Consider the following 56,902-nt stretch of genomic DNA (forward strand, 5'->3'; position numbering starts at 1 on the left):
GCCCGAGGCCGCCGACGAGGAGGCGACCGCCGCCGAGCTGCGCGCCCTGGCCGCGGCGAACGTGCCGGGCGAGGCGATGATCGGGCTGGGCTACCACGCGACGATCACCCCCGCGGTCATCCGCCGCAACGTGCTCGAGGACCCGAGCTGGTACACCGCCTACACGCCCTACCAGCCGGAGATCTCGCAGGGCCGCCTCGAGGCGCTCATCAACTTCCAGACGATGGTCGCGGACCTCACCGGCCTGACCACCGCCGGCTCCTCGCTGCTCGACGAGGGCACCGCCGCTGCCGAGGCCGTCGCGCTGGCCTTCCGCGCCAACCGCAAGGCGTCAGGCCCGTTCGTCGTCGACGCCGACGCGCTGCCGCAGACGATCGACGTCGTCCGCACCCGCGCCGAGGGGATCGGCGTCGAGGTCGTCGTCGCGGACCTCAGCGCGGGCCTGCCGGACGGTGACGTCGCCGGCGTGCTCGTGCAGTACCCCGGTGCGTCGGGCCGGGTCGCCGACATCAAGCCGGTCATCGACGCCGTGCACGAGCGCGGCGGCCTGGCGGTCGTCGCCGCGGACCTGCTGTCGCTGACCCTGCTCGAGGCGCCCGGCACCCTCGGGGCCGACGTCGTGGTCGGCTCGACCCAGCGCTTCGGCGTCCCGCTGTTCTACGGCGGTCCCCACGCCGGCTTCATGAGCGTCCGCGAGGGCCTCGAGCGCCAGCTCCCCGGTCGCCTCGTCGGCGTCTCCCTCGACGCCGAGGGTCGCCCGGCGTACCGGCTCGCGCTGCAGACCCGCGAGCAGCACATCCGCCGCGACAAGGCGACGTCGAACATCTGCACCGCGCAGGTGCTGCTCGCTGTCACCGCCGGCATGTACGCCGTCTACCACGGCCCGCAGGGCCTGACCGCGATCGCGCAGCGCATCCACGCGCAGGCCTCGCTCCTCGCCGAGCGCCTCCGCGCGGCCGATGTCGAGGTCGTCCACGACGCCTTCTTCGACACCGTCCTGGCCCGCGTGCCGGGGCGCGCCGCGGAGTTCGTCCGAGCCGCGCGTGACGGCGGTGTGCACCTGCGCCAGGTCGACGAGGACCACGTCGGCATCAGCGTGGGGGAGTCCTCGGGCCCCGTGCTCGACGTCGTGCTGGGGGCGTTCGGAGCCGAGCAGGTCGGGGCCAGCAGCTGGTCGGCAGCGTCCGCGCTGCCCGAGGAGCTCGCCCGCACGACCGACTTCCTCACCCACCCGGTGTTCAACACCCACCACAACGAGACCTCGATGCTGCGCTACCTCGCGCGGTTGTCGAACCGCGACTACGCGCTCGACCGCGGCATGATCCCGCTCGGGTCCTGCACGATGAAGCTCAACGCGACCACCGAGATGGAGCCGATCTCCCTCGCCGGGTTCGCCGGCCTGCACCCGTTCGTCCCGGCCGCCGACGCCGACGGCTACCGGCAGATGATCGACCAGCTCGAGGCGTGGCTCGCCGAGGTCACCGGCTACGACCGCGTCTCCATCCAGCCCAACGCCGGAGCCCAGGGCGAGTTCGCGGGCATGCTCGCGATCCGCAACTACCACCGCGCCAACGGCCAGGAGCAGCGCGACATCTGCCTGATCCCGTCCTCCGCGCACGGCACCAACCCCGCCTCGGCGGTCATGGCCGGGATGAAGGTCGTCGTCGTCAAGGCCACCGACGACGGCACCGTCGACCTCGACGACCTCCGCGCCAAGTGCGAGCAGCACTCCGAGTCGCTCGCCGCGATCATGGTGACCTACCCCTCGACGCACGGGGTCTACGAGGAGACCATCACCGAGCTGTGCGAGGTCGTCCACGAGCACGGCGGGCAGGTCTACGTCGACGGCGCGAACTTCAACGCGTTGCTCGGCTACGCCCAGCCCGGCAGGTTCGGCGGCGACGTGTCGCACCTCAACCTGCACAAGACCTTCTGCATCCCGCACGGCGGTGGCGGCCCCGGCGTGGGCCCGGTCGCCGTGCGCGAGCACCTGGCGCCGTACCTGCCGACCCACCCGCTGCACCCCGACACCGGGCGCCGCGAGGGCACCGGCGCGATCAGCGCCGCGCCCTTCGGCTCGGCGGGCATCCTGCCGATCTCGTGGGCCTACGTGCGGATGATGGGCGCCGAGGGCCTGACCCGCGCCACCGCCGTCGCGGTGCTGTCGGCCAACTACGTCGCCGCGCGCCTCGGCGAGCACTTCCCGGTGCTCTACCGTGGTGACTCCGGGCTGGTCGCGCACGAGTGCATCCTCGACCTGCGGGCGATCACGCAGCAGACCGGCGTCACCGTCGACGACGTCGCCAAGCGGCTCGTCGACTACGGCTTCCACGCCCCGACCATGTCCTTCCCGGTGGCCGGCACGCTCATGGTCGAGCCCACCGAGTCCGAGGACCTCGCCGAGCTCGATCGCTTCTGCGACGCGATGATCGCCATCAAGGGCGAGATCGACCGCGTCGCGGCAGGCGAGTGGCCGGTCGACGCCTCGCCGCTGCACCACGCGCCGCACACCGCGCGGGCGCTCGTGGGCGAGTGGGACCGGCCCTACTCCCGCGAGGTCGGCGTCTTCCCGGCCGGCATCACCGCGGACAAGTACTGGCCGCCGGTGGCGCGGATCGACCAGGCCTACGGCGACCGCAACCTGGTCTGCGCCTGCCCGCCCGTCGACGCCTACGCCGACTGACCGTGCCCACGTACGACGACCGGCTGCCGTCGGTGAGCGCCGCCGTCGCGCTGGGCGGTGACCCGGCCTGGCGCGGCTGCCTCTCGGTGCTGCCCGACGCCGAGCCGGACGTCGGTTCGGCCTACCGGATCGGCTCGATCACCAAGACGCTGACCGCGGTGCTCGTGCTGCAGCTGCGCGACGAGGGTGCGCTCTCGCTCGACGATCCGCTCGGCCGGTTCGTGCCGGAGACCGGCTACCGCGACGCGACGCTGCGAGACCTCCTGGCGCACACCGCCGGCCTGCAGAGCGAGCCGGTCGGTCCGTGGTGGGAGCGCGTCGACGGTGGTGACGTCGCGGCGCTGCTGGCCGCCAACGACGGCTCCGGTCGGGTCGCCGCCGCGGGGGAGTACTACCACTACTCCAACCTCGGCTACGCGCTGCTCGGCGAGGTCGTCGCCCGGCTGCGGGGGCAGTCCTGGTGGGCGGCCGTCCGGGAGCGGCTGCTCGTGCCGCTGGGCATGGGCGCGACGTCGTACCACCCGCCGGAGGCGCACGCGCCCGGCCGCAGCGTCGACCACTTCGCCCACACCCTCACGGCCGAGCCGCACACCGACACCGGCGCGATGGCGCCGGCCGGCCAGCTGTGGAGCACGGTCGACGACCTGCTGCGCTGGGCGGACTTCCTGGCCACCGGACACCCGGACGTGCTCGCGCCGGCCACGCTCGCGGAGATGGCCGAGCCGGCCCCGCAGGCCGACGCCTACGGCCTGGGCCTGCGCCGGCTCGACGTGGGTGGACGCACGATGGTCGGCCACACCGGGTCGATGCCGGGCTTCCAGGCCTCGCTGTTCGTCGACCGCTCGACCCGCGACGTCGTCGTCGCCCTCACGAATGCCACCACCGGCCTGCAGCCCGAGCGGGTGCCGGGCGTCCTGCTCGGCGAGGTCGCCCCGCCGACCGCACGACGGTGGGAGCCGTCGCCGCGACCGGTGCCGGGCGAGGTGGCCGAGCTGCTCGGGCTGTGGTTCTGGGGCAACACCGCCTTCGCCTTCGAGTGGACGGGCGGCGAGGTCGTCGCTCGCGACCTACGCACCGCCGAGCCGCACGAGCGCTTCGTCCGGGACGGCTCCGGGGAGGGCTTCACCGGCTCCGAGGGCTACCACCGCGGGGAGCGGCTCGTGGTGCACCGGGAGCCGGGGACGGGGGGAGCCGTGCGCTACCTCGAGTGCGCGACCTTCGTCTACACCCGCACGCCGTACGACCCTCGCGTGCCGGTGCCCGGAGGTCATCCGGCATGATGGGACGATGAACGAGAACACGTTCCAGTTTTCGTGGTACGCCCTCGACGGTGACGCCTTCGTGCCGCAGCCGCACGCGCAGAGCCTCTGGTCGTCGGAGCAGATGCACGGCGTCGCCGTGAGCGCGCTGCTGGCGTGGGCGCTGGAGCGTGAGGTGGAGGCGATCGGCCGTGGCGGCCTGGTGCCGGCGCGCTACCACGTCGACCTGTTCCGGCCGGCGAAGATGGTGCCGACCACCGCGCGCGGGACGGTCGTGCGCGAGGGGCCCCGGCTGGTCCTCGTCGACGCCGTCGTCGAGCAGGCGGGCCGGCCCGTCGCTCGGGCCAGCGCGACCTTCCTCGAGCCGTCCACCAACCCGCCCGGTGAGGTGTGGTCGGCCGAGGGGGACCGCCCGGAGCCGCCCTCGCTGGAGCTGGTGCCGGCGGACCTGCCCCACCACGTGCCGTTCTTCGAGAGCGACGAGCCGTGGTCGGACAACTTCGGCGAGCACCAGAACGCCGGGCGCCATGCCACCTGGCACATCGCCGTGCCGGTGCTGCTCGACCAGCCACCCACGCCGTTCCAGGCGGTCGCCTCCATCGCGGACGCCACGAGCATGGTGACCAACTGGGGATCCGGTGGCGTGGAGTACATCAACGTCGACATCGACCTCGCGCTCAGCCGCCGCCCGGACGGCATCTCGGTCGGGCTCCGTGCGAGTGACCACGTCGCCTCCGACGGCGTCGCGGTCGGCACGGCCGAGGTCTTCGACCGCAGGGGGAGCATCGGCACCGCGACGGTCACGTCGCTGGCCAACGCGCGGCGCACCGTCGACCTGTCCGGGGGAGTGACCCTCGAGGGCAGCGCCTGAGCGGTCGGGGGTCGGCTGGGTCAGCCGGCCTGGGTGTCGTCCTCGACGACCTCGCCCTCGGCGACGTCGAAGTCGAAGGTGAGCTCCTCGCGCTCGAGGTCGGCGATCGCCGCGAACTCGCTGCTGGTCAGCGCCCGCGGCGCCTCCTCGATCTCCTTCGGCGCCGGGATCGTCGCGACCGGGTCGGCGGCGTTGAGCTTGCGCGCCGCCGGCAGCACGCTGCGCTCGAGCGAACCGGTGAAGGCGTTGTAGTCCTTGACGCTGCGCTGCAGCGAGCGGCCCAGCTTCTCCACGTGCTCGGACAGCTTGAGGATGCGGCGGTAGAGGACCTGGCCCATCTCGAAGAGCGCCTGCGCGTCCTCGGTGAGCGCCTCCTGCTTCCAGGTGAACGCGACTGTCTTGAGCATGCCCCACAGGTTGGTGGGGGTGGCCAGCACGACGCCCTGCTTGAAGGCGTGCTCCATCAGGGACGGGTCGACCTCGAGCGCGGCGTTGAGCAGCTGCTCGTTGGGGATGAACGCGACCGTGAACTCCGGGCTGGTGCGCAGGCCGGTCCAGTAGCCCTTGCGGGAGAGGGTGTCGACGTGGCCGCGCACCTTCTTGGCGTGGTCCTCGAGCAGGCGCTGGCGCTGCTCGGGCTGGAGGCCGTCGCGGTGGGCGTCCATGAACGAGTTGTAGGGGACCTTGGCGTCGATCGCCATCTGCTTGCCGCCGGGCAGGTTGATCACCATGTCGGGGCGGCGGGCACCGGAGTCGGCCTCGAGGGAGTGCTGCAGCTCGAAGTCGATGCGGTTGACCAGGCCGGCGGTCTCGACCAGCGTGCGCAGCTGGGTCTCGCCCCACACGCCGCGCACGGCGTTGTCCTTGAGCACGGTGGCGAGCGTGTCGGCGGCCTTGCGGGAGTCCTCGACGGACTTCTGGGTGTGCCGGATCTGCGCGGCGAGCTCGGTGTGCTGCTCGACGCGGGCCTTCTCCAGGTCGTCGACCTTGCGCTGCATCGAGCGCAGGTGCTCCACCACCGGGGTGAGGGTCTTGAGCACCTGGGTCTGCCCGTTCTCCGCCCGCTCGCGCTCGGCCTGCGCCTGGCGCTGCTGGTCGAGCAGGGTGCGGTGCTGGGCGCGGGCCTGGTCGAGGGCGTCGCGCAGCTGCTCGACGGTGGCGGCGGCCGCGGTCAGCTCGGAGCGGACCTCGGCGCGGGCCTCGGCCTCGCGCACCCGGACCTCCTCGACGGCGGCCTGGTGCTGCAGCTCGACCCGGTCGAGCTCGTGGCGCAGCTGTGCCAGGGCGCTCTCGTGGCGGGCCTCGCTGCGCTCCACCTCGAGCTGGTGGTCGCGGGAGAGCTGCTCCAGCTCCCGCTGCAGGCCCTCCAGCTCGCGCTGGTGGTCGTGCTCGCGCTGGGCCACCTCGCCCCGGCGCAGCAGCCAGCCGCCGGCCGCCCCGAGGAGCAGACCGAGCAGGAGACCGAGCAGCAGGGTGGTGATCGTGGCCATGGGACCAGTCAAACAGTGACGCCCGACGGAACCCCGCGGGCCACGCCGACGAGGCCGACCTCACGCCCGGCCGGCCCGCTCAGCCCCGCTCAGCAGAGCAGGCCGGCCCGCTCAGCCGAGCAGGGCCAGCCGCCGCTCGAGCTCGTCGAGCGCGTCGGCCAGCGGGCGTCGTACGGCGCCCGGCAGGTCGCGCGCCAGCAGGCCCCGCGCGGCCGTGACGGTGGTGTCGTCGAGGTGCGTGATCGGGAAGTACGACGACACGACCGTGGCCTGGACCCAGCCCTGGTGCGCGGAGGTGAGGGCGTCGAAGTCCGCGAAGTACCGCTCGGCGAACGGCTGGGTCAGCGCGCGCTGGTCGGTGCGCCACATCCCGCGGCCGGCGGCCTCGACCTCGTAGTTCGGCACCGAGACCTCGCCGGTCGCCCGCACCCATGCGAACTCCTTGGCCTCTGTGGTCGGCAGCGACGACACGGCGGCGGCGTGGTGCACCGTGGCGGTGCTGCTCGGCTCGGCGGCCAGTGCCGCGTCGAGGGCAGCGCGGTCGGTCAGGCCGAGCTCGGCCAGGCGGCGCCATGCCCGCCAGCGCAGGTCGACGTCGATGCGGACCTGGTCCGGCAGCGGCAGGCGCACCGCCGTACGCCACCGGCCCACCGCTGGAGCTGCTCGGCGTCGGTGGCCGTCGCCAGCACGTGGCGGAAGGCGGACAGCTGCAGCTCCGTGCCGGGGGTCGCCCGGTCGAGCACGTCGAGGACGGCCGCGTGGTAGCGGGCGGTCGTGCCCTCCGGCGCCAGCGGGAGGACGGTCGACTGGAGCCACGCGAGCAGACCGCGCTGGGCGGTGGTGGCGTCCTCGACGGGCGGGGCGGCCACCAGCAGGTCGGCGACCTGGGCCGGGGTGACCGCGCCGTCGAAGAGCGCGAGTCGCACGCTGTTCCACATCGTGGCGCGCAGCCGGTCGTCCTCCATCGTCGGAGCGAGCCGGGGGAGTGCGGCCATCGTGGTCGCGTCGGGCGGGCAGATCGCCCAGGTGGTCTCGGTGGCGTCCAGCAGCACCGGTGCGTCGCCGAGGTCGAGCGGCGTCTCGGCGTCGGTGAGCGTGTGCCGGCTGACCTCCCAGCCGTCGCGGTGGACGGCGACGTCGAGCAGGTGCGTGCGCTCGGCCGGGTACGCCGGCGGGGAGCTGCGGCGCACGACGCCGGCCTCGCGGTCGACGCTCAGCTGGTCCGCGCCCGGGGTCAGCAGCCAGTCCTTCACGAAGGCGGACAGGTCCGCCCCGCCGCCGGCCCGCTCCCAGCACGCGAACAGGTCGCCCATGGTGGCGTTGCCGAACCGGTGCAGGTCGAAGTGCTCGCGCACCCCACCGAGGAAGGCGTCGTCGCCGAGCCGGGCCGCGAGCTGGCGCAGCACGTTGGCCCCGCGGGCGTAGGAGATGCCGTCGAAGTTCTGCAGCGCCGCCAGGGCGTCCTCCGCCGGGTTGCCGGCGACCGGGTGGGTGGTCGGGCGGGAGTCGGCGGTGATTCCCCAGACACGGCGCAGGTAGGAGTCGTGGACCGGCGCGTCGTCGTACTCCGTGGCGTGGGTGATCACGCGCAGGCCGGTGTACTCGGCGAAGGACTCGTTGAGCCACAGGTCGTCCCACCACTGCGGGGTGACCAGGTTGCCGAACCACTGGTGCGCCATCTCGTGGGCGACCAGGTTGGCGCGGAAGCAGCGGTCCGCCCGCGTGCTCGCGCCCTCGAAGAGCAGCGGGTCCCGGATCGTGATGCAGCCGGGGTTCTCCATCGCGCCGGCGTTGAACTCCGGCACGAACGCCTGGTGGTAGTCGCCGAACGCGTAGCGCACCCCGAACAGCCGGTGCAGCTCGTCGAAGGACTGCCGGGTCAGGGTGAACAGCTCGTCGGCCTCGCGGTCGAGCACCGACGCGAGGCTGCGCCGCGCGCTGAGGCCGAGCCCGATGCCGTCGTGCTCGTCGCCCAGCAGGTGGTAGGGACCGGCCACGAGGGTGACGAAGTAGGTCGCCAGCGGGGGAGTGGGGCCGAGCTCCCAGCGGCGCACGTGCGCGTCGGAGCCGACCTCGCGGGCCGGCGCGTTGCCGCGCACCACCCAGTCGGCGGGCGCGGTGACCCGCATCGTGTACGGCGCCTTGAGGTCGGGCTGGTCGAAGCACGCGAAGGTCGACGGCGCCGCGTCCATGAACGACATGCCGTAGACGTAGGCGAGGCCGTCGGCCGGGTCGACGGAGCGGTGCAGGCCCTCCCCGTCGTTGCGGAAGCCCATCGTCGCCTCGACGACGAGCTCGTGCTCGCCGCTGGTGAGGTCCAGCGGCAGGCGGCCGCGGTCGAGCGCGTCGGGGGAGAGGGGAGCGCCGTCGAGCAGGACCGCGTGCAGGGCCGTCGGCTTCACGTCGACGAAGGTGCGCAGCGAGCTGCTGGTGAACCGGATCGTGGTGCGCGAGGAGAACGTCTCCTCGGCGACGGAGAGGTCGAGGTCGACGTCGTACGACGTGACGGTGATGCCGCTCGCGCGGTGCTCGGCCTCGGTGCGGGTCAGGCTGGCGGTCCCGGAGTCGCTGGTCATCCGGTCAGCGTAATAATGCGGTGTGCGTCCGTGGACCCAGGTGCCTCCCCAGCGGGGACGGCGTTTCGTCATCACCGGCTCCAACGGCGGCCTCGGCCTCGAGACGGCGCGGATCCTCGGCTCGCGCGGTGCCGAGGTGGTGATGGCCTGCCGCAACGTCGAGAAGGCCGAGGCGGCCGCCCGGACCGTGCCCGGCTACGACAAGGGCCGGGTGGAGGTCCGCCGTCTCGACGTCAGCGACCTGTCGTCCGTGCGCTCCTTCGTGGCGGACCTGTCGGCCGACGGCCGCCCGGTGGACGTGCTCGTCAACAACGCCGGCGTGCTCGGCGTGCCGTACGCGCTGTCGGCCGAGGGCGTGGAGATGCACTTCGCGACCAACTACGTCGGTCACTTCGCGCTCACCTTGGGCCTGCTGCCGCTGCTCACGGACCGCGTCGTGGTGGTCAGCTCCCGCGAGCACCGCTCGGGCCGCATCGACCTCGCCGACCTCGGGTGGCTGCAGCGCCCGTACCGCCCGTTCCAGGCGTACGGCGACTCCAAGCTCGCCTGCCTGCTGTTCATGCGCGAGCTCGACCGACGCCTGCGCGCGCGTGGCTCGCAGCTGCGGGCGGTCGGCGCGCACCCCGGCGCCACCGCCACCAGCATCACCAGCGGCTCCGGCAACCCGGTCGTGACCGCGATCGGCCACTACGGGCACCGCCTGGTCGGGATGCCGGGCTGGCGCGGGGCGCTCAACACCGTCTACGCCGCCACCACCGACGTCGAGGGCGGCACCTACATCGGCCCGCACGGGCGGACCGAGCTGTGGGGCTGGCCCGCGCCCGCGCAGATGTCGCCGAAGGTCGACGACGAGGTCCTGGCGCACCGGCTCTGGGAGAGGTCGGTGGAGCTCACCGGCATCGACCTGCCGGCGCTGCAGGAGCGGTGAGCCCGCGCCGGAGCCGGCTCAGCCGACGTCGATGCCCTCGAAGGTGACCGGGGTGTTCGGCACGCCGCCACCGGCGCGGGAGCTGCCGTCGTTGCCCGAGGCCGCGGCCTTCTTCACCAGCTCGACGGCCTCGGCGTCGAGGTGCGCCCACACCGTGTAGCTCGGCGGGAACTGCGAGTCGCCGAAGACGATGAAGAACTGTCCACCGCCCGAGTTCGGGGCACCGGTGTTGGCCATCGCGATGGTGCCGGCCTCGTAGGTCTCGGTGCCGTCGATCTCGTCGGGGATGTTGTAGCCGGGGTTGCCGGTGCCGACGGCCGGGTCCTGCTGCTCGGCCTCGGGGTCGTAGAACGGGTCGCCGCACTGGAGGAACTCGAAGCCGGGGTCGTTGCCCTGGCGGTGGCACGACGTGCCGTCGTAGTAGCCCTGCTCGGCCAGCGAGGCGAAGGACGCGACGGTGCACGGCGCCTTCTCGGCGTCGAGGGTGATCTTCAGGTCACCGATCGAGGTGTGCAGCACGGCCGGGACCTCGCCGCTGAGGTCGGTGGTGGCCGGCGGCAGCTCGACGTCGCGGGCGGCGCCGCCGGTCTCGACGTACTCGCACGACGTCCCGCCCTCGCTGCTGGTGCCGGTGTCGTCGCTGGCCTCCGGGTCGTCGTCGTTGCAGGCGGACAGGGAGGCGAGCAGGAGCAGGGCCGGGACACCGGCGAGCAGGCGGGAACGCATGGCCCGCATCGTACGCAGACAGCCGGAGCCGAGCGGGCGTAGGTTGACGTCCATGGACCTCGGCATCCACTACGCCACCTTCACCCACCCCGACTGGCAGACCTCCCTGGCCGACCGCCTCGACGCCACGGTCCAGGTCGCCGACGAGGGCGGGATCGACCTCGTCACGGTGATGGACCACCACTTCCAGATGGTCGACTTCGGTGGCCCGTTCGTGCCGATGCTCGAGGGCTACACGACGCTCGGCTACATCGCCGGCCGCACCCAGCGGGTCGACCTCAGCCTGCTGGTCACCGGCGTGACCTACCGCCACCCGGGCGTGCTGGCGAAGGTCGTCTCCTCGCTCGACGTCCTCTCGCGCGGCCGGGCCTGGCTCGGCATCGGCGCGGCCTGGTACGAGCGTGAGCACGCCGGCCTCGGCGTACCGTTCCCGCCGCTCGCGGAGCGCTTCGAGCGGCTCGAGGAGACCATCCGGATCACCGAGCAGATGTGGAGCGACGACGACGGGCCGTTCGAGGGCACCCACTACCAGCTGGCGGAGACGATCTGCCTGCCGCGGCCGGTGCGGGGCCGCGTGCCGCTGATGATCGGCGGGCAGGGGGAGCGCAAGACGTTGCGGATGGTGGCCCAGTACGCCGACGCCTGCAACCTCTTCACCGGTGACGGTGTGCCGGGCGTCGCCCGCAAGCTCGAGGTGCTGCGCCGCCACTGCGACGACCTCGGCCGCGACTACGACGCGATCCGCAAGACCATCCTCTGGTTCGGCGACCCGGTGGGGGAGTCGGAGCGGTTCGTCGCCGAGATGGAGGAGTACGCCGGCCTCGGCGTGAGCCTGGCGACCGCGATGCCGGCCTCCGACGACCCGGTCGCGTGGACCACGGAGCTGGTGGACCGCGTGCTGCCGCGCGTCGCCGGGCTCTAGGACCGCCGGGCGGCGCTCACGCGCGGGGCTGGAAGAGCTCGACGAGGTTGCCCGACGGGTCCTCGAGCAGGACCTGCGAGCCGCCCGGGCCGGAGACCAGGTCGCTGGCGAAGGCCAGGCCGGCCGCGCCGAGCCGCTCGACCTCGGCCTCGAGGTCCTCGACCGGGAGGTTGACCCGGTTGCGGCCCGGCTGGGCCGCACGGTCCGGGGGAGTCGCCCGGGCGCCGGAGCTGGCTGCGCCGCTGAGCAGGAGCCGCAGCGCGCCGCGGAACACCTCGGCGAAGGCCGGCGCGACGTTCGTGCCGACGGTGAAGCCCAGGTGGGTGGTGTAGAACGCCACCGCCGCGTCGACGTCGTCGACCAGGTAGCGCACGCTCACGTGTCCGTCGGGAGCGGTCATCGGAGCCTCCGGGGTCGGGAACCCTGTCGACGGTACGCCTCCCAGCGCCCAGCGTCAGTGCCGCGGGGCGTCAGTGGCCGATGGCGCCCTGCAGCTCGACCATCACCTGGATCGCGGTGAGCGTCTGCCGCTTCCTCAAGGTGTCCACGGTGCCCGGGCCGCCCATCACCGGCAGCGGCACGTGGACGAAGCACTCGTCGTACGCCGGCGGGCCCTGCGCGGCCACGGCCTGCGGGAACAGGTCCCACTCGAGGTCCTCCTCGAGGTGCTCGACGCCGTCCATGCGCAGCAGCGTGAAGAACGAGTGCGCGCGGCCGAGGCCCCGGACGCGGTGCGAGCGGAACATCAGCAGGACCAGCGCGCCGATGCTCGGCTCCCAGGTGATCAGGTCGCCCAGCCCGGTGGTCATGACCGGGATCGCGATGCCGTCGCCCTGCGTCTTGCCGATCCGGTCGCCGAGCTGCTCCTCGTAGAGCGCCGGGTCGATGACACGGACGAAGCCCTCGCCGAAGGTGCCGTAGCCGTAGCGCTCCCACACCTCGACGATCTCGTCCGGCACCCTTCCGCGGTAGGCCTCGACCACCGCGGGCGGGACAGGGGAGTGCGGCACGAAGTCCGTGATCTCGACCATGCGCCCGAACCTATCGACGTGGGCGGCAGCGCTAGGGTCCTGCCGTGCCGACCACTCCGCAGGAGGACGCCGCCCTCGCCGCCGCGCCGGTGTCCGCCGTACGCCCGGCGGTCGCTGCCGCGCTGCCGCTGGCCGGTGCGCTGGGCGCCCCGTGGGGCGTGTGGCCGCTGCTCGCGACGAGCCTGGTGCTCATGGTCGGCGGCACCGCGGTCCTGCTCACGCTGGACGTCCGTGACCTGCGGCGCAGGGGAGAGGCGCCCCGGGTCGAGTGGCTGGGGATCGTGCCGACGTACGCGATCTTCACGCCGTGCTACCTGCGGCAGCGCGCACGGCTGAGCGGCATCGGGCGGTGGACGACCTGGTGCTGGTGGGCCGCGTTCGCGGTGTGGGTGGCCGCGATGGTCGCCACCGGCGCCTGGGCCGGCACCGGCTAGCCGGCTACCGAGGTCCGGCGATGCGGTTGTTGATCGCGCGCATCAGCCAAGTCGGCGCAAGTGAGGCCGACGCCATCAGCGCCTTCGCCTGCTTCCCGACCGCGCGGTGGGGCGAGCGGGGGCGCAGGCGCGAGGGGCTGCCCAGGACGAGGTCGACGACCTCGGCCGCGACGTCCTCGGGGGTCAGGCGGACGCCGAGCGAGCGCGTGGACGCGGTGTCGAGGCCCTCGGTCATCGCGGTGCGCACGAACAGCGGCCACACCGCGTGCACGGTGATGTCATCTCCGGCCCACTCGAGGTCGAGCGCCTCGCTGAGCCCACGGACGGCGAACTTCGTCGCCGAGTAGGTCGCCAGCTCCGGCTGGCCGTAGATCGCGCTGGCCGAGGCCAGGTTGACCACGTGCGCGCCGGGGGTGTCGCGCAGGTACGGGTGCGCGACGTGGCAGCCGTTGAGGACGCCGGTGACGTTGACCTCGACCATCCGCTGCTGCGTGGCGAGGTCGATGTCGGCGAACGCGCCGCCGGCGAGGATGCCCGCGTTGTTGACGAGCACGTCGAGCCGGCCGCCGCTGCGCTCCACGAGCTCGGCCAGGCGGGCCCGCCACTGGTCGGCGTCGCGGACGTCGAGGCGACCCGTCACGACACCGGGCAGGTCGGCGGCCAGCTGCTCGAGGCCGGCCTCATCGACGTCGTACGCACCGACGAGGTGGCCGGCGGCGTGGAAGCGGGTGGCGATGGCGCGGCCGATGCCTGCGGCGGCACCGGTGACGACGACGGTCGGCTGGGTCATGCGCCCGAGTATCGCGGCGGCGTGCTCGCCGTCGCCCGGCGGGTCTGCCAGCTCGCGTGGGGCTACCGCCAGGTGTAGGTGAACAACCAGCGCAGCGCGTCGAGGGCGTCGGGGGAGAGCCCGGGGTGGCGGCGGGCCATCGTGTCCCGGGCGACCTGGCCGGCCGCGGCCAGGGACCGGTCGTGCCAGTCGACCTCGATCGCCAGGCACTCGTCGACGACGTTGCGGACCCGGGCCAGCAGGGCGTCGCGCTCCGTGGCGGGTGCGTCCGGGGCGACGGCACCGGCGTCGGGGGGAACGCCGAGCGGCCCTTGCCGAGGTAGGCGACGACCGCGCGGCTCAGCTGCTCGTCCACCGGTCAGGCCTCCCAGCGGGCGCGGCCTCGCCGGTGTTCGGGTGCGGCCGCCACGCGAGGTACGCCGCGGCGTCAGGATCCGGCAGGCCGTCGACCATCCGGGCCTGGTAGCGACCGTCGGCGTACGGCAGGCCGTGGACGACCGGCGCGAGGTCGGCACGGTACGCCTGCCACAGCCACCGCAGGACAGCCACCGCAGGACAGCCACCGCAGGACCGACCACTCGTCGTCGTCGCCGACGACGCGCAGGTCGACGTCGTCGGATCCGTCCATGGGACCAACCTAGGTGACACCGGTGTGGTTTCCACTGGGGTAGTGGTGGGGGCTGTCAGGGAGGAGGGCTCTGGGGCCGCTCCGGCTGCAATCTGACATGACGTTCGTTACCGGCGCTTTTGTACGGAACGACCGAGTTGTACGTTTCGGCGGTTTCGTGTACGGTCGTCACATGACCGAGATGACTGTGAGCGAGGCCCGCGCGCGGCTGGCCGACGTCGTCGACGAGGCCCGCATTCACGAGCCCGTGTTCCTGACCCGCCGTGGCCGCCGCATCGCCGCGGTGGTCGATGCGGACAAGCTGGATCAGCTCGTCGAGGCGGCCGAGGACCTGGCCGACATCCGTGCGGCCGCGGCCGCCCGCGCCGAGCTCGAGGAGTCCGGCGCTGCTCCCATCCCCTGGGAGCAGGTCAAGGCCGACCTCGGTCTCGCCGATGCGACGACCGGGACGGGCGCGACGTCATGACGCACCTGAGCGTGCGCGCGCTCGAGACCATCGGAGCGGCCGGCTACACGGACGAGGAATGGGCACGGGCAGCGGGCTGGACCGACGGGCTCTGGCGCGGCGACGAGTGCGGATGCGACGACGATCGATGCGTCGGCCACCACCACGAGACGTCCGAGGAGTGCGGGTGCCTCCCCATCCTCCTTGACCACATCGCCCAGAACCGCGAAGCCTACGAGCTCTGGCGGGACTACCGGGCCGCCGTCGAGGCCAACGATGGTCGAGGCGACCCGAAGGGATACGACGCCGCATGGTCTCGCGCTGAGGCCTGGGTACGGCGCCACCACCCCCAGGCGCTCACGTTCTCGCTCGACGCCGTCGTCAACGGCATGCGCGGCATCTCGGCGACCTACGCTGGAGTTGACCCCGGCTTCGTCGGCACCACGCCCGAGCCTGAGAGCCCGGGGCACTACCGCCAGCAGCTCTGGACCGAAGGCGTCGACCAGTACGGCCGCCAGCAGGCCCTGGCGGCGAAGGCCGACGAACGGCCGGAGGCGCTCGGCCGGGCCGGGCGATGAGTTCCGATGCTGGCAGCGACGACCAGCGCTACCGCATCGAGCTGACACCGGCGGCTGCCCGGCAGCTGCGCAAGCTCGACCCTCCCGTGCAGCGTCGAATCCAAGCCGCCATCGAACTCCTGGCCGACACCCCACGTCCGCCGGGAGCGAAACAGCTCGTCGGGGGCGCCGGCGAGCTGCGAGTTCGCACCGGCGACTACCGGATCATCTACGAAGTCCAGGACGACGTGCTCCTCGTCCTCGTCCTCGCTCTCGGGCACCGCCGCGAGGTCTATCGCTGATAGGAGGGCGCTCGACGGGTCGCGGGGTGCGAATCGCGCTCAGGGCAGCTCGTCGCTGCGTTGCTGGTCGACCAGGTCGCTGACTGTGCCGCCTCCGTCGACGGCGATGGGCGCCGGCAGGCTCCCGTGGGGGCCCTCCGCCGGTGAGGCCCGTCCCTCGTCGACCAGCCGCTCCGAGCCGCCCGCGGGGAACGCGGCGGGCCACTGAGCTCGCACAGCGTGCTCGTCAACGCCCGCCTGCAGCCGGTTGTGTGCCCGACTGGCGAGCGTCGACATGGCCTTGGCCACCTCGGCCGGGATCGGTCGATCGATCCCCACGAGGAAGCCGTAGAGGACGTTCACGGCTGCCGCTTCGGCTGGCGTCATCCTGGCCACCTGGTCAGCGTAACTCCGGTCTTTGACGGTCACCGGGCAGCCCCAGTTGCTCGCGCGCATCGCGGGCGCGGGCACGGCCCGTGCGTTGATCGAACACATGTTCTAATCTGTTGGGATGCCGGCGCCGTCTCGCTACCTCTGGGAGCCGGGCCTGCGTGGCCGCGCCGGGGGTAGCGTCGGAGACGGCGTCGGAGAGACGGGACCTGGTCGCGCAGCTCTTCGCGATCGAGCGTGCGCTCGGCAAGGTCGGCGCGAACGTGAACCAGATCGCGAAGGCGACCAACGCGACGGGGGAGTGGCAGCCGGAGACGAAGGCGACGCTGGACTACCTGCGCAGGGTCGTTCAGCGCTTGGACGCGACGATCGACGGCCTGGCGCTGTAGGGACTGGGCGAGGGGACGGGGGCGTGTACGCGAGCATCAGCCGGGGTGACCGGATGGGCGGTCTCTTGGCGTACCTCCAGGGTCCGGGCAAGGCCAACGAGCACACCCGCCCGCACCTGGTCGCGGGCGATCCGCTGCTCATGTCGTGGCACACCAACGACGAGCTGACCCGTGGCGAGGCGCTCGCGATCGCGCGTCACCTCAACCGACCGTGGCAGGCGTACGACACCGAGGTGACGGTGCCGGTCTACGAGCAGGTCGCGACCGGCGCCAGGACGCCGGTGAAGGCCGGACGTCAGCGGGTGAAGGACAGGGTCAAGGTCGGTGAGCGACCCGCCCATGTGTGGCACTGCTCGCTGTCGCTGCGCGCCGAGGAGGGCGAGCTGGGCGACGCCAAGTGGCAGGAGATCGCGCACGCCTTCGTCGACCGTATGGGCTTCGGCGAGCAGGGCGACCCGTTGATCGAGCAGGGCGACGGTGAGGGTGGCGGCAGCGCTGAGGACGGTGCAGCTGGCGGGGCTGTGCGCAACCCCGACTACGTCGCGGGATGCCGGTGGGTGGCGGTGCACCACGGCGTCAGCGAGAAGGGCAACGACCACATCCACATCGCCGTCAACCTGGTGCGCGAGGACGGCACGAAGGCCGACACGTTCCATGACTACCGCAGGGCCCGCGACCTGTGTCGCGAGCTCGAGCGGGAGTTCGACCTGATGCCGCTCAACCCGAACGAGTACGAGCTGGCCCGCTCTCACGCGCGGGCCGCCTGGGAGACCAGCCGGCGGGCGGAGGTCGGCGCCGGAGACGCCGACGCACGGGTGCCGTGGGCCGAGCTCGACGACGCCGCTCAGGAGCAGCAGGTCGGCTTGCAGTTCCCGACGCCCGCGGCGTACGCCGCGGCGAAGGAGCGGAGCGAGGACCGCTCGCATGAGGACACCGTCGAGGAGAGGTACGAGCCCGCGGAGCAGGCCGCCGCGGCGAGGCGGACGGCCAGGGGGCGGTTCGAGCAGGCACGTCGAGACGCGCTGCGCGACCGCGCCAACGGGGCCGACGGGGTCGCTGACGCAGATGTGAGGGAGTGGTCGGCGCTCAGCGTGGGGGAGCGGCAGCAGCTGATCGACCAGGCCAGCCAGGACCTTGCTGGATCTGGACAGCCACGGTTCGAGCTGGCCCGGACTGTGCGGGCGTGCGCGACCGCGAGCGAGTCCGAGGACGAGTTCGTGCGCCGCGTCCGGCAGCACGGCGTGCTGATCCGCCCACGGTTCGCGGAGGGGTTCCGCCACGGCGCCGAGGGCACCAGCTCGGCTGGGGCCGCTGATGCCGGCGGGCCGGCGGTCGTCGGGTACTCGGTGGCCGCCAAACCGGTGCCCGGGGAGCGGCCGGTCTGGTACGGCGGAGGGTCGCTCGGCAAGGACCTGACCCTGCCTCGCCTCAGGGCCGAGTGGAGTCCCGTCGACGACGGCCCGGCAGCTGGCGACGGCACCGACGACGCGGCCGGTGCGGCGAACGAAGCGGCTCTGAGGGAGTGGACAGCGGCCTCCCGAGGCCGGCGGCCGGCGGCACCTGGACGCGAGGTCACCGCGCCCGGACCGGAGCTGTGGCAGCGCGCAGAGTCCGAGCTCGCGCAACTGCGCGAGCAGCTGCGCGCGGTCCCGATCGAGGACCGTCAGACCTGGGCGCAGGTCGCCCGACAGACCTCCGGCGCGTTCGCCGCCTGGTCGCTGCGGGTCGAGTCGACACCGGGCCCGCTGGCCGCGACCGCGGACGCCCTGGCACGCTCGAGCACGATCGTCGAACCTCGACGAGCACCGCGACCGAAGATGCCGTCGGCGGCCGGGACGGCGTATCTCCTGCTCGCCGCGTCGCGGCCTGGGCCCACGGCGTACGCCGCGGTGCTGAAGCAGCTGGCGAACCTCGCCAAAGCGATCCACGACATGCACCGCGCCGAGGCCGCGGCACGCCGTGCACGCACGATCCAGCTGGTCGTACGACGCGACCTCGACACCGTCAGCCGCCGGCTCCAGGCGGCGGGCGTGGGCTCGTCGACCAGCGCCGAGACCACGTCGCCTCCGTCGACGAAGTCGACCAGGTCGCCGGCGGCTGGTCGACCACGGACAGGGCCACGGCAGGCTCCGGGCGCACCGGGGCGCCCGGACCGCGGCATCGGCAAGTAGCCACCAGGTGATCCACAGATAGCGGGAAGGGACTCGGGATGGACGAAGAGCAGGAGATGCAGCAGGCCCTCGGCCAGCAGGCCCGGCTGGTCGTGACGACGGTCGCGCGACTCTCGGAAGCAGCGATCCGAGCAGCTGAGGTCGTCGCGGAGCGCCGGCGCGCGCTCGAGGAGGGACGGGCCGCAGAGCTCACCGCCCGTTTCGAGGCAGAGCAGGGGGCTGCGAGGTCGGCTTACCGCCACGCGGAGAACCCGTGGTGGTGGGATCGGGCGAGGACCGAAGAGATCGCCGAGGTGTACCAGGTGGCGACGGTGTGGAGCGATCTCGACCCCGAGGCGCGCCGGGTCGAGCAGCTGATGAGCGAGGAGATCCAGCGGCGCTACGAGGTCGACCCCCGTGCGGTCGACCTCGCCACGGTGCCCGACGAGCTCGCGGCCGCCGAGCGTGCTCGAGCACAGCGTGACGCGGCCGAGGCCGTCGCCCTGACGGCCGCCGCGGACCAGGCGGACCGGGACTCGCGTGAGCTCGACCAGGCCGCCGAGCGTGAGCGGCTCCGTGAAGCCGTCCTCAGCGGTGAGCTGACGCCCGATGAGGCGACAGCGCAGTGGCCCGACGACGACCCGCACAAACACTCGGCCGAGCACGCGGCCGCCGAGGTCGACCGGCKCGAGGATTCGGCGGGTGACCGCCGAGCGGACCGCGACGGCCTGGACTCGAAGGCCGACGTCGCATGGGACAGCGCGGAGCGCCGTGAGGCGACCGCGCGAGATCTCGAGCAACGCCTCGACGACCCCCGAGCGGTGGAAGCGCGCATACGTGCCGACTCGTACCAGGGCAAGCCCGCGACGGAGGCGACCAGGAAGCCGGCCAAGTCCGCCAAGGCGCGGCCTACCCGCGGCCAGGGCGCCGGTCGACAGCGGCAGCAGGGCCGCGGACGATGACGTTCACGGTCGAGGCGTTCGGGGCCCCGCCAAGGTCCCGATGTCGGCCCGCCCAGTGCGTCAGGGGCCTCGCCGCACACGGCTAAGGTGAAGGTCCCACGAGAGCGAGCAGGATCGCGGCCTGCTCGTGGTCTCTGGCGCGGCAGACGCCGCCGGTGTGCGCCGCCACGGCGAGGCGGCCACGAGTGGGTCAGTTCTTCTCCGGGCCGATGTAGACGGTGACCAGGTGGTCGCCCGTCTTCGAGTCGATGAAGGTGAACATGTCAGTCTCGATGATCCTGGGCTCGCTCCTCCGCTCACCGCCCGGGAGAGCCGGGCCAGTGATGTCTTGCTCAACGTCCCCGATATGAAGCATCCACGCCGTTGTGCCGGGCGGCAGTCGGCTCTCATCGGACTTGCTGACCTCGACCGCGAAGGGCTGGGGTGCGGTCGGGAACTGTTTCGGATCGTAGACCCGGGCGAACGCTTCCAACGCCGCATTGGCGTCCGTCGAGGCCTCGTCGAAACTTGTCTCCTTCACGACGAGACCATCACGGGCCAAGACAGTGAGAAGGTCGGCCGGCACAGCTGCGGATGACGACGACGGCTTCGGGCTGGCCTCGCCCGATGGTGCCGTCCCGCAGGCCGACAGGACCCCTACCAGCATCACTGCTCCGATCGTCCCCGCGACCAGCGCCTTTGCTCGACTTCTAGTGGCTTGCATCTGTATTCACCCAAAATCCATCTGGCTCTGGCTGCGTGAAATTGTAGACCGTGTCGTCACGATGAACCCCGTTGACGTTCATTTGCTCCCAACCGGAGCCCCCATTTCGTACTCTCGAGGCGATGTCTAATCTCAACCAAGACGGGGCAACTCGTCCAAGTTGCACATGTCGCGCATGAGCTTCAGCCTGCACCGGCATCCAGTTGCCGGTGCGGAAGCCCACGAAATCTTCATGCGTCGTTCGAAGGGTCTCCCCGTCAATACGACACAGAAATTGGCTGCTGTCGTTCTTGAGGTATGCGTAAACTTGCTTCTGTTGAGTCACGCTGTATTCGCTCAGCGCGTAACTGCCGGTGCCAGACGAGCGAGGGTGACGTTCGCAATAGCCCATGGGTCGGACGTACCAGTCGTAATAGCGCCAGCCTACTTGGAGCCAGGCCGGATCTGAGGTTCCCAAGGAGCGGGTTAGCGAGGCTGAATAGCTCGCTCCCGAGTTGCACACATCTTGGTTCGCGGCCGTCATCCACTCGACGCGGAAGCGAACAGACTCGGCGAGAACGACTTGATTTCCGCCGGATACATATCTGTGGCCGTTGTTCCCCGGATCGGGGCAATGCGCGGCCGCTGGCCCTGCGAGGAAGATGTTTCCGACTGCTAACGCCGATATGACTAGGCACAACGTGACGCCTCTTGCCAGAAATATCCTTCCTCGGCCAAGGCGACGAAACGCCGAAGTTTTTCCAGCGGGGAAATTGTCGCGGTGTCGAAGCGCAAGGTCTGACGGCGTCTGGAACTCAGTGCGACCCATCGGAATATAAATATATTTGTCTCCGCTTCTCGTTCCAGCCTCTAGGAAACCGATGACTGAATCATCCATAGATGTTCCTAAAACGGGCCGAGTCCAGCATCGTTCCAAGCAGGTTACAGTCGGCGGCTACTGGCAGCAATCGCGCCCGACAGATTTTTACCCCTCGCGTACCCCCCAAGAACATGATCCAGCCACTTTCCTCCGAGTGCCGAACTCCAAGGCCCATGTCACTACGACGGCGCTGACGCCGAAGGGGTTCCATCGGCAGGCGCTGGGGACGGTGCTGGCCGTGTGCGCCCCTGTCGACCAGAGCCCTCCGGCTGACATCACGCGGCCGGTCGGCCTCAAATGGGGGCGGCGGGGCGATTCATCTGGTGTAACGCGCAGACCGATGCATGACATAATGTTCGTTATCGGCGGTATTGGTACGGAGAGATCGGTCCCTGTTCCAGCGCTGTTCCGTGACAACGCCGCTGTGACAACGCCGCTGTGACAACGCCGTTTGCGCCTGGCCAGACGGCCGTCTCGACTCGCTGGCTCTGCGGTTTGGTCCCAAACCACAGGAAATCGGCCCGGAAACCTGCAGTTCGTGACCAATCGGCGTGTCTGAGACCGACTGCCGTGCCGGGCCGTGCCGCCAGGGCTGTCCGCTGTGGAGAACGTTGCGGTTTGGGACCAAACGACAGCAATTCTGTGGAGAGCCTTGCAGTTCGTGCCCAATCGGCGTTTCCCCCGGCTCCCCCGACCCCCCGAATCCCACCGCGACGTTATGTCCAGTTCCTGGATGGTGCGGGTGGCCACCTCCGCGGCCGCGGCACGATCTCGGTCGCTCCGTCGCCCGTCGCCCACAGCTCCAGCAGCTCGCCGTCGGGCAGGTCGTCCAGGGTCGACTCCACGGGCTCCACGCAGAACACGGCGATCGCGGCGGCGACGTACTCCGCGATGACGTCCTCCTGGCCCAGGTCCCCCAGCCAGCGCGCCAGTGCCGGCATCCGCCTGGCCACCTCGATCGGCGCGGGTGAGCAGCGCTCCACGAGCTCGTCGTACCAGCCGCGGACGAGGGCGACGTCCTCCTCGACGGCCATCCAGAGCTCGCCTGCGCGCGGAAAGGCGTCGTCGAGGCGGCGGGTGACGTCGCCAAGGTCGTCCGGGTCGATTTGCTCGTTCTGCACCGTCGTGAACAGCGCGTCCTGGACGACCTGGAGCAGTGCCTCGGGCTTGCTGGTGACGAGCAGGTCGCGTGCCGCCGTGAGGAGCGCGGCAGGCGTCGGGACGTGGCCGTGCGGTCCGGACTGCTCCGTGACGGCGCGCAGGAGCGCCGAGGCCAGTGGCTCCCAGCGCTGCTCCCCCGCCGGGTCCTCACCCTCCAGCGCGGGGTCGGCGCCGAGCCACCAGGCGACCACCTCGTCGGTCGTCGCGCGGGCGAACTGTCGCGAGACCATCGCCAGCGCCACGATGCCGGCGCGGGCCAGGTCGTCGAGGGTGCGGACCGATCCAGCCTGGCTGCGGGTGAGCCACGACGTGAAGGCGGCGTCCGCCGCGTCGGCCTCCGCCACGGCCAGCATCAGCTCGCCGGCGCCGGGGTGCGCCTCGTCGGCCGTCGCCGCGCAGTCGCGGAGCACGTCCGGCCCGTAGGCGTCGGTCGAGGCGCTGGAGGCCACGGTGAGCGCCGACGCCAGCACCTCGGCGAGCACGGCCGGGTGGTGCTCCGCCGCCGTCAGCAAGGCCGCGGTGCGGTCGCCGAACCCGCCGGTCTCCAGCCGTTCGTGCACCGCCGCGAGCACCGCGTGGGCCATCTCGACACGCTGTGCGTACGACGCGCGCTCCATGTCGGGTGACGCTACCCGTCCGACGGTCCGGTCATCCGTGGACCGATCCCCAGGAACCTGCGCAGTGCCTCGGCGCCCTCGACGGACACCGGCTCCCGCGGGCGGACGAAGGTCTCCGGCGTCACGACGACGCGCTGCTCGTCGGCGCCGATCTTGCCGTCGCGCAGGTGCTGCACGACGCGGCGGCGGCCGTTGTCGACGTACCCGACCTTTCGGCTCACCGCGGCCGAGGCGTGGTTGCCGACGATGTAGCCCGACTCGCAGCTCTCCGCGCCGAGCTCGTCGAGCGCGAGGCCGACCACGAGGCGGCGCATCAGCGTCCCGGTCCCCCGGCCCTGGTGTGCCCTTCCGAGCCACGACCCGGTGAGCACCTGGCGGGTCTGCTGGAAGTCCGGCGCGTGCAGGTCCTGCATGCCGACGAGGACGCCGTCACGTCGTACCGCGAGGGCCAGGCGCCACTCCGACGGCGCGAAGGTCGCCCGCTGGGTCCACCACCAGGCCAGCGACGAGGTCGGGAAGCCGTCCGGCGCGCCCGGCGCGAACGGCTCGTCGTGCCAGGCGCGCAGGAACGGCATCGGCAGGCCGGGAGCCTCGACGCCGCCACGCACCAGCTCGACGAGCTCGGGGAAGTCCTCGTCGCGCAGCACCCGGAGCTCGACCGGGCCGCAGGCGATACGCAGGGCGTACGGCGGGAAGATCTCCTCGAGGGTCAGCATGCTCGATTCTTTCCGGCGTCCTGCGCCCACCGACACCGCTTTTCCCGCCCGGGCGCCAGGCCAGCGCCCTCGAACCAGCACGCCCCCGACGTGGCCGCGAACGCGCCGATTGGTCACGAACTGCAGGGTTCTCCACAGAAAACCTGTGGTTTGGGACCAAACCGCAACCCCTCGACCGGCCCCGTCCACAGGTCTCCCCCGCCTGCTCGACGGCCTCTGGGACGCTGGTCGGGTGGACGACGTCAGCAGTGATTCCAGTCCGGCAGCCAGCGACCTGCTCATCGACCGCAGCCCGCTGCCGCCGGAGGTCGACGACCGCCTCGCCGCCCAGCTCGGGTTCGTGGCCGAGGTCGACAAGCTCAAGACCGTGCTGCGCGCCACGCCGCTCGCCGCCGCGGACCGGCGGGAGAACGATGCCGAGCACTCGTGGCACCTGGCGCTGATGGTGATGCTGCTCGCCGAGCATGCCGACGAGCCGATCGACGTCGGCCACGCGATGCAGCTCGTGGTCATCCACGACCTCGTCGAGATCCACGCCGGCGACAGTCCCGTCTTCGACCCTGCGGCGGTCGTCGACCAGCAGGAGCGGGAGGAGGCGGCGGCCGACGTGCTGTTCGCGCAGCTGCCCGACGACCAGGCCCGGTGGATCCGCGACCTGTGGGAGGAGTTCGAGGCGGGCCGGACGCCGGAGGCCCGCTTCTGCAAGGCCCTCGACCGGCTCCAGCCGATGCTCCTCAACTGGGTCAACCAGGGCGGGACCTGGCAGATGCCGGGCGCCAACGAGGCGACGGTGCGGGCCCGGGAAGCAGGAGTCGTCGCGGGGTCGCGGCGGCTCGGCGCGGTGACCAGCGCGATGGTCGACCACGGGCTGCAGCGGGGCTGGATCCGCCCGGCGCCGCCCGACCTAGACGCGTGAGGCCCGGTCAGCCGGGCCCCTCCACTCTCAAGGTATAGCGGCACGGGGGGCTTGCCGCAAGGCCCCCGTCGTGCCCCACAATCGCCGCTCCGACCGACCAACGGAGCTGCCCTGTGACCCCTGCGCCGACGGCGTTCTCCCTCCCCGACCACCTCTCCGCGAAGGCGGACCCCGCGCTCATCGCCGACGACGAGCGCCACTTCGCGGCGATCGCCGCCACCCTCGAGACGACCATCGCCGACCTGGCCGAGCGCCTCGACGCCGAGCGTCGCCGCGGCGGCGGCCACGGCCAGGCCGCGATGGACCGCGACCTCGAGGTGCACCGGCTCAGCAACCGGCTGCGCACCCTGCGCCGGTTCAGCCTCGACCTCTGCCTGGGCCGGATCGTGCGCCTGGACGACCCCGAGCCGGTCTACGTCGGGCGGCTCGGCCTCACCGATCCCGACGGCCGGCGACTCCTCGTCGACTGGCGCTCCCCCGCTGCCGAGCCGTTCTTCGCCGCCACCCACGCCGATCCGATGGGCCTCGCCAGCCGGCGCCGCTACCGCTGGGCCCTGGGCCGGGTCAGCGACTACTGGGACGAGGTCTTCGTCCCCGACGGGCTGGAGGGCCACGCGGCGCTCGACGACCAGTCCGCCTTCATCGCCAGCCTCGGAGCCAGCCGCTCGCCCCGCATGCGCGACGTGCTCAGCACGATCCAGGCCGACCAGGACGCCATCATCCGGGCACCGTCACGGGGTGCGCTCGTCGTCGACGGCGGCCCCGGGACCGGCAAGACCGTCGTCGCGCTGCACCGTGCGGCCTACCTGCTCTACGAGGACCCGCGCCTGTCCAGCGGCCGCGGCGGCGTGCTCGTCGTCGGGCCGCACCAGCCCTACCTCGACTACGTGGCCGATGTCCTGCCCAGCCTCGGCGAGGACGGCGTGCGCACCTGCACCCTGCGCGACCTCGTGCCCGGCGGCCACGACCTCGGGCCGGAGCCCGACCCCGCGGTCGCGGCGCTCAAGGCGGACGCCCGCATGGTGGGCGCCATCGAGCCCGCCGTGCGGCTCTACGAGGAGCCGCCCGCCGAGGCGGTCGAGGTCGAGACCCCGGACGGGGACCTGTGGGTCGGCGAGGCCGAGTGGGCCGAGGCGTTCGAGGCCGTCGAGCCCGGCACGCCGCACAACGAGGGCCGCGAGCAGGTCCTCGACGCGCTCGTCGACCTCCTCGTCGAGAGGTACGCCGACGACGAGGCCCTCTCCCCCGCGGTCGTCCGACGCGCCGTGCTGGGCTCGGCAGCCTTGCGGGAGGTCCTCGGCAAGGCCTGGCCGGTGCTCGACCCCGAGGACCTGGTCGGCGACCTGTGGGAGGTCCCGGCCTACCTGCGGATGTGCGCTCCGTGGCTCGACGAGGACCAGGTGCGGCTGCTGCGGCGGCACGGCCCGCAGCGCTGGACACTGGCCGACCTGCCCCTCCTCGACGCCGCGCACCGGCGCCTCGGCGACCCAGACGCAGCACGGCGCCGGCGACGCGCGGAGGCGGAGCGCGCCGCGGAGAAGGAGGAGATGGACCGCGTCGTCGACCACCTCATCGCCACCGACGACTCGGAGATGATGCTGATGTCGATGCTGCGCGGCGCGGACCTGCAGGGGGCGCTGGCGGCGCCCGACGACGCGCCTCCCGACCGGCACCGCCAGCTCGCCGGCCCCTTCGCGCACGTGGTGGTCGACGAGGCACAGGAGCTCACCGACGCCGAGTGGCAGATGGTGCTCGCCCGGTGCCCGTCGCGGAGCTTGACCATCGTCGGGGATCGAGCCCAGGCCCGGCACGGTTTCGCCGGCAGCTGGGTCGACCGACTGGCGCGGGCCGGCATCGACCGCACCCGGGTCGCGTCGCTGTCGGTGAACTACCGCACCCCCGAGGAGGTGATGGCGGCAGCCGAGCCGGTCATCCGCGCAGCCCTCCCCGACGCCAACGTGCCGACGTCGGTGCGCAGCACCGGCCTGCCCGTCCGTCACCTCCCCCGCGCGGCGCGCGACGAGGTCCTCGGCGCCTGGCTGTACGAGCACCCCGAGGGCACTGCCTGCGTCATCGGCGACCCCACCTTCGTCGCCACCGGGCGCGTCCGCTCGCTGACCCCGGAGACGGCCAAGGGCCTGGAGTTCGACCTCGTCGTGCTCGTCGACCCCGACGCCCTCGGCGACGGCATCCAAGGTGCCGTGGACCGCTACGTCGCGATGACCCGGGCGACCCGCGAGCTCGTCGTCCTCCGCGGCGAGCCCGTTGCGTGACCGCCGTCACACTGCCAGCATCGGGCCATGAGCGACCCCCTCGACGTCCCGAGCCTCTGCGAGGCCTTCCAGAACACCGTGGCCGCGACGGGTGACGTGGTCGCCCTGCGCACCCCCGGTGGCGGCCAGGAGATCACCTGGCAGGAGTACGGCGAGCGGGTGCGCCGCCTCGCCGAGGGCCTGGCCGCGCTTGGCGTCGGCCACGGCGACACGGTCGGCATCATGCTCACCAACCGCCCGGAGTTCGCCCTCGTCGACACCGCCGCGCTGCACCTGGGCGCCGTGCCGTTCTCCATCTACAACACCTCGGCACCCGAGCAGATCGCGTACCTGTTCGGCAACGCGGGTAACCGGGTGGTCGTCACCGAGCAGCAGTTCCTGTCGCAGGTGCTGGCCGCCGGGACGGACGTCGAGGTCGTGGTCAGCGTCGACGGAGGCGAGGGCACGACCAGCCTCGAGGACCTGGCGTCGCGCACCGTCGACGGCTTCGACTTCGAGGCGTGCTGGCGCGCGGTCGGCCCGGACGACGTGCTCACCCTCATCTACACCTCCGGCACGACCGGCCCCCCGAAGGGCGTCGAGCTGACCCACGGCAGCATGCTCGCCCAGCTGCGCGGCGTGCAGGCGATCATCCCGGTGCACCCCGGGGAGCGGTCCACGTCGTACCTCCCGTCAGCCCACGTCGCCGACCGCTGGGCCGGGCACTACACGCCCATGGTCTTCGGCGGCACCACCACCTACGTCGACGACCCGAAGGCGGTCATCGCGGCCCTCCCGGAGGTCCGGCCGACCGTGTGGGGCGGCGTGCCGCGGGTCTGGGAGAAGATCAAGGCCGCGCTCGAGGCCAAGGGCGTCACCGACCCCGCGGCCCTGCCGGAGGACCACCGCGCCGCCGTGCGCCAGCTGCTCGGCCTCGACGACGTGCGCCACACCGTCTCCGGTGCGGCGCCGATCGCGCCCGAGGTGCTGGAGTTCTTCTCCGCCCTCGGCATCCCGATCTGCGAGCTGTGGGGGATGTCGGAGATCTCCTGCTGCGGCACGATCAACCCGCCCGACGACATCCGGATCGGCACCGTCGGCAAGCCGCTGCCCGGCCTCGAGGTCCGCGTCGCCGACGACGGCGAGCTGCTGGTGCGCGGTCCCCAGCTGATGCGCGGCTACCGCAACCAGCCCGACAAGACCGCCGAGGCGATCGACGCGGACGGCTGGCTGCACACCGGCGACGTGGCGACCATCGACGACGACGGCTACGTCACCATCGTCGACCGCAAGAAGGAGCTGATCATCAACGCGGCGGGCAAGAACATGTCGCCGTCGAACATCGAGCAGACCCTCAAGGCCTCCCACCCGCTCATCGGCCAGGCCGTCGTCATCGGCGACCGCCGCCCCTACAACGTCGCCCTGCTGGTGCTCGACCCCGACGTGTGCGCGGCGTGGGCCGAGCAGGTCGGGCTCCCCGACCCTTCGACCGCCGCGCTCGCGGTCGACCAGAAGGTCCTGGAGCAGGTCGCCACCGCGATCGAGGAGGCGAACTCCCGCCTCTCCCGCGTCGAGCAGGTCAAGCGCTACCGGATCCTCCCGACGGACTGGCTCCCCGGCGGCGACGAGCTGACCCCGACCATGAAGCTCAAGCGCCGCCCGATCGCCGAGAAGTACGCCGACGTGATCGAGGAGCTCTACGCCGCAGGCGACCCCGACGCCTGAGGTCGGGCAACCCCGGCTCAGTCGAGGCAGAACTCGTTGCCCTCGGGGTCGGCCATCACGATGTGGCCGGCCCCGAGGGGTGGCTCGGGGTCGTGGCGTGCGATCCGCCGCGCGCCGAGGGCGACCAGTCGCTCGCACTCGGCCTCCAGGGCCGCCATCCGCTCCTCCCCCGCCAGGCCGGGCGCGACGCGCACGTCGAGGTGCACGCGGTTCTTGGCGACCTTGTCCTCGGGCACCTGCTGGAAGAACAGCCGGGGCCCGTCGCCGTCCGGGTCCTCGACCGCGGACCGGGCGCCGCGCAGGTGCTCGGGCACGCCCAGGCCCGTGAGGAAGTCCTCCCACGCCTCGAACGGGTCCGCGCCGTCGGTGAGCTCGACGCCGGGTGGGCCGGGGACGGCGTAGCCGAGGACCTCGGCCCAGAAGCGGGACAGCGAGCGCGGGTCGTGCGCGTCGAAGGTGACCTGGACTGTTCGACTCATGGTCCCGTTGTAGTGCCGACCACCGACATCGTGCAGGGTGTCCGCCATGACGCCGACGGCCACCACGCTCCAGCAGCCGTTCACGCTGCCCAACGGAGCGGTGCTCCCCAACCGCCTCGCCAAGGCCGCGCTGAGCGAGAGCCTCGCCCGCCGCGACCACACCCCCGGCACCCGGATCAAGACGCTCTACCGGCGCTGGTCCGGCAACGGGGCGGGCCTGGTCATCACCGGCAACGTGATGGTCGACCGCCGGGCGATCGGCGAGCCGGGCAACGTCGTGGTCGAGGACGACCGCTCCCACGACGACCTCGTCGAGTGGGCGCAGATCATCAAGGCCGACGGCGCCACCGCGTGGGCCCAGGTCAACCATCCCGGCCGACAGGCGCCCCGCACACTGACCCCGGAGCCGGTCGCGCCCTCGGCGGTCCCGCTCGACGGCAGCGCCGGGATGTTCGCGCCGCCGCGCGAGCTCACCCCCGCCGAGATCGAGGAGGTCATCGCCCGCTACGCCACCACGTCCGGCCACCTCGTCCGCGCCGGCTTCGACGGCGTGCAGCTGCACGGCGCGCACGGCTACCTCGTCAGCCAGTTCCTCTCCCCGCTCGCCAACCGGCGCACCGACGCCTGGGGCGGCACGCCGGAGAAGCGGCGCCGGTTCCTGATCGAGGTCGCCCGCGCGGTCCGCGCCGAGATCGGGCCCGACAAGGCGATGGCGGTCAAGCTCAACTCCGCGGACTTCCAGCGCGGCGGCTTCGGCGAGGACGAGTCCCTGGAGGTCGTGCACGCGCTCGCCGAGGAGGGCATCGACCTGCTCGAGGTCTCCGGCGGCACCTACTCCTCTGCCGCCATGCTCGGCGTCGACCCGACCCTGAAGGAGAGCACGCGCCGTCGCGAGGCCTACTTCCTCGACTACGCCCTCCGGGTGCGCGCCGAGCTCCCCGACCTGCCGCTGATGCTCACCGGTGGCTTCCGCACGGCCGAGGCCATGGCCGACGCCGTCGCGAGCGGCGCCGTCGACGTCGTCGGCCTCGGCCGCCCGCTCACGGTCGAGCCGGACGTACCGGCCGGCCTCCTGGACGGTACGACGTCCGGCAGTCGCGTCCGACCGCGGCGCAGCGGCATCCGGCTGGTCGACAGCCTGACCGAGCTGACGGCGTACACCGTGCAGATGTGGSGGATGGCCGACGGCAAGGAGCCGGCGCCGCAGCGCCACCCCGCCCTCAACGTCGCGCAGTACCTCGCCCGCCACGGCCGCGACAGCGTCCGGGTCGGTCGCCGCGGCCTCTGACCGGCGGGATCAGCCGGCGACGTACTCCGCCAGGTGCTGGCCGGTCAGCGTGCTGGCACCGGCCACCAGCTGTGCCGGGGTGCCCTCGAAGATGACGGTGCCGCCGTCGTGGCCGGCGCCGGGGCCGATGTCGATGATCCAGTCGGCGTGCGCCATCACGGCCTGGTGGTGCTCGATCACGATCACCGACTTGCCGGAGTCGACGAGGCGGTCGAGCAGGCCGAGGAGGTTCTCGACGTCGGCGAGGTGGAGGCCCGTCGTCGGCTCGTCGAGCACGTAGACGCCACCCTTCTCCCCCATCCGCACCGCCAGCTTCAGCCGCTGGCGCTCGCCGCCGGAGAGCGTGTTGAGCGGCTGGCCGAGCTTGAGGTAGCCGAGCCCGACGTCCTCCATGCGCTGCAGGATCGTGGCGGCGGCAGGCACCTTCGACTCCCCCGCGGCGAAGAAGGCGTGCGCGTCGGCGACGGGCAGGTCGAGCACCTCGGCGATGTTCAGCCCGCCGAAGGTCAGCTCGAGCACGGAGGCCTGGAAGCGCCTGCCCTCGCACTCGTCGCAGACGGTGGCGACGGTGTCCATGAAGCCGAGCTCGGTGTAGATCATCCCGTTGCCGTTGCAGCTCTCGCAGGCGCCCTCGGAGTTGGCGCTGAACAGGGCGGGCTTGACGCCGTTGGCCTTGGCGAAGGCCTTGCGGATCGGCTCCAGCAGCCCCGTGTACGTCGCCGGGTTGCTGCGCCGCGAGCCCTTGATCGCCCCCTGGTCGATGACGACCACGTCCTCGTGCCCGGCGACGGACCCGTGGATGAGCGAGCTCTTGCCCGAGCCCGCGACGCCGGTGACGACGCACAGCACCCCGAGCGGGATGTCGACATCGACGTCGCGCAGGTTGTGCGTGGAGGCGCCGCGCACCTCGATCGCCCCGGTCGCCTCGCGCACGGACTCCTTGAGCGGCGCGCGGTAGGACAGGTGGCGCCCGGTGAGCGTGTCGGAGGCCTGCAGGCCGGCCACGTCGCCCTCGAAGCAGACCGTGCCGCCGGCGGTGCCGGCGCCGGGACCGAGGTCGACGACGTGGTCGGCGATCGCGATCGTCTCCGGCTTGTGCTCGACGACCAGGACGGTGTTGCCCTTGTCGCGCAGCTCGAGGAGGAGCTTGTTCATCCGCTGGATGTCGTGGGGGTGCAACCCGATCGTCGGCTCGTCGAAGACGTAGGTGACGTCGGTGAGCGCCGAGCCGAGGTGGCGGATCATCTTCGTGCGCTGGGCCTCTCCCCCGGACAGGGTGCCGGCGGGGCGGTCGAGCGAGAGGTAGCCCAGGCCGATCTCGACGAAGGAGTCGAACAGGTGCAGCAGGCTGGCCTTGAGCGGGGCGACGGACTGGTCGTCGATGCCGCGCACCCACGCGGCGGCGTCGGTGATCTGCATGGCGCACACGTCGGCGATGCTCCTGCCGTTGATCTTCGCCGACCGGGCGACCTCGTTGAGCCGGGTGCCGCCGCAGGCAGGGCAGTCGGCGAAGACAGCGGCTCGCTCCACGAACGCCTTGATGTGGGGCTGCAGCGAGTCGACGTCCTTGCTGAACATCGACTTGCGGATCTTCGGGATCAGGCCCTCGTAGGTGACGTTGATCTTCTCGACCTTCACCTTGCGCGGCTCGGCGTGGAGGAAGTCCTCGCGCTCGGCCTTCGTGAACGTCGAGATCGGCTTGTCGGCGGGCAGGACCGCCTTGAACGCCGCGACCATCCAGCCGTCCGCGGTGTAGCCCGGGACCAGGATGGCGCCCTCGGACAGGGACTTGCTCTCGTCGACGATCTGGGTGAGGTCGAGGTCGGAGACGGTGCCCCGGCCCTCGCACTCCGGGCACATGCCGCCGAGGTAGACGGCGTTCTTGACGACCTTCTTCTCGACCTTGCCGCCGGCCTTCTCGGTGCTCATCACCCCGCCTGCGCGGCGGGTGGGCACGTTGAACGCGAACGCGGTCGGCGGGCCGACGTACGGGTCGCCGATCCGGCTGAACAGCACCCGCAGCATGGCGTTCGCATCGGTGGCGGTGCCGACCGTCGATCGGACGTTGGCCCCCATCCGCTCCTGGTCGACGACGATCGCGGTGGTGATCCCCTCGAGGACGTCGACCTCGGGCCGGGCCAGGGACGGCATGAAGCCCTGCACGAAGGTGCTGTAGGTCTCGTTGATCATCCGCTGCGACTCCGCGGCGATCGTCGCGAAGACCAGCGAGCTCTTGCCCGACCCGGAGACTCCCGTGAACACCGTCAGCCGGCGCTTGGGGATCTCGACGTCGACGTCCTTGAGGTTGTTCTCCCGTGCCCCCTGGACCCGGATCAGGTCGTGGGTGTCGGCCGGGTGGGCGGTGGCGCTCATGCGGTCGGTGGTGCCTCTCGGGTGTGGGGTGGTGGCTCAGGCCTGGTTGATGCGGACGTGGTTGCCGGCCGGGTCGCGGAACGCGCAGTCGCGCACGCCGTACGGCTGGTCGATCGGCTCCTGGATCACCTCGGCGCCCGTGGCCTGGATCCGCTCGAAGGCGCCGTCGAGGTCGGGGGTGCTGAGCACGATCGTGGCGTAGGTGCCCTTCGCCATCATCTCGGCGATGGTCGCCTTCTCGTCCTCGGTGATCCCGGGGTCCGCGGCAGGCGGGGCGAGGACGATCGACGGCGCGGCCTGGCCCTTCGGGGCGACGGTGATCCACCGCATGTCGCCGTAGCCGACGTCGTTGAGGACCTCGAAGCCGAGCACGTCGCGGTAGAACGCCAGCGAGGCCTCGGGGTCGGTCTGCGGGAGGAAGCTGTGCTGAATGCTGATGTCCATGCCGCTCACGCTAATGGCGGCTGGAACCGTGGCGCTTCTCGATTCCTGACCGGATCGGGGCTGGTCTGCGCGCCGCCGCGGCGCAGCGGCCGGGTGACCTTCTTGGTCTCGCACGACGGCGGCTCGACGACGCTGCTCGCGCCCGCCGCACCCTCCGCGCCCGCGGCGACCTCCTCGCGGTAGGTGCTCGGCGGCACCCCGACGAGCTCGGTGAACCGGGTGCTGAACGTCCCGAGGGAGGAGAAGCCGACCTCGAAGCACACGTCGGTGACCGACAGGTCCCCGCGACGCAGCAGCGCCATCGCCCGCTCGATGCGGCGCGTCATCAGGTAGGAGTACGGCGGCTCGCCGTACGCCCGACGGAACTCGCGGCTGAGGTGGCCGGCCGACATGTGCACGTCGCGGGCCAGCGCCTCCACGTCGAGCGGGCAGGCGTACTCACGGTCGATCCGGTCCCGCACGCGGCGCAGCAGCGTGAGGGTCCGCAGGCGTTCGGCGTCCACCACGCCGCCATCCTGCCAAAGGGTCGAGCCCCATGCATGAGGCTGCATTGTCAGACAACCCGTAGTGTCGGTGACGTGGCACTCAGCGTCTTCGACCTCTACTCGGTCGGCATCGGTCCGTCGTCCTCGCACACGGTCGGTCCGATGCGGGCGGCGCGGCTCTTTGCCGACGGCCTGGCCGCCGACGGCCGGCTCGACGAGGTCGCGCGGGTGCGGGCCGAGCTCTTCGGCTCCCTCGGCGCCACCGGGCACGGCCACGGCTCGGAGAAGGCGGTGCTGCTCGGCCTCGAGGGCGAGGACCCGGCGACCGTCGACATCACCACCTACGACGCCCGCGCAGCCGCGATCCGGGACCGCGGGCGGCTCGCTGGCCGTCGCGAGGTCGCGCTGGGCGAGGACGACCTGGTCATGCACCGGCGCAAGTCGCTGCCCGGCCACCCCAACGGCATGCGCTTCGAGGCGTACGACGACCGGGGCGCCCTCGTGCGCGACCGCGTGTATTACTCGGTGGGCGGCGGATTCGTGGTCGACGAGTCGGCCGTCGGAGCCGACCGGGTGGTCGCCGACGAGACCCCCGTCGCCCACCCCTTCCACACCGCGGCCGAGCTGCTGGCCGCCTGCGCCGACACCGGGCTGCGGATCAGCGACGTGATGCTCGCCAACGAGCTGTCGTGGCGCACCGAGGCGGAGGTCCGCGCCGGGCTGCTGGAGATCTGGTCGGTGATGGCCGACTGCGTGCGCAACGGGTGCGCCCACGAGGGCGTGCTGCCGGGTGGTCTCAAGGTGCCGCGGCGCGCGCCGGCGCTGCACGCGCGGCTGACCGCCGAGGGCGGCGTCGATGACCCGCTGCGCGCGATGGACTGGGTCAACCTGTTCGCGCTCGCCGTCAACGAGGAGAACGCCGCGGGCGGCCGCATGGTCACCGCACCGACCAACGGCGCCGCCGGGATCATCCCCGCGGTGCTGCACTACTACGTGCGCTTCGTCCCGGGCGCCGACGACGACGGGATCGTCCGCTTCCTGCTCACCGCCGGCGCGATCGGCGTGCTGTTCAAGGAGAACGCCTCGATCTCCGGGGCCGAGGTCGGCTGCCAGGGCGAGGTCGGCTCGGCCTGCTCGATGGCCGCCGGCGCCTTCTGCGAGGTGCTCGGCGGGTCGCCGGAGCAGGTCGAGAACGCCGCCGAGATCGGGATCGAGCACAACCTCGGCCTCACCTGCGACCCGGTCGGCGGCCTGGTCCAGATCCCCTGCATCGAGCGCAACGCGATCGCCTCGGTCAAGGCGATCAACGCCGCCCGGCTCGCCCTGGCCGGCACCGGCCGGCACACGGTCTCCCTCGACCGGGCGATCAAGACCATGCGCGACACCGGCCGCGACATGCACACCAAGTACAAGGAGACCTCGCGCGGCGGCCTGGCCGTCAACGTGATCGAGTGCTGACCGGCCCCACCGGGCAGCCGCTTGCGGCGGTCAGTCGATGGGTTGCTCGAGCACGGCGAAGGCGCGCTCCCGGGCGTGCGGGTCGCCCTCGACGGTGATCCCGGTGTCGTCGTAGCGGTGCCACAGCCAGCCGTCGAGGCGGTCGGCCGTGCCGGACACGACGAGGTCGGCGGGTCGGCCCGGGTCGTCGACGACGTGCTGGTCGGGGATGGCGACGTGCTCGGTGCCGTCCGGCTCGGTGCCGGTGAACGTGCCGAGCTGGCCCCAGACCGAGCGGTCGACGTCGGTGATCCGGTACTCGACGAACAGCGGCTCCGGGTCGAAGCGCCCCCAGTCCGGCAGCTCGCCGTACATCGTGTCGAGCGCCTCGTGCACGCCGTCGGCGGCGAGCTCGGTCGGCAGCGGCGTCGGCGTGCCGGCGGCGAGCTCGGCGTCGAGGCGGTGGATCAGCGCCTCGTGCGCCTGCCGGCGGAAGGTGAACCCGACGCACTGGTCGGCGTCGCGGCTCGACCAGGACCACGCGTGGTCCGCCGGGTCCGCAGCGGCGAGGGCGGTCACGAAGCGCCGGTGCGCGTCGTCGAAGAACGCCCGCACGGCGTCCCGCTCCTCCGGGCGCTGCGGGTCCTCGTAGTCCTCGGGGACGGTCGGACGCGTGCTGACGACGTGGTGCCAGAAGTCCTGCACCCCGGCGAGGTGCCACCACAGGTCGGTGGCGTCCCACTCCGGGCACGAGGGCACCCGCGCGTCGGGCGGGCACGCGGCGAGCACCTGCGCGAAGCGCGCGGACTCGCGGCGGATGTGCTCGAGGTAGGTGGCGTCGTCGAGGCGGGTCATGGCGACGACGCTAGGCCGGGCCACCGACAGCGTGCACCCGGTTTTCCGCCGGTCGACTCAGGGCTCGAGCAGCACCTTGATCGCGCGCCGCTCGTCCATGGCCCGGTAGCCCTCCGGCGACTGCTCCAGCGGCAGGGTGAGGTCGAAGACGCGGCCCGGGTCGATGCGGCGGTCCTGGACGAGCGCGAGCAGCTCGGGCAGGTAGCGCCGCACCGGGGCGATGCCGCCGCGCAGCCCGACGTTCTTCTCGAACAGGGTGCGGATCGGCAGCTCCACGCCGTGCGGCACGCCGACGAAGCCGACCCCGCCGCCTGGCCGGGTCACCCCGATCGCGGTCCTCATGGCCTCGTCGGTGCCGACGCACTCCAGTGCGGCGTCGGCCCCGATCCCCCCGGTGATCTCGAGGACCTCGGCGATGCCCTCCTTGCCACGCGACGCGACGACGTGGGTGGCGCCGAACGCGCGAGCGATCTCCTGGCGCGGCTCGTGGCGCGACATCGCGACGACCTTCTCGGCGCCCATCACCGAGGCGGCGAGCACACCGCACAGGCCGACCGCACCGTCGCCGACCACGACCGCGGTGCCGCCCTCACGGACGCCGGCCGAGACGGCGGCGTGCCAGCCGGTGGGCATCACGTCGCTCAGTGCGAGCACGGAGGCGACCAGGTCCTCGTCAGGGGCGCCGCCGGTGGAGACGAGGCTGCCGTCGGCCTGACCCACGCGGGCGTACTCCGCCTGTCCGCTGGCGGTCATGCTGAGGTTCACGCAGGCGGAGTGGGCACCGGCCAGGCAGTGGGGGCAGGTGTTGTCGCAGTGGCAGAACGGCACGATGACGTGGTCGCCGGCCTTGAAGTCGCGGACGTCGCTGCCGACCTCCTCCACGACGCCGATGCACTCGTGGCCGATCGTCGAGCCGGGGCGGATCGGGTTCTCCCCGCGGTAGGGCCACAGGTCCGAGCCACAGATGCACCCGGCGGTGACCCGGATGATCGCGTCGGTAGGCTTCTTGAGGACCGGGTCCGGGACCTCTTCGACCCGGATGTCGCCGGCAGCGTGGATCGTGGTTGCGCGCATGGTCCGATCCTGCCGTACTCCCCCGACCCGGGGACGCGCCGCCGCCTGTCGTTGGTGTTATCTCACATGTGAGTTACCGTCGTAGGCATGACGACGGACGCACCGACCGACGACTACAAGGGCCGGATCGGGAACCTCATCCGCGACGCCCGCAAGCACCGCGGCCTCACCCAGGCCCAGCTTGCGGAGCGGCTGGCCACCAGCCAGAGCGCGATCAACCGGATCGAGAAGGGCCACCAGAACCTCTCGCTGGAGATGCTGGCCCGCATCGGCGCGGCCCTGGACTCCGAGATCGTCGCGCTCGGCGCCGGTCCGACCCACCTGCGGGTGAAGGGACCCACGACCCTCTCGGGCAGCATCGACGTGAAGACGTCGAAGAACGCCGGGGTCGCCCTGTTGTGCGCCTCGCTGCTCAACCGTGGCCGGACCACGCTGCGCAAGGTCGCACGGATCGAGGAGGTCAACCGCCTGCTCGAGGTGCTCGACAGCCTCGGCGTGCAGACGCGGTGGATCAACGACGAGAACGACCTCGAGATCGTCCCGCCCAGGGAGCTCGACCTCACCCGCATCGACGAGGAGGCCGCGCGGCGCACCCGCTCGGTCATCATGTTCCTCGGCCCGCTGCTGCACCGCGTGGACAGCTTCGAGCTGCCCTACGCCGGCGGCTGCAACCTCGGCACCCGCACCGTCGAGCCGCACATGTCCGCGCTGCGCCCGTTCGGCCTCGAGGTCAAGGCGACCGACGGGTGGTACCACGCCCAGGCCAACCGGGCGATCGTCCCCGGCCGCCCGATCGTGCTCACCGAGCGCGGCGACACCGTCACCGAGAACGCCCTGATGGCCGCCGCCCTGCACCCGGGGACCACGGTCATCCGCAACGCCTCGTCGAACTACATGGTCCAGGACCTGTGCTTCTACCTGCAGGCCCTCGGCGTGGACGTCCAGGGCATCGGTACGACGACGCTGACCGTCACCGGCCGCGAGACCATCGACGTGGACGTCGACTACTCCCCCAGCGAGGACCCGATCGAGGCGATGTCGCTGCTCGCCGCGGCGATCGTGACCCGATCGGAGATCACCATCCGCCGCGCGCCGATCGAGTTCCTCGAGATCGAGCTGGCCGTGCTCGAGGAGATGGGCTTCCGCTACGACCGCTCCGAGGAGTACCTCGCCGCGAACGGCCGCACCCGCCTGGTCGACATCACCACCCGCGCCTCGGACCTGGTCGCTCCGCGCGACAAGATCCACCCGATGCCGTTCCCGGGCCTCAACATCGACAACCTGCCGTTCTTCGCGGTGATCGCGGCGGTCGCCGAGGGCACGACGTACCTCAACGACTGGGTCTACGACAACCGCGCGATCTACCTCACCGAGCTCAACAAGCTCGGCGGCCGGGTCACCCTGCTCGACCCGCACCGGGTGCAGATCGACGGCCCGACGTCGTGGACCGGCACTGAGCTGGTCTGCCCGCCGGCGCTGCGGCCCGCGGTCGTCGTGCTGCTCGCGATGCTGGCCAGCAAGGGGACGTCGGTGCTGCGCAGCACCTACGTCATCCACCGCGGCTACGAGGACCTCGCTGAGCGGCTGAGCTCGCTCGGAGCGGAGATCGAGACCTTCCGCGACATCTGAGCGTCCTGCTGCCGATCGGAGCGTCATGAGCTACCTCCCGCCCGGCAAGGTCCTCGCGTTCGCGCACCGCGGTGGCGCCTACCACCCGGAGGTCGAGGGCCTGGAGAACACGATGGCCGCGTTCCGCCACGCGGCGTCGCTGGGCTACGACTACCTCGAGACCGACGTGCACCTGACCGCCGACGGGGTGCTGCTGGCCTTCCACGACGCCGTCCTGGACCGGGTCACCGACCTGCAGGGGCGTGTGTCCGACCTGACCCTCGCGGAGGTACGACGGGCGCGGATCGGTGGGCGCGAGGAGGTCCCGACGCTGGTCGACCTGCTCGACGCCTTCCCGGAGTGCCGCTTCAACATCGACATCAAGTCCGACGACGCCGTCGACCCGCTCGCCGCGCTGGTGCGTGAGCGGGAGCTGTGGGACCGGGTGCTCATCGGCTCCTTCTCCCGGCGCCGCATCCGCCGGTTCCGGGCGCTCACCGAGGGACGCGTGCCGACGGCCGCGGACCCGTGGCAGGTGGTCGTATGGCGGTTCTCCCCCAGCGCCCGGGTGGCCCTCCTGCTCGGCGGGACCGGGTTCGCCGCCCTCCAGGTGCCGCACCGGCACCGTGGGCTGCGGGTGACCACCCCGGGCCTGGTCCGCCGGGCCCACGCGGCCGGCCTCCAGGTCCACGTGTGGACCGTCGACGACCCCGCCGAGATGGCCGAGCTCCTCGACCACGGCGTCGACGGCCTCTTCACGGATCGCACCGACCTGCTCAAGGATGTGCTCCAGGGACGCGGCCAGTGGTGGTCCGCGCGGGGAGGGACGACGTGACGACCAGCATCGCGGACCTGGGTCCGCTCAACCGGGCCCGCGAGCAGCGCGCGTGGTACTTCACCGACTGGGCCACCTCGGCCTTCCAGACGACCATCGCCGGAGTCCTCTTCGCGCCCTACCTCATCGCGATCGCCGAGAACGACGTCGGCGAGCACGGCCGGCTCGACGTCCTCGGGCTCTCCATCGCGCCGGGATCCCTGCCGTCGTACGTCATCACGCTGTCGACGATCGTGAGCGCGCTGCTCTACCCGATCATCGGGGCCCTCGCCGACCGCACGTCCCGCAAGCCCGACCTCATGGTCGCGTTCGCGTGGGCGGGAGCGGTGGCTGCCGGGCTGCTGTTCTTCATGTCCGGCGAGAACTGGGCCTTCGGCAGCATCATGTTCATGGTCGCCAACCTCTGCGCGGGCTGTGCCGTGGTGGTCAGCGACTCGATCCTCCCGCTCATCTCCACCGAGGCCGAGCGCGACCGGGTCTCCTCCATCGGCTGGGCGCGGGGGTATGCCGGCGGCGGGCTCCTGCTCGCCGTGAACTTCGCCGTCGTGACCTTCCACGACGCGCTCGGCATGGGCCAGGAGATGGCGGTCCGGATCAGCATGCTCTCCGCGGCCGTGTGGTGGGCAGCCTTCATCATCATCCCGTGGCGCGGCATCCGCCGGCACGAGCCGGTCGCCGTCGAGGACGTCGAGGGCGGGATCCTGGCCCGGTCCTTCGGCCAGCTCTGGGCGACCCTCAAGGACCTGCGCAACTACCCCGTCGCGCTGACCTTCCTCGTCGCCTACCTCTTCTTCAACGACGGCATCCAGACCGTGATCGGGTCGGCGTCGATCTACGGCATCGAGGAGCTCGGCTTCGACGAGGGCCTCGTCCTGGGCACCTACCTTCTGGTCCAGGCGGTCGCGATGGGCGGGGCGATCGCCTTCGGCCGCGCCGCGGGTCGCTTCGGTGCCAAGAAGGTGATCCTCGCTGGTCTCGTGGGCTGGATGGGCATCGTGACCGTCGCGCTCGTCGTGCCCGACGAGCAGCTGGTCCCCTTCCTCCTGCTCGGGGTGGCCATCGGCGTCGTGCTCGGTGGCACCCAGGCGCTGGCGCGGTCCTACTTCTCGCTGTTCATCCCGCGCGGCAAGGAGGCGGCCTACTTCAGCCTCTACCACGCGATGGACCGGGGCACGTCCTGGTTCGGCACGCTCACCTTCGGCCTCGTCTACCAGTTCACCGAGTCCTACCGGCCGGCGATCTTCGCGCTCGTCGTCTTCTTCCTCGTCGGCGGGCTGATCCTGCTGCGGGTCGACACCGAGCGGGGCATCCGGGAGGCCGGCAACGAGCGGCCTGCCGTCATCTGACCGTCCTGCACCCGTCTCGGTTCGGAGTGCGCCGGGTACCGCCCGGACTGGTGCCCGACGGGCCGATCTGCCACTGTGACCTGATCCGGGAATTCGTTCGCGGTTGGAACTTTTTACCCGCGGGTAGCGTTGACAGGTAGAGACGAGACACGGGAGGTGGAGTTCTCATGGCTGAGCGGACATTGCGCGGCGCCCGACTGGGGGGCCAGTCGTTCGAGGACGAGCGCGGCATCGAGTTCGCGGCCCGGCAGCAGGTGGGCTACCGCTGCCCCCAGGGCCACGACTTCGAGATCACCATGTCGGTCGAGGCCGAGGTCCCGGCGATCTGGGAGTGCCCGCGGTGCGGTCTCGAGGCCGAGAGCACGGCCGGCATCGAGCGCGAGGTCAAGGTCGAGAAGCCTCAGCGCACCCACTGGGACATGCTGCTGGAGCGGCGCTCCGAGAAGGAGCTCGAGGAGATCCTCACCGAGCGTCTCGAGCTGCTCCGCGGCGGCGAGATCGGCCCCGCGCACCTGCACCGCGCCAACGCGCGCAAGAAGAAGCCGGCGAAGGCCTGACCCTCAGGCGTCGCCCTCGTCGACCCCGTCGACGTGCTGATCGACCACCTCGCCCTGGACCACCGTCGGTCCGGGGCGAGATGCATTTCCGGGCCCACCGGGACCCGCGGTCGTCGGGAAGCCCGCGTGCCGCGCGACCCGCTGGCCGGCGTACGCGACCAGCAACCCGCGGAACAGCGGGCGGGTCAGGGGGAAGATCAGCAGCACGCCGAGGGCATCGGTGACGAAGCCCGGGCTGAGCATCAGCGCGCCCCCCAGCACGACCAGGGCGCCGTCGGCGAGCTCCCGGTGCGGCAACCGGCCGGCCTCGACGCGCTCGCGCAGCAGGCGCCACGCGCGGCGTCCCTCGCGCTTGATCAGCCACGCCCCGATGATGCTGTCGAGCACCAGCAGCAGGATCGTCCACCACGGACCGATCACCTGGCCGACCTGGATCAGGACGACGATCTCGAGGACCGGGAGCACCACGAAGACCAGGAAGAGCAGCACCGCCGCGCGGCGGCTGCGCCGGCGTGCCCGGGCGAGGTCGGCGTCCGTGGCTCCGCTCATCGCCGCACCGCCTGCGCCCAGCGCTCGCGCAGCCCCCAGGCGGTGATGCGCTGCAGCGACTCCAGCGCGACCTGGCCGCTCATCTTCGACTCGCCGCGCACCCGCTCGACGAACTCGATCGGAACCTCGCGAACCGTCAGGCCCGCCCGCAGGGTGCGGGTGACCAGGTCGGTCTGGAAGACGTAGCCGGCCGAGCGCACGCTCTCGAGGTGCAGCTTCTCCAGCGTGGTGCGGCGGAACAGGCGGTAGCCGGCGGTCGCGTCCCGGACGTCGATGCCGAGCAGCAGCCGGACGTAGAGGTTGCCGCCGCGCGAGAGCAGCTCGCGTCGCCACGGCCAGTTGACCACGGAGCCGCCCGGCACCCAGCGCGAGCCGATGACCAGGTCGGCGTCCAGCAGGGCCCCCAGCAGCCGCTGCAGCTGCTCGGGCTGGTGGGAGCCGTCGGCGTCCATCTCCCCCACCACGTCGTACCCGTGGTCGAGCGCCCACGCGAAGCCGGCGAGGTACGCCGCACCCAGGCCGCCCTTGGCGGTCCGGTGCAGGACGTGCACGGCCGGGTCCGCGGCGGCGAGGCCGTCCGCGACGGCGCCGGTGCCGTCCGGGGAGCCGTCGTCGACGACGAGCACGTCGACGGCCGGCTGGGACGCACGGAGGCGACCCACGATCCAGGCGATGTTGTCCGCCTCGTTGTAGGTGGGGACGACCATCACGACACGTCCGAGGTCGGGCGTGTGGTCAACTGGCATCGCTGGTCTCCTTCACCGGGGCCGGCACGGGCCCGGCGGGCTCCTTCTCCCCTCGACGGTACGCGACCACGCCAGTGGCGATGGCAGCCAGGGCGACCAGCGCCAGCAGGCGGGTCGGCCACGGTCCGAGCCACATCGCCGGGGTCAGGCCGGTGGCGAGGCCGACCTCCTCGACCAGCACGGCCGGCTCGCGGACCGGTGCGGTGTCGACGACCGATCCGTCGGGACGGATCACCCCGCTGCGGCCGTTGGTCGAGGCGACGGTCAGCCACCGGCCGGTCTCTATCGCCCGCAACCGGGTGATCGCGAACTGCTGCTCGATCTGGTGGGTGAAGATGAAGCTGGCGTTGCTCGTCTGCACCGCGAGCAGCTCGGCGCCCGCGCGCACCTGCGGGGGCATCACGTCGTCGTAGGCGACGTCGAAGCAGATGGCGTCGGCGAGGCGGACCCCGGCCACGCGCAACGGCTCGGTGCGGGTCCCGCTCCTCATGTCGCGCGAGATCAGCGCGAGCTGGCCGAACTCGGGGTTCCAGATGTCGCGGTAGGGGATGTACTCGCCGTAGGGCACCGGGTGGTGCTTGGTGTACCGGTCCCCCGGTCCGGACCCGGGGCTCCACACGATGCCCTGGTTGAGCACGTGGTCGGGGCCGTCGGAGACGATGCCGCCGACCACGACCGGCACGTCGATCGCGGAGACGGCCTGGCGGATCCCGCTGTTGACGGGCGCGTCGTCGAACGGGTCGACAGCGGTGGAGTTCTCCGGCCACAGCACGAAGTCGGGCGCGGGCGCCCGGCCCGCGGCGACGTCGTCGGCGAGCTGCACGGTCGCGGCCACGTGGTTCTCGGTCACCCCGCGCGGGTCCCACAGGATGTCGTTGCCCGGCCCGGGCACGTTGCCCTGCACGACGGCCACCGTGGTGGTCCCGGTCTCCTCGACGGTGAACGGCACGACGGCGGGCACCACCAGCGTTGCGCCCACGCCGACCAGCGCCGCCGAGGCCGGCAGGGTGCGTTCCTCCACCGCGCGGGCGAGCAGGAACCCCAGCAGGGCCAGCAGGAAGGACAGCCCGGTCATCCCGACGTACGCCACGGCGGGCGCGACGGGCGTGTCGACGGCGGCAAAGGAGAGCCGGCCCCACGGCATGCCGCTGAACGGCCAGCCGCTGCGCGCGGTCTCCATGGTCGCCCACGCCGCGGCGAGCCACACCGGCCACCCCGGCAGCCGGCGCAGGACCGGGACGGCGAGGCCGAGCAGCCCGTAGAACGCTGCCTCGACGCTGGACAGGGCCAGCCAGGCGTCGGGCCCGATGGAGCCGCGCATCCACTCGATGTGGGTGAAGTAGAAGGCGATGCCGAAGAGCAGCCCGACCAGGCCGGAGCGTCGTACCGACAGCCCGGAGGTGGCCAGCGCGAAAGTCGCGACGCCGATCGGCAGCAGCCAGGCCCACGCGATCGGCTCGAAGGCCGCGGTGAGGAGGACACCCCCGACGACCGCGAGGACCGAGCGCTTCAGCACGCGCCGAGCCTAGAGGGTCGGTCCTTGCAGGCACGAAAGGGTTCGAGCCGCCTTCGGACCGTCCCGACATCCGACCGGCTGCCGACGCCCGGACGTTGTCTAGGGAGACCCGAACCCTTCCGGTCCGCCCTCGAGGAGCGAACCGACCTCCGCGAACCGTGTCCAGGCGGAGCTGGTGCTACTCCCCCGACGTAACGGCCACTCGGACGTCGGTCCGCCTGCCACGACCTGCACGGGCGAACGCCTCCGTACTTTGGTCAGCCTGACCCGCGCTGTCAACCGGCTCCTGACCTGCACAAACGCGCGTCTTCGCAGGTCAGGAACACCTCGCCGAAACGAAAAAAACTGCAGAATCCGGGACCTTGTCCGGCGTGTCGGCTTGCGTCGGAGCGGTGCTGTGCCGCGCGGTCAGCTGACCGGGCGGTTCTCGTAGTAGGTGGAGAGCACGATCGTGGTCCGCGTCGACACGTTCGCGGCCGTGCGGATGCGGCCGAGCAGGCCCTCCATGTCCGCCGGCGATGCGGTGCGCACCTTGAGGACGTAGGACTCCTCGCCGGCCACCGACCAGCACGACTCGATCTCGGGCATGTCCACCAGGCGGTCGGGGCAGTCGTCGGGCTGGGAGGGGTCGATCGGACGGATCGCGATGAAGGCCGTCAGCGGGAGCCCGATCTCGGCGTAGTTCACGGTGGCGCCGTAACCGAGGATCAGGCCGCGCTGCTCGAGTCGCTTGACCCGCTGGTGCACGGCCGAGGTGGAGAGCCCCGTCGCCCGCCCGAGATCGGTGTAGGACATCCGCCCGTCCTTGGCCAGGAGCTCCAGGATCTGCCGGTCGGTCGCCTCGACCGCTGGATTGCTGCTCTGACTCACACGGCCACCCTAGTGGGCCGGAGCCGCTCGTGCCGTGATGTCTCGCCGCGGCGCCACGCCCTAGTCTGGCCGGGTGACGGACCGCCTGCTGCTCCTCGACACCGCCAGCCTCTACTTCCGTGCCTTCTTCGGCTCGCCGGAGATCCTGTCCCCCGGTGGGACGAACGTGAACGCGGTGCGCGGGCTGCTGGGCTACATCGCCCAGCTCGTGGAGCAGTACGAGCCCAGCCACCTGGTCTGCTGCTGGGACGACGACTGGCGCCCGCAGTGGCGCGTCGACCTGATCCCGACCTACAAGGCGCACCGCGTGGTCGAGGAGGTCGCCGGCGCCCCGGACGTCGAGGAGGTTCCCGATCCGCTCGAGCTCCAGGTGCCGGTCATCCGCGACGTGCTCGGCGCGTTCGGCATCGCCGTGGTGGGCGCCCCCGGCTACGAGGCCGACGACGTCATCGGCACCCTGGCCACCGGCGCCGGCATGCCGGTCGACATCGTCACCGGCGACCGTGACCTCTTCCAGCTCGTCGACGACGCGGCCGGGGTGCGGGTCCTCTACGTCGGACGTGGGGTGGGCCGCCACGAGCGGGTCGACGAGGAGTGGGTGCTCGGCAAGTACGGCGTGCGCGCCGACCAGTACGCCGACTTCGCGACCCTGCGCGGCGACGCCTCCGACGGCCTGCCGGGCGTGAAGGGGGTCGGCGAGAAGACCGCCGCCAGCCTCTTGCAGAAGTACGACGACATCCCCGGCATCCTCGCCGCGGTCGAGGACCCCGCCAGCGACCTCGGCCCCGGCCCGCGCACCAGGATCCGCGACGCCGCGGCGTACCTGGAGGTGGCGCCGACCGTGGTCGCGGTGGCTCGCGACATCGACCTGCCGCGCGACGGCTTCGACCTCCCCCGCAGCCCTCGCGACCCGGAGCGCCTCGACGCCCTCGTCGAGGAGTGGGGCCTGTCCAGCCCGGTCGCCCGGCTCACCGAGGTGCTGGCCCGGCCCTAGTCCGAGGCGACGATCCCGCGGCGCAGCAGCTTCACCAGCGCCCGGGCGTTGTCACGCACCGGTGTGCCGGCCGCGGCGTCGGCGATCTGGCCGGCGAAGTCGATCAGCTGCTTCATCTGGCGGACGAAGTCGCCGGCCGTCTGGTCGTTGCGGGTGATCACCTCGTCGAGGTCATGGCCCTCCGCCCACCGGTACGCCGTCCACGCGAACCCGGGGTCCGGGCGACGCAGGAAGTCGAGCCGGTGCTCGCGCTCCAGCCGCTCGAGGTCGGCCCAGACCCGGATCATCTCGTCGATGGTCAGCGAGATCGCGCCACCCGGCACGGCCGGCGGTGCGTCCTCGGGACGCCGGGCCTCGTAGACCAGCGCGGAGAGCACCGCACCGAGCTGGGACGGCGACAGGTCGTCCCACAGCCCGCGGCGCAGCGACTCGGCCGCGACGAGGTCGAGGTCCGAGTAGATCCGCATCAGGCCGCGACCGCGGTCGCTCACCTCGTCCTCGTGGAGGTACTCCAGCGCCTCGAGCACCTCGCACACCCGGTCGAAGGTGCGGGCGACGGTGTTGGTCCGCCGCTCGATGCGCTGGGCGAGCGTCTGCGTGTCCTTCTCGAGCTTCGCGTGCCGCTCCGCCCACCGCGCGTGGTCCTCGCGCTCGGCGCAGCCGTGGCAGGGGTGCTCACGCACCTGGGCCCGGAGGGAGGAGATCTCGCGGGCGGTCTCGGCGTCCACGGGGCCACGCTCGGCACGGGGCCGGGTCACCGACGGCGGAAGTGCGCGCACAGCCTCGCGGACCGCCTGCGCGATGTCCTTGCGCTGGTGCGGGTTGCGGGCATCGATCTTGCGCGGCAACCGGATTCGGGCGACCGGCTCGACCGGGGTCGGGAAGTCCATCATCGCCAGCCGGCGGCCCTGGCGCTCCGCGGTGATGACCAGCGGCCGGTGCCCGCCCTCGGACAGGCCGGGATCGACGATGACGGCCGGGCCGGCGAACTTGCCGACCGGTACGACGATGACGTCGCCGGGGCGCAGCCGCTCCAGCGAGGCCTCCGCCTCGCTGCGCCGGTCCTGGCGGCGGACCTTGCTCGCCTCCTTCTCCAGCTCGGAGATCCGGCGCCGCAGCCCGGCGTACTCCATGAAGTCACCGAGGTGGCACTGGGCCGCCTCGGCGTAGCCGGCGAGCGCGTCCTCCGCCTTGCGCAGCTGCCGGGCCAGTCCGACGACGGCGCGGTCGGCCTGGAACTGCGCGAACGACTGCTCCAGCAGCTCGCGCGAGCGGTGCCGGCCGTAGGAGTGCACGAGGTTGACGGCCATGTTGTAGGACGGCCGGAAGCTCGAGCGCAGCGGGTAGGTGCGGGTCGAGGCCAGTCCGGCGAGCTCGCGCGGGTTCATCCCCGGCTGCCACAGCACGACGGCGTGGCCCTCGACGTCGAGGCCGCGGCGACCGGCCCGGCCGGTGAGCTGGGTGTACTCCCCTGGCGTGATGTCGGCGTGGGTCTCGCCGTTCCACTTGCTCAGCTTCTCCAGCACCACCGTGCGGGCCGGCATGTTGATGCCCAGCGCCAGGGTCTCGGTCGCGAAGACGATCTTGATCAGCCCGCGCAGGTAGAGCTCCTCGACGCACTCCTTGAACGCGGGCAGCATCCCGGCGTGGTGGGCGGCGATGCCGCGCGAGGCGGCGTCGAGGAAGTCGTGGTAGCCCAGCACGTGGAGGTCGTCGGAGGGCAGGCCGCCGAGGGTGCGCTCGACGTAGTCGATCACCTCGTCGCGCTCGTCGGCGTCGGTGAGCCGCAGGTTGGCGTCGAGGCACTGCTGCACCGCCGCGTCGCAGCCGGCCCGGCTGAAGATGAAGTCGATGGCCGGCAGCAGGTTCTTGCGCTGCAGCTGGTCGATGACGTCGATGCGCGACGGGATCCAGATCCGGCGGCCGTTGCCGACGGCGCGGGGGTTCTTCGACGACCCGGGCTTGCCCTTGCGCGGGGAGCGGCGATCACGCATGAGCCGGCTGCTGGCCCAGTCGTCGCGGGCCAGCTTCATCAGCTCGTCGTTGACCGGCGCGCCCTCGCGCACGAACCCGGCGGCGGCGTCGACGTCGGAGGAGGCGAACAGGTCGAGCAGACGACGACCGACCATGACGTGCTGGAACAGCGGCACCGGGCGACGCTCGGCGACGATGGTCCGGGTCGTGCCGCGCACGGTCTCGAGCCACTCGCCGAACTCCTCGGCGTTGGAGACGGTCGCGGACAACGAGACCACCGAGACCGACTCGGGGAGGTGGATGATGACCTCCTCCCACACCGCGCCGCGGGCGCGGTCGGCGAGGTAGTGCACCTCGTCCATCACCACGAACCCGAGGCCGGTGAGGGTCTGCGAGCGGGCGTAGAGCATGTTCCGCAGCACCTCGGTCGTCATCACGACCACGGGCGCCTCGCCGTTGACGCTGGTGTCGCCGGTGAGCAGGCCGACCCGGTCGGCGCCGTAGCGGTCGACGAGGTCGCTGTACTTCTGGTTGGACAGCGCCTTGATCGGCGTGGTGTAGAAGCACTTGCGCCCGGTCTCGAGCGCCAGGTGCACCGCGAACTCGCCGACCACCGTCTTGCCGGCACCGGTCGGGGCCGCCACGAGCACGCCGTCGCCGTCCTCGACCGCCTTGCAGCCCTCGACCTGGAAGTCGTCGAGCGGGAAGGGGTAGCCGGCCCGGAAGTCGCGGAAGACCGGGTGCGCCTTGTCCCGCTGGTACGACGCGTAGCGCTCCGCGGCGGTGGGCCCGTCGTGCTCCGGGGTGGTCATGCGCGCACCGCCAGGGCGCCGGGGACCGCCTCGACGCTGAGCGGGAGCGCGCCGAAGCGCTCGCCGTCGGCGTACCCGACGATGCCCGAGCAGGCCACCGTCACCCGCTTGACGCGGTGGTGCTCGTACTGCGGATGGGTCACGTGGCTCCCGTCGTAGAGCTTGGGGAAGGTGCGGACCAGCTCCAGCCGGCTGACCGGCTTGATCAGCACCACGTCGAGCAGGCCGTCGTCGAGCTCGGCACCGTGGGTGATGCGCAGGCCGCCGCCGAAGGACGGGCCGTTGCCGATCGCGACCAGCATGGCGTCGAGGGTCCGCTCCTGCCCGTCGAGCTCGAGGACGTACCTCAGCGGCTGGAAGACGCGCAGCTCGGCGAGCGTGGCGAGGTTGTAGCGCATCTGGCCGCGTGGCCAGCGCATCCGGTTGGCACGCTCGTTGACGACGGCGTCGAATCCGGCCGCGAGCACGCCACCGAAGTAGCGCTCGCCGACCCGGGCGACGTCGACGGTGCGGACCGACCCGTTGATGATCCGCGACGCCGCGGCCGCACCGTCGCGCAGCGGCAGGTCGAAGTAGCGCGCGAAGTCGTTGCCGGTGCCGGCGGGCAGGATGCCGAGCGGGACGTCCGTCCCGGCCAGGGCCTGGATCGCGGCGTTGACCATCCCGTCCCCGCCGCACACGACGAGCACGTCCGGGCGCTCGGCCGCCGCGACGCGCGCCAGGTCGACGGCGTCCTCGGCGTTGCGGCTGGTCAGCGTGGTCGTGTGCCAGCCCGCGCCGTGGAAGCGCGGCAGCGCCTCGTCACGCATCCGGGCGGCGCGACCCTTGCCCGAGGTCGGGTTGGTCAGGACGACGACACGCGGCACGGGGCCAGCCTAGTCAGGGCCTCACAGGTCCAGCGGGCTCGCCTCGTCGGGCGACAGGCCGGCGTTGGGCGAGCGGCCCGCACGGCGGCGGTCGTTGAGCCGGGCGATGACCTCGGAGATGAGGAAGAGCACCACCATCGGCACTGCCATGAAGGTCATGGTGAACGGGTCGCCGGACGGGGTCATCACGGCGGCGAAGATGAAGCAGCCGATGATCATCCACGGCCGGTGCGCACCGAGGGTCTTGCCCCGGAGCACGCCCGCCATGTTGAGCAGCACCACGAACACCGGGATCTCGAACGCGATCCCGAAGCCGAGCAGGGTGCGGCTGAAGAAGGTCAGGTAGTCGTTGAACTCGACGAGGTTGGTGAGCTCGTCGGGGTTGAGCCCGATCAGGATCTCGAGGCCCTTGGGCAGGGTCACGTAGCCGAGCAGGATGCCAGCGACGAACAGCGGCCCCGCGACGGCGGCGAAGATGCCGGTCCACTTCTTCTCGTGCCGGTGCAGCCCGGGCAGCACGAACGCCCAGATCTGGTAGAGCCAGACCGGGCTGGACCCGATGATCGCGGCGAGGCCGCACAGCTTCAGGTAGAGCAGGAAGCCGCCGGCGGCGCCCGAGGTGGTCGCCTCGGTGGAGCCCGCCTCCAGCTGCTCCTGCGCCGCGAGGTAGGGGTCGAGGACCAGCTGGAACAGCGGGTCGAAGAAGAACAGCGCGATGCCGAAGGCCAGCAGGACGGCCAGGCCGGACTTCAGGATGCGTGCACGCAGCTCCCGCAGGTGGTCCGACAGCGCCATCCGCCCGTCCTCACCGATCGGGTGGACCGGCTTCCCGACGAGGAGTCGCGCGACTCCGGCAATGCTCATTCAGGTGGACAATCAGGTCGACACACGGGTGGGCAGGCTCGCGTCGAGGGTCAGGCGTTCTTCTCGCGGTGCTCGTCGACGATCTCGCCCTCGGCGACGTCCTCGTCGGCCGGGGTGAGCTCACCAGTGGCCGGCGGCGTGGCGGGCTTCTTCTCGTCGTCGCGCAGGCCCTTGGTCTCGGCCTTGAAGATCCGCAGCGCCTGGCCGGTGCCGCGAGCGAGGTCGGGGAGCTTGGCCGCACCGAAGACGAGGATCACGATGGCCAGGATGATGAGCCACTCGGCTCCCTGGGGCATTCCGATCAGGGCAGACATCGGGAGACCAACTCTCACTTCTCAGGTACGGCGGACCTCACCATGCTAGCGCGCCGGCACTGCCCGTCTCGGCTCAGCGGTACAGCTGCAGCGTTTCCCGGGCACTGTCCCTGAAGGAACCTGCCAGGTCTTCGGGAGCCACCACCTCGGCGTACGGCGCGAGGCGGAGCAGCAACCGGGTCACCCACCGCCGGTCGACCACCACCAGGTCGACCTCCGCGCTGCCGTCGTCGGCGACCCGCACGTCGCGCACCGGGTAGTACTCCGTGGCCCACAGCGCCTCCGGGCCCAGCCGCAGGGTCGCGACCACGTGGTCAGGCCCGTCGACGTCGGCGAACAGCCCGCCGCTCAGGTCTCGCGGCGGGCGCGGGTCGGTGGCCGTCGGGGTGTCGAGCACGTCGAGCTTGGTGATCCGGTCCAGCCGGAACAGCCGCTCCCCCTCCGCGCGGTGGCACCAGGCGTCGAGGTAGCTGAACACGCCGTGGTTGACCACCCCGCACGGATCGACCACCCGCTCGGACTCCTCGTCGCGCGAGGGCACGTAGTAGGTCAGCCGCACCTGCCGCCCGGCCGCCACCGCCTCGTCCAGCGCCCGCTTGCGGTCGGCCACCACCACCTGCTGCACGTCGCGCGGCGAGGGCGTCACGTCCACATGGGCCGCCGGCGCGGTCGCCGCGGCACCCTCCAGCTTCTCCAGCACCCGCGCCACCAGCGTCCGGGTCTCCCCCTGCGAGGTGTCGCGCAGCATCCGCAGCGCCACGATGATCGCCGACGCCTCCACCGCGGTCAGCTTGAGCGGCTTCGCGAGGTAGTCGGCGTTCTCCACCCGGATCACGCCCTCGGAGATCACCCCGCCCCCCTCGGACTGGATGGCGTCGAGGTCCACGTCGATCAGGTCACCCGGCAACCCGCCCGGCAGCCCGCACATGAACAGCACCTTCAGGTCCCGCAGCACCTGGTCCGACGTCGTCCCCAGCAACCGCGCCGCCTCGTCGAGCCGCACCCCGTCGCGGTGGTGGAGGAACGGCACCAGCGTCAGCAGCCGCGCGACCTGGTCGCGGGCTCCGGACGGGGCGGGGGTGGCGCGGCTCATCGGGGGGCTCCGGGGGGTTGCGGTTTGGTCCCAAACCGCAGGTCTCCACGGCGTGTCGCTGCAGTTTGTGACCAATCGTGAGGGGTTCGGGGCGGAGGTGGGCCGATCCAGCCCCTCGGCGAGCTGGACGGCGTGGGAGCCACCGCGCCACGGCCGGCAATGCGTCGATTGGGCAAGAACGGCAGTTCCGTACGGCGTGTCGTTGCGGTTTGGGACCAAACCGCAGCCCCCGACCCCCTCATCCGGCCACCCTCTCCAGCCGCTGGACGACCCGCTCCCSCMCCGCCACCGGCTCGAGCAGCACGACGTCGGCGCCGTGGGCGAGCACGTCGTCGGCCAGGCCCATGGTGGAGCGGACCAGCTCCACCCGGTCCCAGCGGGTGCGGTCGTCGGGGCCGTCGACGCCGACGTCGACCCGGGTGGCGGCGCGGCGGAAGGTGTGGCCGGTGCCCTCGCGGACCAGCAGCACGGCGTGCTCGGTGGCCGACGGCGGGGCGAGGCGGCGGGCGATGTCGCGGACGTCGGTGTCGGTCGGCACGTCGTACGCACCGGGCGGACCGACGAGGCGGACCTCCCCCTGGACCCGGGAGAGCCGGAACACGCGCTCGTCGGCGCGGTCGAGGTCGTAGCCGACGAGGTACCAGCGGCCCGAGTAGCGCACGACGCCCCACGGCTGGACGTGCCGGGTGCGCGGCGCGTCGTCACCAGGGCGGCGGTACTCGAACTCGATCTCGTTGCGCTCGCACACCGCCAGCCAGCAGCGGTCGAAGCCGGGCTCCTCGGCGGTCAGCAGCGGCTGCGCGATGTCGAGGGCGTCGAGGTCGACGTCGATGCCGGCGGCGGAGAGCTTGCGTACGGCGTCCGAGGTCGCCTGCGCCATCGTGGCGTGCTGCCAGACCCGGGAGGCGAGGCCGACGACCGCGGCCTCCTCGTTGGTCAGCTCCACGTCGGGCAGCGCGAACGCCTCGGGCGGGATCCGGTAACCGACCTCGTCGTCGAAGAGGGGGTCGATCGGGGCGATGTCGATCGGGACGCCCAGGCTGCGCAGCTCGTCCTTGTCGCGCTCGAACATCTTCTCGAAGGCGTCCGGGCGCGAGTCCGGGTAGAGCAGCTCCCGGATCCGCTCCTTCGCGATGGGGCGGCGCTGCACGAGCAGCATGATGAGGAGGTTCAGCAGCCGCTCGCTCTTGGGTGCGGGCATGTCCCGATTCTGCCCCTTGCGCTTTACTCCGCGGGAGTGCCGGACGACGACGCGCCGTCGCCCGGGTCGGCAGAACCGGTCGGCTCGGGCTCGGGCTCCGGTGCCGGCTCCACGTCGGCGACGTCGAGGATGTCGACGACGAAGTACAGCGTGGAGTTGGCGGGGATGTCCTCGCCCTGCGCCTTGTTGCCGTAACCCAGCTTCGGCGGGATCTGCAGCAGCACGCGGCTGCCGACCGGGAGGCCGACCAGGCCCTGCGACCAGCCCTTGACGACCGAGGCGTTCGGGCCGCCGACGACGGCCTCGAGGGCGCGACCCTCGCTGAAGCTCTCGTCGAACGGCTTCTTGCCCTTCGGGATCTGGCCGAGGTAGCTGGCGAGGATCTTCTGGCCCTTCTTCACCACCGGGCCGGTGCCCTTGACCAGGGTCGCGACCTGGAGCTTGCCGCTCGGCGCCGGGGCACCCTTGAAGTCGAGGCTGGCCGGGACGCCGTCCTTCTCCACGATCTTCGGCGCCCACGCCGGCGCCTTGCCGGCCGCGCCAGCGGGCTCGGCGACGCCGGTGACGTCGACGACGATGAGCAGGCCGTCCTCGTTGCCGATGTCCATCGAGGCCATCGCCTGCTGCACGGTGCCGTTGCCGAGGTAGTCCTCCAGCAGGGTGTCGCTGCCCACGGTCACCGCGACCCGGGCGCCGACCTTCGTGCCGGGCTCGATCTCGACGGCCTGGGTCAGGATGTCGGCGACGCTCTGCGGCTCGGCGTCCTCGCCGACCTTGACCAGCGAGCCGACGTTGTAGTCGTTGCCCTCGTCGTCGGGGTACGTCGTGTAGTTGACCTTGTGCGTGAAGCCGTTCACGACGGTGAAATTGATCTGCGCGACGTCGCCCTTCTCGAGCTCCACGCCGTCGCCCTCGGCGATGACCCTGGTCTGCGCCTTGCCGGCCTCGAGCGTGCCCTTCCAGTCGATCTCCGGGGCGGAGCCGGACTGCCCGCTCACGGTGACGGCGTCGAAGCCCTCGAGGGTCGAGTCGTCGCTCCCGCACGCAGCCAGCGCCAGCGAGGCGGGCAGCAGGGAGGTGACGAGCAGGGTTGCGGGTCGGGGCAGGCGCTTCAGCACGCGCAAACCTTACCGACTCGCCCTGACGGTGGGGCCCGGGTGGGCTACATGCCGTCGATCAGGCGCTGCACGCGCTCGTCGTACGCCCGGAAGGGGTCCTTGCACAGCACGGTGCGTTGCGCCTGGTCGTTGAGCTTGAGGTGCACCCAGTCGACGGTGAAGTCGCGGCGCCGCTCCTGGGCCCGGCGGATGAACTCGCCGCGTAGGCGGGCGCGGGTGTTCTGCGGCGGGACCGACTTGGCCTGGAAGATCCGCAGGTCGGTGGTGGCCCGGGTGACGGCACCGCGCTTCTCCAGCAGGTAGTAGAGGCCCCGGCCGCGGTGGATGTCGTGGTAGGCGAGGTCGAGCTGCGCGATGCGCGGGTGGCTCATCGGCAGGCCGTGCTTGGCGCGGTACCGGTCGATCAGCTTCCACTTGATCACCCAGTCGATCTCGCGGTCGACCAGTCCGAGGTCGTCGGACTCGACGGCCTTGAGGGTGCGCTCCCACAGGTCGAGGGCCCGCTCGATGACCGGTGTGGCGATGCCGCGGCGGTCGACGAAGTCGCGGGCCTTGGTCAGGTACTCCGCCTGGATCTCCAGGGCGCTGGCCTCGCGGCCGTTGGCCAGGCGCACCTTGCGACGGCCGGTGACGTCGTGGGAGATCTCGCGGATCGCGCGGATGGGGTTCTCCATGGTGAGGTCGCGCATCACCACGCCCTCCTCGATCATCCGCAGCACCAGGTCGCAGGAGGCGACCTTGAGCAGCGTCGTCGTCTCGCTCATGTTCGAGTCGCCGACGATGACGTGGAGGCGGCGGTACTTCTCTGCGTCCGCGTGCGGCTCGTCGCGGGTGTTGATGATCGGGCGGCTGCGGGTGGTGGCGCTGGAGACGCCTTCCCAGATGTGCTCGGCGCGCTGGCTGACGGCGTAGCTGGTGCCGCGCGGGGTCTGGGTGACCTTCCCGGCACCGACGATGATCTGCCGGGTCACCAGGAAGGGGATGAGCACGTCGGCCAGCCGGCTGAACTCCCCCGCCCGACTGACGAGGTAGTTCTCGTGGCAGCCGTAGGAGTTGCCGGCGGAGTCGGTGTTGTTCTTGAACAGGTAGATCTCGCCGGCGATGCCCTCGTCGTGCAGCCGCTGCTCGGCGTCGAGCAGCAGGCCCTCGAGGACCCGCTCCCCCGCCTTGTCGTGGGTGACGAGGTCGACGATGTCGTCGCACTCGGGCGTGGCGTACTCCGGGTGGCTGCCCACGTCGAGGTAGAGCCGGGCGCCGTTGCGGAGGAAGACGTTGCTCGACCGCCCCCAGCTGACGACCTTGCGGAACAGGTAGCGGGCGACCTCGTCCGGGCTGAGCCGGCGCTGGCCCCGGAACGTGCACGTGACGCCGTACTCGTTCTCGATCCCGAAGATTCGGCGGTCCATGTAGGCACATTACTGGCCGGGGCGGTATCGGGTACCGGACGCGCATGAACAGTCCCGAGAACTTCGACGCCCGCACCGCCGACGGCACTGCTGACGGTGCCGCCGCTCGGCCCGCGGACAGCCGGTCCGTGTGGTTCGGCCACCCCCGGCCTGGCCCCTTCCCCGCACCCCCGGAGCGCACCACCTGCGACGTCGCGGTCGTCGGCGGCGGCCTGGCCGGCCTCGTCACCGCCCTCCTGCTCGCCCGTGCCGGGAAGTCGGTCAGCCTGCTGGAGGCCCGACAGATCGGCGTCGGCACCTCGGGGCACACCACCGGGAAGGTGAGCTTGCTTCAGGGCACGAAGCTGAGCCGGGTGCTGCGCTCGAACCCGCCGTCGGCGGCGAGGAAGTACGTCGAGGCGGGCCGTGAGGGCCAGGCCTGGCTGCGCCGGTACTGCGAGGAGCGCGGCCTGCTCGTGCACGAGGGCCACGCGACGACGTACGCGACGACGAAGGTGGGCGAGGCCAAGGCCAAGGCCGAGCTCGCCGCCGCCCGGCTGGCCGGCCTCGACGTGACCTGGACCGAGGAGACCGAGCTGCCGTTCGAGGTGCGCGGCGCCGTGCGGCTCGAGGACCAGATCAGCATCGACGCGATGGAGGTCCTCGCTGCGCTTGCTGCCGACGTCGTGGCCGCCGGCGGCGGGGTGCACGAGGGCGCCCGGGTGCGCTCGGTACGCCGCGACGGCGAGCGGGTCAGGCTGGAGGTCGAGTCCGGCGCCGTGGTCGACGCCGGAACCGTCGTGCTCGCCACCAACCAGCCGATCCTCGACCGTGGTGCCTTCTTCGCCCGCCTCCAGCCGTCGCGGTCCTACGCCGCGACCCTGGTCTCGCCGTGGACGCCCGAGGGCCTCCACCTCTCGTCGGACCGCCAGACCCGGTCGCTGCGCTCCGTCATCGACCCGGTCGACGGCAAGGAGCTGCTCATGGTCGGCGGCGGCGGCCACGTGACCGGCCGCAGCACGCCGGCCGACCGCGTCGACGAGCTTCTCGACTGGGCGCGGGAGACCTTCTCCGGCTCCGAGCTGCGCCACGTCTGGTCCGCGCAGGACCAGTCGCCGGCTGCAGGCCTGCCGTACGTCGGCCCGCTGCTCCCCCGCGACCACCACATCCACGTCGTCACCGGCTTCGACAAGTGGGGCATGAGCACATCCCCCGCCGCAGCGCTGCTCCTCGCTGCCGACATCCTCGGCGGCAACGTCCCGCACTGGGGCTCGGCGCTGCGCACCTGGGCCCCGCGCGAGGTCCTCGGCGCCGGCCGAGCCGCGATGTACAACGCCGAGGTCGGCTGGCACATGGCC

54 protein-coding genes (1 of these 54 cut by a window edge) are annotated in these 56,902 nt (G+C 71.9%); 23 read left to right on the forward strand and 31 right to left on the reverse strand.

The window, feature by feature from the left end:
- From gcvP to L615_RS01725, 3 genes are all read left to right on the forward strand, one after another.
- On the forward strand, positions 1-2,683 hold a 2,683-nt coding region (gcvP, locus tag L615_RS01715), incomplete at its 5' end, for an aminomethyl-transferring glycine dehydrogenase (protein ID WP_145723901.1).
- A 2-nt stretch (positions 2,684-2,685) separates the two neighbouring features.
- Positions 2,686-3,963, forward strand: a complete 1,278-nt coding sequence (locus tag L615_RS01720; RefSeq protein WP_186449673.1) for a serine hydrolase — start codon at positions 2,686-2,688, stop codon at positions 3,961-3,963.
- A gap of 7 nt (positions 3,964-3,970) precedes the next feature.
- A complete protein-coding gene (locus tag L615_RS01725) occupies positions 3,971-4,813 on the forward strand; it encodes an acyl-CoA thioesterase domain-containing protein (protein ID WP_145723903.1) in 843 nt (280 codons plus the stop codon).
- A gap of 20 nt (positions 4,814-4,833) precedes the next feature.
- On the opposite strand, the gene rmuC is transcribed toward L615_RS01725, so the two are convergent.
- The 3 genes from rmuC to L615_RS01735 all read right to left on the reverse strand — a co-directional run bounded on the left by rmuC (position 4,834) and on the right by L615_RS01735 (position 8,879).
- Positions 4,834-6,303: a DNA recombination protein RmuC gene (gene rmuC, locus L615_RS01730; RefSeq protein WP_186449674.1), complete on the reverse strand. Its 1,470-nt coding sequence runs from the start codon at positions 6,301-6,303 to the stop codon at positions 4,834-4,836.
- 111 nt (positions 6,304-6,414) lie between these two features.
- Entirely contained in the window at positions 6,415-6,933 is a 519-nt protein-coding gene (locus L615_RS23985; RefSeq protein WP_261376521.1) for an ERAP1-like C-terminal domain-containing protein, read from the reverse strand.
- Positions 6,849-8,879 (reverse strand): M1 family aminopeptidase, encoded by a 2,031-nt coding sequence (locus L615_RS01735; RefSeq protein WP_261376522.1) that lies wholly within the window; start codon positions 8,877-8,879, stop codon positions 6,849-6,851. The genes L615_RS23985 and L615_RS01735 overlap by 85 nt, the downstream gene beginning before the upstream one ends.
- A gap of 22 nt (positions 8,880-8,901) precedes the next feature.
- Here L615_RS01735 and L615_RS01740 point away from each other — a divergent pair, with 22 nt between their 5' ends.
- Complete coding sequence (locus tag L615_RS01740) at positions 8,902-9,807, forward strand: SDR family NAD(P)-dependent oxidoreductase (RefSeq protein WP_145723904.1); 906 nt, start codon at positions 8,902-8,904, stop codon at positions 9,805-9,807.
- An 18-nt stretch (positions 9,808-9,825) separates the two neighbouring features.
- Here L615_RS01740 and L615_RS01745 read toward each other — a convergent pair whose 3' ends face one another.
- Positions 9,826-10,533, reverse strand: a complete 708-nt coding sequence (locus L615_RS01745; protein WP_145723905.1) for a peptidylprolyl isomerase — start codon at positions 10,531-10,533, stop codon at positions 9,826-9,828.
- Between the two features lie 52 nt (positions 10,534-10,585).
- Between L615_RS01745 and L615_RS01750 the strand changes: the two genes are divergently transcribed.
- The gene (locus tag L615_RS01750) at positions 10,586-11,455 is read left to right on the forward strand and encodes an LLM class F420-dependent oxidoreductase (RefSeq protein WP_145723906.1); all 870 of its coding nucleotides are present in this window, start codon (positions 10,586-10,588) and stop codon (positions 11,453-11,455) included.
- A gap of 16 nt (positions 11,456-11,471) precedes the next feature.
- On the opposite strand, the gene L615_RS01755 is transcribed toward L615_RS01750, so the two are convergent.
- Both L615_RS01755 and L615_RS01760 read right to left on the reverse strand, forming a co-directional pair.
- Positions 11,472-11,855: a VOC family protein gene (locus L615_RS01755; RefSeq protein WP_028654959.1), complete on the reverse strand. Its 384-nt coding sequence runs from the start codon at positions 11,853-11,855 to the stop codon at positions 11,472-11,474.
- A 70-nt stretch (positions 11,856-11,925) separates the two neighbouring features.
- Positions 11,926-12,486: a GAD-like domain-containing protein gene (locus tag L615_RS01760; RefSeq protein ID WP_028654958.1), complete on the reverse strand. Its 561-nt coding sequence runs from the start codon at positions 12,484-12,486 to the stop codon at positions 11,926-11,928.
- 44 nt (positions 12,487-12,530) lie between these two features.
- Between L615_RS01760 and L615_RS01765 the strand changes: the two genes are divergently transcribed.
- Positions 12,531-12,920 carry a hypothetical protein gene (locus L615_RS01765; RefSeq protein WP_028654957.1) on the forward strand — a complete coding sequence of 130 codons (390 nt, stop codon included), beginning with the start codon at positions 12,531-12,533 and terminating at the stop codon, positions 12,918-12,920.
- 4 nt (positions 12,921-12,924) lie between these two features.
- Here the strand turns inward: L615_RS01765 and L615_RS01770 are convergent, their stop codons facing one another.
- Positions 12,925-13,710: an SDR family oxidoreductase gene (locus L615_RS01770; RefSeq protein ID WP_028654956.1), complete on the reverse strand. Its 786-nt coding sequence runs from the start codon at positions 13,708-13,710 to the stop codon at positions 12,925-12,927.
- A 339-nt stretch (positions 13,711-14,049) separates the two neighbouring features.
- A complete protein-coding gene (locus tag L615_RS01775) occupies positions 14,050-14,259 on the reverse strand; it encodes a hypothetical protein (protein WP_028654954.1) in 210 nt (69 codons plus the stop codon).
- Positions 14,260-14,435: 176 nt separating this feature from the next.
- On the opposite strand from L615_RS01775, the gene L615_RS01780 reads away from it, so the two are divergent.
- From L615_RS01780 to L615_RS01790, 3 genes are read left to right on the forward strand one after another with little or no spacing between them, the layout of a single operon-like run.
- Positions 14,436-14,804 carry a type II toxin-antitoxin system Phd/YefM family antitoxin gene (locus L615_RS01780; RefSeq protein WP_222430411.1) on the forward strand — a complete coding sequence of 123 codons (369 nt, stop codon included), beginning with the start codon at positions 14,436-14,438 and terminating at the stop codon, positions 14,802-14,804.
- Positions 14,801-15,361, forward strand: coding sequence for a hypothetical protein (locus tag L615_RS01785; protein ID WP_028654952.1), 561 nt, complete (start codon positions 14,801-14,803; stop codon positions 15,359-15,361). Before L615_RS01780 ends, L615_RS01785 begins: the two co-directional genes overlap by 4 nt.
- Positions 15,358-15,642: a type II toxin-antitoxin system RelE/ParE family toxin gene (locus L615_RS01790; RefSeq protein ID WP_036517161.1), complete on the forward strand. Its 285-nt coding sequence runs from the start codon at positions 15,358-15,360 to the stop codon at positions 15,640-15,642. Before L615_RS01785 ends, L615_RS01790 begins: the two co-directional genes overlap by 4 nt.
- 39 nt (positions 15,643-15,681) lie before the next feature.
- Here the strand turns inward: L615_RS01790 and L615_RS01795 are convergent, their stop codons facing one another.
- Positions 15,682-16,116, reverse strand: coding sequence for a hypothetical protein (locus L615_RS01795; RefSeq protein ID WP_145723907.1), 435 nt, complete (start codon positions 16,114-16,116; stop codon positions 15,682-15,684).
- A gap of 56 nt (positions 16,117-16,172) precedes the next feature.
- Between L615_RS01795 and mobC the strand changes: the two genes are divergently transcribed.
- Genes mobC through L615_RS01810 form a run of 3 tightly spaced genes read left to right on the forward strand, consistent with a single transcriptional unit; the run spans position 16,173 to position 19,512 of the window.
- Positions 16,173-16,400: a plasmid mobilization relaxosome protein MobC gene (gene mobC, locus L615_RS01800; RefSeq protein ID WP_222430412.1), complete on the forward strand. Its 228-nt coding sequence runs from the start codon at positions 16,173-16,175 to the stop codon at positions 16,398-16,400.
- Between the two features lie 23 nt (positions 16,401-16,423).
- The gene (locus L615_RS01805) at positions 16,424-18,571 is read left to right on the forward strand and encodes a relaxase/mobilization nuclease domain-containing protein (RefSeq protein ID WP_145723909.1); all 2,148 of its coding nucleotides are present in this window, start codon (positions 16,424-16,426) and stop codon (positions 18,569-18,571) included.
- 38 nt (positions 18,572-18,609) lie between these two features.
- Positions 18,610-19,512 (forward strand): hypothetical protein, encoded by a 903-nt coding sequence (locus L615_RS01810; RefSeq protein ID WP_145723910.1) that lies wholly within the window; start codon positions 18,610-18,612, stop codon positions 19,510-19,512.
- Positions 19,513-19,702: 190 nt separating this feature from the next.
- Here L615_RS01810 and L615_RS01815 read toward each other — a convergent pair whose 3' ends face one another.
- From L615_RS01815 to L615_RS01830, 4 genes are all read right to left on the reverse strand, one after another.
- Positions 19,703-20,161, reverse strand: a complete 459-nt coding sequence (locus L615_RS01815; protein WP_145723911.1) for a hypothetical protein — start codon at positions 20,159-20,161, stop codon at positions 19,703-19,705.
- A gap of 40 nt (positions 20,162-20,201) precedes the next feature.
- A complete protein-coding gene (locus tag L615_RS01820; RefSeq protein ID WP_145723912.1) occupies positions 20,202-21,092 on the reverse strand; it encodes a hypothetical protein in 891 nt (296 codons plus the stop codon).
- A gap of 698 nt (positions 21,093-21,790) precedes the next feature.
- Positions 21,791-22,852, reverse strand: coding sequence for a hypothetical protein (locus tag L615_RS01825; RefSeq protein WP_145723913.1), 1,062 nt, complete (start codon positions 22,850-22,852; stop codon positions 21,791-21,793).
- An 11-nt stretch (positions 22,853-22,863) separates the two neighbouring features.
- Entirely contained in the window at positions 22,864-23,568 is a 705-nt protein-coding gene (locus L615_RS01830) for a GNAT family N-acetyltransferase (RefSeq protein ID WP_145723914.1), read from the reverse strand.
- Between the two features lie 232 nt (positions 23,569-23,800).
- Between L615_RS01830 and L615_RS01835 the strand changes: the two genes are divergently transcribed.
- The 3 genes from L615_RS01835 (at position 23,801) to L615_RS01845 (ending at position 28,461) form a co-directional block, all read left to right on the forward strand.
- Positions 23,801-24,484: an HD family hydrolase gene (locus L615_RS01835; RefSeq protein WP_051485559.1), complete on the forward strand. Its 684-nt coding sequence runs from the start codon at positions 23,801-23,803 to the stop codon at positions 24,482-24,484.
- A gap of 113 nt (positions 24,485-24,597) precedes the next feature.
- The gene (helR, locus tag L615_RS01840; RefSeq protein ID WP_145723916.1) at positions 24,598-26,757 is read left to right on the forward strand and encodes an RNA polymerase recycling motor ATPase HelR; all 2,160 of its coding nucleotides are present in this window, start codon (positions 24,598-24,600) and stop codon (positions 26,755-26,757) included.
- A gap of 27 nt (positions 26,758-26,784) precedes the next feature.
- On the forward strand, positions 26,785-28,461 hold the full coding sequence (locus L615_RS01845; RefSeq protein ID WP_145723917.1) for a long-chain fatty acid--CoA ligase: 1,677 nt from the start codon (positions 26,785-26,787) through the stop codon (positions 28,459-28,461).
- Between the two features lie 17 nt (positions 28,462-28,478).
- On the opposite strand, the gene L615_RS01850 is transcribed toward L615_RS01845, so the two are convergent.
- Positions 28,479-28,940, reverse strand: a complete 462-nt coding sequence (locus L615_RS01850; RefSeq protein WP_145723918.1) for a VOC family protein — start codon at positions 28,938-28,940, stop codon at positions 28,479-28,481.
- 46 nt (positions 28,941-28,986) lie between these two features.
- Between L615_RS01850 and L615_RS01855 the strand changes: the two genes are divergently transcribed.
- A complete protein-coding gene (locus tag L615_RS01855) occupies positions 28,987-30,228 on the forward strand; it encodes an NADH:flavin oxidoreductase/NADH oxidase family protein (protein ID WP_145723919.1) in 1,242 nt (413 codons plus the stop codon).
- 9 nt (positions 30,229-30,237) lie between these two features.
- Here L615_RS01855 and L615_RS01860 read toward each other — a convergent pair whose 3' ends face one another.
- From L615_RS01860 to L615_RS01870, 3 genes are read right to left on the reverse strand one after another with little or no spacing between them, the layout of a single operon-like run.
- The gene (locus L615_RS01860) at positions 30,238-32,601 is read right to left on the reverse strand and encodes an excinuclease ABC subunit UvrA (protein ID WP_145723920.1); all 2,364 of its coding nucleotides are present in this window, start codon (positions 32,599-32,601) and stop codon (positions 30,238-30,240) included.
- 36 nt (positions 32,602-32,637) lie between these two features.
- The gene (locus tag L615_RS01865) at positions 32,638-33,045 is read right to left on the reverse strand and encodes a VOC family protein (RefSeq protein ID WP_186449675.1); all 408 of its coding nucleotides are present in this window, start codon (positions 33,043-33,045) and stop codon (positions 32,638-32,640) included.
- A gap of 5 nt (positions 33,046-33,050) precedes the next feature.
- On the reverse strand, positions 33,051-33,551 hold the full coding sequence (locus tag L615_RS01870) for a helix-turn-helix transcriptional regulator (protein WP_261376523.1): 501 nt from the start codon (positions 33,549-33,551) through the stop codon (positions 33,051-33,053).
- A 72-nt stretch (positions 33,552-33,623) separates the two neighbouring features.
- On the opposite strand from L615_RS01870, the gene L615_RS01875 reads away from it, so the two are divergent.
- Positions 33,624-34,988, forward strand: a complete 1,365-nt coding sequence (locus L615_RS01875; protein WP_145723922.1) for an L-serine ammonia-lyase — start codon at positions 33,624-33,626, stop codon at positions 34,986-34,988.
- A 30-nt stretch (positions 34,989-35,018) separates the two neighbouring features.
- Here L615_RS01875 and L615_RS01880 read toward each other — a convergent pair whose 3' ends face one another.
- Complete coding sequence (locus tag L615_RS01880; RefSeq protein WP_145723923.1) at positions 35,019-35,822, reverse strand: maleylpyruvate isomerase family mycothiol-dependent enzyme; 804 nt, start codon at positions 35,820-35,822, stop codon at positions 35,019-35,021.
- A 57-nt stretch (positions 35,823-35,879) separates the two neighbouring features.
- Entirely contained in the window at positions 35,880-36,896 is a 1,017-nt protein-coding gene (locus tag L615_RS01885) for a zinc-dependent alcohol dehydrogenase family protein (RefSeq protein ID WP_028654934.1), read from the reverse strand.
- An 87-nt stretch (positions 36,897-36,983) separates the two neighbouring features.
- Between L615_RS01885 and L615_RS01890 the strand changes: the two genes are divergently transcribed.
- The 4 genes from L615_RS01890 (at position 36,984) to L615_RS01905 (ending at position 41,242) form a co-directional block, all read left to right on the forward strand.
- Positions 36,984-38,525, forward strand: coding sequence for a UDP-N-acetylglucosamine 1-carboxyvinyltransferase (locus L615_RS01890; protein WP_028654933.1), 1,542 nt, complete (start codon positions 36,984-36,986; stop codon positions 38,523-38,525).
- 25 nt (positions 38,526-38,550) lie between these two features.
- Positions 38,551-39,339, forward strand: coding sequence for a glycerophosphodiester phosphodiesterase (locus L615_RS01895; RefSeq protein WP_145723924.1), 789 nt, complete (start codon positions 38,551-38,553; stop codon positions 39,337-39,339).
- A complete protein-coding gene (locus tag L615_RS01900) occupies positions 39,336-40,685 on the forward strand; it encodes an MFS transporter (protein ID WP_145723925.1) in 1,350 nt (449 codons plus the stop codon). The genes L615_RS01895 and L615_RS01900 overlap by 4 nt, the downstream gene beginning before the upstream one ends.
- A gap of 167 nt (positions 40,686-40,852) precedes the next feature.
- Positions 40,853-41,242 carry an RNA polymerase-binding protein RbpA gene (locus L615_RS01905; protein ID WP_028654930.1) on the forward strand — a complete coding sequence of 130 codons (390 nt, stop codon included), beginning with the start codon at positions 40,853-40,855 and terminating at the stop codon, positions 41,240-41,242.
- A 3-nt stretch (positions 41,243-41,245) separates the two neighbouring features.
- Here the strand turns inward: L615_RS01905 and L615_RS01910 are convergent, their stop codons facing one another.
- The 4 genes from L615_RS01910 to L615_RS01925 all read right to left on the reverse strand — a co-directional run bounded on the left by L615_RS01910 (position 41,246) and on the right by L615_RS01925 (position 44,923).
- Positions 41,246-41,791, reverse strand: coding sequence for an FxsA family protein (locus L615_RS01910; protein ID WP_145723926.1), 546 nt, complete (start codon positions 41,789-41,791; stop codon positions 41,246-41,248).
- A complete protein-coding gene (locus tag L615_RS01915) occupies positions 41,788-42,537 on the reverse strand; it encodes a polyprenol monophosphomannose synthase (RefSeq protein ID WP_145723927.1) in 750 nt (249 codons plus the stop codon). The genes L615_RS01910 and L615_RS01915 overlap by 4 nt, the downstream gene beginning before the upstream one ends.
- Positions 42,527-44,053 carry an apolipoprotein N-acyltransferase gene (lnt, locus tag L615_RS01920; protein ID WP_145723928.1) on the reverse strand — a complete coding sequence of 509 codons (1,527 nt, stop codon included), beginning with the start codon at positions 44,051-44,053 and terminating at the stop codon, positions 42,527-42,529. Before lnt ends, L615_RS01915 begins: the two co-directional genes overlap by 11 nt.
- 408 nt (positions 44,054-44,461) lie before the next feature.
- A complete protein-coding gene (locus L615_RS01925; protein WP_028654927.1) occupies positions 44,462-44,923 on the reverse strand; it encodes an Lrp/AsnC family transcriptional regulator in 462 nt (153 codons plus the stop codon).
- Positions 44,924-44,996: 73 nt separating this feature from the next.
- Between L615_RS01925 and L615_RS01930 the strand changes: the two genes are divergently transcribed.
- The gene (locus tag L615_RS01930; protein ID WP_232221699.1) at positions 44,997-45,917 is read left to right on the forward strand and encodes a 5'-3' exonuclease; all 921 of its coding nucleotides are present in this window, start codon (positions 44,997-44,999) and stop codon (positions 45,915-45,917) included.
- Here the strand turns inward: L615_RS01930 and L615_RS01935 are convergent.
- The 8 genes from L615_RS01935 to pafA all read right to left on the reverse strand — a co-directional run bounded on the left by L615_RS01935 (position 45,914) and on the right by pafA (position 55,565).
- Positions 45,914-48,703 (reverse strand): RNA helicase, encoded by a 2,790-nt coding sequence (locus L615_RS01935; RefSeq protein ID WP_028654925.1) that lies wholly within the window; start codon positions 48,701-48,703, stop codon positions 45,914-45,916. The genes L615_RS01930 and L615_RS01935 overlap by 4 nt on opposite strands.
- Positions 48,700-49,569, reverse strand: coding sequence for a diacylglycerol kinase (locus L615_RS01940; protein ID WP_145723929.1), 870 nt, complete (start codon positions 49,567-49,569; stop codon positions 48,700-48,702). The genes L615_RS01935 and L615_RS01940 overlap by 4 nt, the downstream gene beginning before the upstream one ends.
- 21 nt (positions 49,570-49,590) lie before the next feature.
- Positions 49,591-50,433, reverse strand: a complete 843-nt coding sequence (tatC, locus tag L615_RS01945; RefSeq protein WP_145723930.1) for a twin-arginine translocase subunit TatC — start codon at positions 50,431-50,433, stop codon at positions 49,591-49,593.
- Between the two features lie 50 nt (positions 50,434-50,483).
- Complete coding sequence (gene tatA, locus L615_RS23990) at positions 50,484-50,747, reverse strand: twin-arginine translocase TatA/TatE family subunit (RefSeq protein ID WP_051485556.1); 264 nt, start codon at positions 50,745-50,747, stop codon at positions 50,484-50,486.
- Positions 50,748-50,820: 73 nt separating this feature from the next.
- Complete coding sequence (locus L615_RS01955; protein WP_145723931.1) at positions 50,821-51,840, reverse strand: YafY family protein; 1,020 nt, start codon at positions 51,838-51,840, stop codon at positions 50,821-50,823.
- Positions 51,841-52,078: 238 nt separating this feature from the next.
- Complete coding sequence (locus tag L615_RS01960) at positions 52,079-53,041, reverse strand: YafY family protein (RefSeq protein ID WP_145723932.1); 963 nt, start codon at positions 53,039-53,041, stop codon at positions 52,079-52,081.
- A gap of 23 nt (positions 53,042-53,064) precedes the next feature.
- Positions 53,065-54,159 carry an FKBP-type peptidyl-prolyl cis-trans isomerase gene (locus L615_RS01965; protein WP_145723933.1) on the reverse strand — a complete coding sequence of 365 codons (1,095 nt, stop codon included), beginning with the start codon at positions 54,157-54,159 and terminating at the stop codon, positions 53,065-53,067.
- Between the two features lie 44 nt (positions 54,160-54,203).
- Entirely contained in the window at positions 54,204-55,565 is a 1,362-nt protein-coding gene (gene pafA, locus L615_RS01970) for a Pup--protein ligase (RefSeq protein WP_028654918.1), read from the reverse strand.
- Between the two features lie 44 nt (positions 55,566-55,609).
- On the opposite strand from pafA, the gene L615_RS01975 reads away from it, so the two are divergent.
- Positions 55,610-56,902 carry the 5' portion of an FAD-dependent oxidoreductase gene (locus L615_RS01975; RefSeq protein WP_145723934.1) on the forward strand. It continues 174 nt past the right edge of the window, so the window shows 1,293 of its 1,467 coding nt (coding positions 1-1,293); its start codon is at positions 55,610-55,612; its stop codon lies off the right edge, out of view.

Source organism: Nocardioides sp. J9 (genome assembly GCF_007829375.1).
Lineage (GTDB): Bacteria > Actinomycetota > Actinomycetes > Propionibacteriales > Nocardioidaceae > Nocardioides.

Coding starts and splice junctions, on each gene's coding strand:
- L615_RS01725 (WP_145723903.1), top strand. CDS start 3,971: ATGAACGAGAACACGTTCCAGTTTTCGTGGTACGCCCTCGACGGTGAC.
- rmuC (WP_186449674.1), bottom strand. CDS start 6,303: ATGGCCACGATCACCACCCTGCTGCTCGGTCTCCTGCTCGGTCTGCTC.
- L615_RS01735 (WP_261376522.1), bottom strand. CDS start 8,879: ATGACCAGCGACTCCGGGACCGCCAGCCTGACCCGCACCGAGGCCGAG.
- L615_RS01745 (WP_145723905.1), bottom strand. CDS start 10,533: ATGCGTTCCCGCCTGCTCGCCGGTGTCCCGGCCCTGCTCCTGCTCGCC.
- L615_RS01750 (WP_145723906.1), top strand. CDS start 10,586: ATGGACCTCGGCATCCACTACGCCACCTTCACCCACCCCGACTGGCAG.
- L615_RS01755 (WP_028654959.1), bottom strand. CDS start 11,855: ATGACCGCTCCCGACGGACACGTGAGCGTGCGCTACCTGGTCGACGAC.
- L615_RS01760 (WP_028654958.1), bottom strand. CDS start 12,486: ATGGTCGAGATCACGGACTTCGTGCCGCACTCCCCTGTCCCGCCCGCG.
- L615_RS01770 (WP_028654956.1), bottom strand. CDS start 13,710: ATGACCCAGCCGACCGTCGTCGTCACCGGTGCCGCCGCAGGCATCGGC.
- L615_RS01780 (WP_222430411.1), top strand. CDS start 14,436: ATGACGTTCGTTACCGGCGCTTTTGTACGGAACGACCGAGTTGTACGT.
- L615_RS01785 (WP_028654952.1), top strand. CDS start 14,801: ATGACGCACCTGAGCGTGCGCGCGCTCGAGACCATCGGAGCGGCCGGC.
- L615_RS01790 (WP_036517161.1), top strand. CDS start 15,358: ATGAGTTCCGATGCTGGCAGCGACGACCAGCGCTACCGCATCGAGCTG.
- L615_RS01795 (WP_145723907.1), bottom strand. CDS start 16,116: ATGTGTTCGATCAACGCACGGGCCGTGCCCGCGCCCGCGATGCGCGCG.
- L615_RS01820 (WP_145723912.1), bottom strand. CDS start 21,092: ATGGATGATTCAGTCATCGGTTTCCTAGAGGCTGGAACGAGAAGCGGA.
- L615_RS01825 (WP_145723913.1), bottom strand. CDS start 22,852: ATGGAGCGCGCGTCGTACGCACAGCGTGTCGAGATGGCCCACGCGGTG.
- L615_RS01830 (WP_145723914.1), bottom strand. CDS start 23,568: ATGCTGACCCTCGAGGAGATCTTCCCGCCGTACGCCCTGCGTATCGCC.
- L615_RS01845 (WP_145723917.1), top strand. CDS start 26,785: ATGAGCGACCCCCTCGACGTCCCGAGCCTCTGCGAGGCCTTCCAGAAC.
- L615_RS01850 (WP_145723918.1), bottom strand. CDS start 28,940: ATGAGTCGAACAGTCCAGGTCACCTTCGACGCGCACGACCCGCGCTCG.
- L615_RS01860 (WP_145723920.1), bottom strand. CDS start 32,601: ATGAGCGCCACCGCCCACCCGGCCGACACCCACGACCTGATCCGGGTC.
- L615_RS01865 (WP_186449675.1), bottom strand. CDS start 33,045: ATGGACATCAGCATTCAGCACAGCTTCCTCCCGCAGACCGACCCCGAG.
- L615_RS01880 (WP_145723923.1), bottom strand. CDS start 35,822: ATGACCCGCCTCGACGACGCCACCTACCTCGAGCACATCCGCCGCGAG.
- L615_RS01885 (WP_028654934.1), bottom strand. CDS start 36,896: ATGCGCGCAACCACGATCCACGCTGCCGGCGACATCCGGGTCGAAGAG.
- L615_RS01890 (WP_028654933.1), top strand. CDS start 36,984: ATGACGACGGACGCACCGACCGACGACTACAAGGGCCGGATCGGGAAC.
- L615_RS01895 (WP_145723924.1), top strand. CDS start 38,551: ATGAGCTACCTCCCGCCCGGCAAGGTCCTCGCGTTCGCGCACCGCGGT.
- L615_RS01905 (WP_028654930.1), top strand. CDS start 40,853: ATGGCTGAGCGGACATTGCGCGGCGCCCGACTGGGGGGCCAGTCGTTC.
- L615_RS01910 (WP_145723926.1), bottom strand. CDS start 41,791: ATGAGCGGAGCCACGGACGCCGACCTCGCCCGGGCACGCCGGCGCAGC.
- L615_RS01915 (WP_145723927.1), bottom strand. CDS start 42,537: ATGCCAGTTGACCACACGCCCGACCTCGGACGTGTCGTGATGGTCGTC.
- L615_RS01935 (WP_028654925.1), bottom strand. CDS start 48,703: ATGACCACCCCGGAGCACGACGGGCCCACCGCCGCGGAGCGCTACGCG.
- tatC (WP_145723930.1), bottom strand. CDS start 50,433: ATGAGCATTGCCGGAGTCGCGCGACTCCTCGTCGGGAAGCCGGTCCAC.
- tatA (WP_051485556.1), bottom strand. CDS start 50,747: ATGTCTGCCCTGATCGGAATGCCCCAGGGAGCCGAGTGGCTCATCATC.
- L615_RS01955 (WP_145723931.1), bottom strand. CDS start 51,840: ATGAGCCGCGCCACCCCCGCCCCGTCCGGAGCCCGCGACCAGGTCGCG.
- pafA (WP_028654918.1), bottom strand. CDS start 55,565: ATGGACCGCCGAATCTTCGGGATCGAGAACGAGTACGGCGTCACGTGC.